A 57,671-nucleotide genomic window follows, 5' to 3' on the forward strand; every position below is an offset into this window, starting at 1 on the left:
TTCTATGTCAAAACAGGCAGCACAGGAGAACAAGTCGTACTAGCTGCTCTTACCGTCGTTACCTGCTATTACATCGCCGTCATCTGCGGCATATCCATCCCATTCTAATGAATCAAAAAGAGTTTTTCCGAAAAACACAGGATATGAATTGATCATTCCTCATTTTTTTAGTAGGTTTAAGATAAGTGTTTTTACCTTGCAGCTGAATACAGAATGGTGAGGAGCTACATAAATGAAAGCGTTCTTCAAAAATCACTGGTTTTTAGTGTATTCCATCCTCTTCATGTGGATGAAAACATACATTATATATCAATTCGGATTTCACATACGAACGGCCAATCTGTTTCATGAATGGCTGCTTTTAATCAATCCACTTAGCTTTTTGCTCCCTTTGTTTGGGATAGCTCTTTTTTTAAATGAAACGAAGCAAAAGGTTTTTTTATTGACCGCAAATTTTATTTTGACGGCGATTCTTATAGCGAATACGATCTTTTATGGATTTTATATTGATTTCATTACGATCCCTGTATTATTCCAAGCGAAAAACATGGGGGATATGGGCAGCAGTATGACAGAATTGTTCCACCCGCTGTTTTTGCTGATGCTCATTGATTTCGTAGTACTGGCATGGCTGTTAAAGCGTAAACCTTTAGCTCCAAAAGCCTCCTTCAAGACGATCAAAACATATTATGCCGTGTGCTGCAGCTTTCTATTGTTTCATGTCAGTTCAGCCATGATGGATCACCCTCGTTTTCTGACAAGCTCTTATGATCGAGAAGTGATTGTACGAAACCTTGGGCTGTTCCAGTTCCACCTGTATGACGGCGCTGCCCAAACAGCGCGAATTGGACAAAAAGCCTTTGCAGATGAAGATACACTTTCAACCGTAGCAAACTACACAAAGGCTGATTACAGTGCACCAAACGAAGAGTACTTTGGACTTGCTAAAGGCAAGAACGTTGTGTTCATTTCACTCGAATCAACCCAGCAATTTGTCGTTGATCAAAAGGTGAATGGACAATACATCACTCCCTTTTTAAATCAACTTGCTAAAAAGAGTTTTTATTTTGATGAATTTTATCAGCAGACTGAGCAAGGAAAGACGTCGGATTCAGAGTTTATTGTCGCAAATTCCCTCTATCCATCTAGCAGCGGCGCTGTCTTTTTCACAGCGAGTGACAACGAATACGACACGTTATACAAGCAGTTGAAAAAAGAGAACTATCAATCCGTCCAATTTCATGCGAATAATAAAACGTTTTGGAATCGTGATGTGATGTATGAATCGTTTGGGATTGACCGCTTTTATGATGTCGATTCGTATCAGGTCAATGAACAGAATTCAACTGGCTGGGGCTTAAAGGATATCGACTTCTTTGACCAATCCATTGATTATTTAAAAAAGTTGAAGGCGCCTTATTACAGCACGTTCATTACCTTGACCAATCACTTTCCATTTGAAATCGATCCAAAGGATCAATTGATTGATGAATATGATTCGTCCAGCGCCATTTTAAACCGCTATGTGACGACCGTCCGCTATCAGGATGAAGCCATAAAGACATTTTTTGAACGTATGAAAGAAGAAGGACTGTATGACAATACAATGTTTGTTCTCATGGGGGATCACTATGGCATCTCCGAGGCACATCATCAGGCAATGGCAGAGCTGCTCAATAAAGATGAAATCACACCGTTTGATGCTGTGAAATTGCAGCGGGTTCCCTTTTTAATTTACATTCCGGGAGTCACAGACCAAGCACCGCAGACAATTTCTGAAACAGCTGGGCAAATCGACGTGAAGCCGACACTCCTGCACTTACTCGGTATTGAAACGAAGGATGCCATTCAATTTGGCAATGACTTATTTTCAAACGAACGGACGCCTTTTGCTGTTTTGAGAAACGGAAACTTTATTACAAATGATTATCTCTATACAAAGAACACCTGCTATGATCAAAAAACAAAAGAGCCTGTTGAACAGGATGAGGTGTGTCAGCCTTATATCGAAAAAGCCAATAAAGAGCTTTCCTTATCAGACAAAGTGATCAATGGGAATTTGCTCCGTTTTTATCAGCAATAAAAGTCGCCTTCTGGCGGCTTTTTCTTTTCTCTTTTTACTGAAAGCCTATGAATGGTCAAATAAGTTTGCTTATAATAAAGGATACAGATGATATTGAATAATAAGAGGTGTGAACATGAAGTATGCGTTCTTCGCCTTCATCGCCATCTGTTTGCTCCTGAGCGGGTGTCAAACAGAGATGAAGTCATCGGGTACAACAATAAAAAAAACAGAGCTTGTCATTTCAGCTGCGGCAAGTCTTCAGGATGCACTAAAGGAAATTGAATCCACCTATAATGATGAGCATCCGAATGTGACATTAACAAATAATTTCGGGTCATCCGGCGCATTGAAGCAGCAAATTGCACAAGGGGCAAAGGCCGATCTCTTTTTCTCAGCAGCTGAAGCGCCCTTTGATGAGCTTGTGCAATCTGGAGACATCAATCAACATTTTATCAAGGATGCTATCCAAAATGAGCTTGTACTCATTGTGCCAAAAGATCACTCTTCCTCTATTAAAAGCTTTCAAGAAGTCGAGCACATAAAAGGAAAGGTTGCTCTTGGCACACCTGAATCCGTTCCTGCTGGTACATACGGCAAAGAGATTTTCACAAAGCTGAACATCTGGGATCAAGTGAAAAAGAACACTGTGTACGGCAAGGATGTGCGGCAGGTTTTAAGCTACGTAGAAACAGGAAATGTGGAAGCAGGTGTTGTGTATAAGACAGATGCCCTCGTTTCAAAAAAAGTAAAGATTGCAGCTGAAGCCAATCAGGACATGCATTCCCCGATCATTTACCCAGTAGGGATCGTAAAAGGGACAGAACATTTAGAGGAAGCCAAGTCCTTTTTTCAATTTCTTCAATCAAAAGCAGCCAAATCCATTTTTAAAAAGTACGGCTTTCAAGTAACATAATGCCCATGCTGACTGAAGAATTCCTATCTCCCATCTGGCTGTCCGTGCAAGTTGCCATTGTGAGCGGGCTGCTGGCAACAGTTTTTGGTACAATGATTGGCTATTGGATGGCGCGAACTTCATTTAAGGGGAAAATGATCGTAGAAACGCTTTTAATGATGCCGCTTGTCCTTCCACCAACAGTTGTAGGGTTTTTATTGCTCGTCATATTCGGAAGGCATAGCTTGATCGGAGGCGTGATTGAATGGATCTTCCACCAGCCGGTCATTTTCACATGGTGGGCGGCGGTAATTGCATCAACGGTTGTGGCATTCCCGCTTATGTATCAATCAGCAAAAGCCGGATTTTCTACGATTGAGTCAGATATTGAAGGGGCTGCAAAAGTAGATGGTGCTCATTCATTCCAAGTCTTTGCCTATATTACAGTACCACTTGCCCTGCCTTCCCTATTGTCAGGCAGCGTCCTCAGCTTTGCTAGAGCCCTTGGAGAATTCGGGGCGACCTTAATGTTTGCCGGCAACATCCCAGGAAAAACGCAAACACTCCCAACCGCTATCTATGTGGCAATTGATTCTGGACGAATGGAGCTTGCTTGGGCTTGGACGATTTGTATTGTGATCCTCTCTTTTATCATGCTCTTGGCTGTGCGCCGAAGCAGTACGTAAAAAATCCTCTTTCTCATATAAGAAAGAGGATTTTATTATTTATTCAAACCCAACCGTCATCGTCTCTGGATTTGAGCCGACGCGTTCGTTATTGTTTAATGCATCGATTTTTTCCATGTCTTCTTTGGAAAGCTCGAAGTCAAAGATGTCTGCATTTTGTTTAATGCGTTCTTCATTGATTGATTTAGGAATTGTCACGACACCGCTTTGCAGATCCCAGCGCAAGATGACTTGAGCAACAGATTTGTTGTAGCGTGCAGCAATGTCTTTCAATACGTCATGATCTAATAGCTTCCCTTGCATCAGCGGAGACCATGCCTCAATTTGAATGCCTTTTTCCTTTGCATATTGACGCAGTTCAACAAGTGTCAGTTTCGGATGAAATTCAACTTGGTTCACAGCTGGAACAACCTCAGCATCTTTTAACAGCTCTTCTAAATGCTGAATGTAGAAATTGCTGACTCCAATGGCTCTGACTTTCCCATCTTTATAAAGCTTCTCAAGTGCGCGCCATGTGTCTTTAAATGTATCTGCATTTGGTCCAGGCCAATGAATCAAATAGAGGTCTAAGTAATCAAGACCTAATCGGTTTAAGCTTGCGTCAAACGCTTCAAGCGCTTTTTCATAGCCTTGATCTGTGTTCCATACTTTAGATGTGATAAATAAGTCTTCTCGTTTCACGCCAGATTCTTTAATCGCTTTTCCTACGCCTGTCTCATTTTTATAAACAGCTGCCGTATCAATGCTGCGATATCCGTTTCGTATGGCTGCTTTTACGGCATCTACCACTTGATTGCCGTCCTCCACTTTGAATACACCTAAACCAAACCAAGGCATTTCGACTCCGTTATTCAATGTTACGGTATCATTCAAGCTTTTGACCATTTTAACAACCACCTTTTTTATAGATTCCATCTCTTTCATTATCTCATGTTGTGCTTCAAAACTCTATTATCAGGCGTTTCTCTTCGCTTCGATGGCTAAGAGCAGCGCACCTGTCATGCCAGCCTTGTCCTCAAGCCCGGGGGAGACAATGTATGTATCAAGCGGCGGCAGATCCACATAATCATTGACATAAGCAGCCAGCTTCTCTCGAATGAGTGGGAATAGCTGCTTTTGCTTCATGACGCCTCCGCCCATGATGATGCGCTCTGGGCTTAAAATGAGTGAGTACTGCATAAGCGCCTGCGCTAAATAATCCGCTTCAAGTGCCCAAACCGCTTCTTCCTGCGTAAGCTCTTTGGCAGGTTTCCCCCACCTTTTCTCAATCGCTGGTCCAGCTGCCAGCCCTTCTAAGCAATTTCCATGTGCCGGACAGACACCTGCAAACGGATCTGATTCATCCTGTCTGATTAGGATATGTCCCATCTCAGGATGTGAATGGCCGTGTAGAAGCTCATTTTTCACAACAGCTCCCGCACCAATGCCTGTACCGACCGTGATATACAAACAGCTGCTTAGCCCTTTGGCTGCCCCTTTTGTTAATTCACCTAGTGCTGCGGCATTGACATCTGTTGTAAAGGATACTGGGACACCTAATTGCTTCTCAAGCTCAGGAATGAACGGATAATGCTTCCACTCCACTTTCGGCGTGTTCATGATATAACCGTATGAAGGATCATCCTTTTGAACACAAATGGGTCCAAAGGAGCCAACCCCTAATGCTGCAATGTCATGCTGCTTAAAAAATGGAATAAGCTGCTGTATTGTTTTCTCTGGGTGCTTTGTCGGAATCGTCATTTCCTCTAAGATGTCTCCATGCTCATTGCCGATTGCACAACAAAATTTTGTACCCCCAGCTTCAATTGCTCCATAATACGCCATCATTGATCTCCCCCTGCTCGTTCTCTTTCTTCATCATAAAACATGGGGGAGAAGATGACAACATCACGTATTGGTGAGCAGAACAGCCTCCATATCATTGATATACTCCCTTAAATGATGGGCAATATCCCGGTTGATCTCACCATCTTCATATAAGGTTTGAATTTCATTTCGAATCGTCTGTACAGCTTGGAAGTTAAGCTCTTTTTTCTTCCGGTCAAATGAACGGTCTTTTTGCTGGAAGAAGCTTGGACCGTGTTCACAGCGGTAAATCACTTGGTTGTAAAAACCAATCACTTGGTGGCACGTTTGCTGGTTTTCATCTGTCATATGATGTTTGATCGAATTTACTGCAGCTTCAGCGGTTTTCTTACGGATTTGTTTGTACGATTCCTCGTTTTCTAAAATGCCGCTTGAAATGTGCTGATTCGGCCGCCATAATTGCAGCCATTGAAGCAAGCGCAGAAACTTCACCTTTGAAAAACGGATTTTGAAGGAGTTTGAATACAGCATTTCCAGCTCATGAAATCTCTCTTGCAGCTCATAGGCTTCTTCCTTGTCAATTTTCTCTTCATCGATTAATTGTTGAAGTTTCATCTGTTCTGCTTTGATGCCGTGCAGTCTGATTTTTCGCTCTTGTTTTCTCATTCCGAATTGGTATGGTTCACGCTGGATATTTCTTAGCTTCATTCGGTAATCATTGATGAGTGCAAGGGATACTTCCCTGTTGTCCTCATTCATCCCTTCTTTTAACGTTTTAATAGCACTTCTCAGCAGCTTCCGTTTTGCATGCTGAATCTTAGTATCCAAGTCCACGTCGATTTGTTTGTCTTTTTTCTCAGATAAAAGAGGCAGTAACACACTGGCTAAAATGAGTGTACATAAGATGACGCCTGCTGCGAGGAAAATAATCAAGTGCCGCTCAGGAAATGGTGATCCATCGGCAAGCGTAAATGGAATGGAGAAGGCACCGGCCAATGTCACAGCCCCGCGGACACCAGAGAATGTCATCAGCATCGAAGCCCGCAGCTTTGGTTTTTTCACATTCTGTTTTTTCGTTACACTCCAGTTACCTGCCCAGAACAGCCATACCCATAAAAATCTCAGTACCATGAGACATAGCGTAATGATTAAGATGTAACTAATGACCTGCATATTATTAAAGGCTTCATCCTGGAAAATGACCGTGGAAACATCCGGAATCTGCAGTCCAAGTATGACGAAAACAAGTCCGTTTAAAATAAATAAAATAATATTCCATGTGTTTGATGAAGCAATTTGCAGTTTGGCTAAATTTGCTTCCATTCGATCTTGCTCAATGGCATGAGTCACACCGCCAGCCACAACGGCTAAAATGCCGGATACACCGATTTCTTCCGCTGCTAAATAAATCACAAATGGTGTAAGGATTTGCAGGATGATATGCATTGTGACATCGTCCATTCCTAAACGGCGGAGGAAATAGCGAAAACGAATGATAAAAAAGGATAGAATAAATCCAGTCAATAACCCGCCTGCTGCAATCAGTACAAAACTAAAGGATGCCTGAGCAATTGAAAAGGCTCCCGTCACCGTTGCGGCAATGGCAAATTTAAAGGCGACAAGTCCTGATGCATCGTTCATCAGCCCTTCGCCTTCCAGCAGTCTCATGATGCCCTTTGGCATATTCACACGGCTGGATAAAGCACTTACTGCCACCACATCTGTCGGTGATAAAATCGCTGCAAGCGCAAATGCGGCTGGAAGCGGTATGCTTGGAATCATCCAATGAATGGTATATCCCGCTACAATGACGGTCGCAAACACTAAACCAAGCGCTAAAAGAAGAATCGGTGCTCTTAATTTCCATAGCTCATCCCTTGGGGTACGCTTCCCGTCATTAAATAACAGCGGCGCAATAAATAGAACGAAGAAGAGTTCAGGATTTAAAGAAATATGTAAACCTGAAGGAAAAGCTGCCACCAATATTCCTAAGCCCACTTGAATTAACGGAACGGGAATAAAGGGGACAAAACGATTGATAATATTAGATGCTGCAATGAGTGCCAGTAGTACGAGCACTGCCAAAAAAATCTCCACTAGTACATGTCCCTCCTATGTATATTTTTCGTCAAGTTTTGCTTACATGCAAAGATGTGTTCATTTCATCCATCCGTCCGCTCAGAAGTGCTTCTTTAGTATTCCGCAAAAAGTGAAACCAACACATAACAATCCATCTAGGCAAAAAAAGGCTGAATCTAGATATTCAGCCAGCTGACAAAATTTTCATCATATGTATTGTTCAAATGATGAACAAAAGACCCTGCTTTTATTTTACACGAAAACTCCATCATCTGCTGATTTTCAGCTCTTATTAAACACAAAAAAAAGAGCGGAATCGCCCTTTTTCGTTTTACCCTTTATTTAAAAAATAAGACCTGGCGGGAAGGCGCCATTTGAATAAGTAGGAACAAACCCTGCATACGACGAGGATGACAAACAGCAGATATAAAGCAAGCTCGCCTTGCGCTAAGCCGAGTCCAACGAATAAGCCACCAAGGGCTGCCCATACGGCGTAAATCTCTGCTTTTAGCACAAGCGGCTTTCGTCCTGCTAATAAATCACGCACAATTCCGCCGCCGCTTCCAGTCAAAATGGCTGCCACAATAATTGCACTGAGCGGGAGCTCTCTTTGCACAGCAAATAATGCGCCTTGAATCGCAAACGCTGCTAAACCGATTGCATCCGAGAAATTTCCCCATGTGCTCCAGTGCTTGAGCAAAAGCTTTGGAAAAAGAAACACAATCGTAATGGATACAAGGGCAATCGTAAACATTTTGCCCTGTGACCATAAAGCAGACACCGGCAGACCAATTAATAAATTCCGAATCGCTCCACCGCCAAATGCTGTCACAATCCCTAAAATGTACACCCCAAGAATATCGTACTCTTCCTCCATTGCCACAATCGCACCACTAATAGCGAATGCGACAATGCCAATGATACTTAAGACTTCCCATGCCATTTTCCGCTTATCTCCTTACCTTTATCTGATCATCTAACACTACTCCCTTAATGTATATCTGACACAGGTGAAAAGCAATACAAATTTTCTTTAAATTTTATCTTTTTGCAAAAATAAAAAATAGCCCGCTTATAAGCAGGCTATCTCTTTCAATCTTCTTTTGCATTTAACAGCAGCATACTAATGATGATGAGAATAAATGCAATAAGGGCTAGTAGCGGAATGGTGATAAAACCAAACCAGTTCAAATAATCAACGGAACAAGGAATACCGCTCAGGCAAGGGCGAATCGATGCAAAGCCAGGTATCTTTTGTTCCATATAATGATAGATAGAAAAACAAGCGCCAATCACAGCCAAAGGCAGAACGTAATATTTCACTTTCACATCGCCTCTGAATGTCGCAATTCCAAGTAAAAGCACGAACGGGTACATGAAAATGCGCTGAAACCAGCACATATCGCATGGGATAAACTTCTTTACTTCACTTAAATACAGGCTGCTCATCGTCGCAACGATAGAAACGATCCAAGCACTGTATAAGTAAACAAGCTTATTCCTCATGATTTTTTCCCTTTGAGCTCTTGATCAATTAATTCTTTGATTTCATCATAGTCATAAAAGTTTTCGACTTGTTTATTGTTAATGAAAAGAGTTGGTGTTGCATTCACTTTATATTGGTTCACAAGCTGATCGTCTGTGTTCAGCTGCGGCTGATATGTTTTCTTTGATAGGTTATCTTTAAGCTTGTCCGTATCTATTTTTGTTGTCTTTTTCGCTAGCTCCGTCAGCTTAGCAGGCGTGACCCATTCGGCTTCACTATCTGGCTGTGCTTGATAGACAGCTTCATGAAATGCCCAAAAGTTTTTCGGATCTTCTTTCCACACTTCTTCAGAAGCTAGTGCTGCCAGCACTGCGCCATCTCCATGAACAGGAAGTGGTAAGTTAATAAACGAAAATGATACATCACCTTTATCTATGTAGTCCGCTTTCAGCTTTGGGAAAATGTCTGTTTCAAATGATTTACATGATGGACATTTATAATCCCCAAACTCGACGATTTGTACGGCTGCGTTTTTATCTCCCATGACAGGCTGTCCTTTAATAGAAGGCTTACTGTCAACCGTTTGTGCTTCTTTGCTGTTGTTATTTCCAATGACGACGAATAATCCGATGAGAAGAGCTGCGATAATGGTTAAAATGACAGCAAATTTAATGGATGATGATTGATTATTTTTTTTACTCACATAAGCACCTACCTTATCTTTTTCATTCCTTCAAAAGAAAGGATAATAGCTTAGAACAATGCCATTATCCAACTTCTTCTATTTTAACAAGAGGGGATTCATTATGAAAGATGGTATTCATGAATTTTTCCTAACAATTTTATTTCATTACCCTCATGGCATTTAAAACAGCGAGTACAGTCACACCGACATCCGAGAAGACAGCTTCCCACATGGTTGCAATACCAAATGCTCCGAGTAATAGGAAAACCCCTTTAACCCCAAGAGCAAATGCAATATTCTGCCATACAATTCTTCTTGTTCGTTTAGCGACAGCGATGGCTTCTGCTACTTTTGACGGCTGGTCTGTCATAATGACGATATCAGCCGCTTCTACCGCTGCATCTGAACCAAGTCCGCCCATCGCAATTCCTATGTCTGCTCTTGCTAATACCGGTGTATCATTAATGCCGTCCCCAACAAATAATAATTTTTCTTGAGGCGCTTTTTTCTGATCAATTTCTTCTAATTTCGTTACTTTATCCTGCGGCAATAATTCGGCATGTACTTCATCAATGCCAATTTGCTGGGCGACCGCTGTTCCAACTTGCTTGGCATCACCAGTCAGCATGACTGTTTGAATGCCAGATGCTTTTAGAGCTGAGACCGCTTCAATTGCATCATCCTTTAATTCATCTGCAATCAAGATCGATCCAGCAAACTCACCGTTAATGGCCATGTACACAACCGTTCCGCTTCGTTTTTCTTTTTCATATGAAATGCCTTCTCGTTCCATCAAGCGATGATTACCCGCTAACACTTGGGAACCACTGATGGTTGCTTTAATTCCATGTCCCGCAATATCTTCATATGCTTCGATCTTGCTTTCATCAAGCGGCGAACCATATGCCGCTTTAATCGATTCAGCAATCGGATGTGAGGAGTGGGCTTCTGCTAAAGCTGCAAAAGAAAGCAGCTCTTCTTCTGACCACTTGTCGCTCGTTGTCACGATATTGGTCACCGTAAAGTTCCCTTTTGTGAGTGTGCCCGTCTTATCAAATACAGCATAGCTCACAGAGTTTAGTGCTTCTAGATAGTTACTTCCTTTTACAAGGATACCTCGTTTAGAAGCTGCCCCAATTCCCCCGAAGAATCCTAATGGGATGGACACGACAAGCGCACAAGGACAAGAAATCACTAGGAAAACGAGTGCCCGGTAAACCCAGTCAGACAATTGAGCTGATGGAATGAGAAGCGGCGGCACAAAGGCAAGCAGCAATGCTAATACAACGACAGCCGGTGTATAGTATTTTGCAAACTTTGTGATAAAGTTTTCTGTCTGTGCTTTTCGGCTGCTCGCATTCTCAACCAAATCTAAAATTTTCGTCACTGCTGATTCGCTTAGCCCTTTTTGCACTTCAATTTCAAGAATACCGTTTTGATTCACAAATCCTGCAAGAACTTCTTTCCCTGCTTCTACATCCCGCGGCACAGACTCACCTGTTAATGCAGAGGTATCCACGAGTGAAAAGCCTTCAATGACGAGACCATCAAGTGGAATTTTTTCGCCCGGTTTTACGACGATACGGTCACCGACTTTTACTCCTTCCGGCTTCACTTTTTTTGTTTCATTTCCTACTTTGAGATTTGCATATTCAGGGCGAATATTCATTAATTCACTAATGGATCGTCTTGAACGATTCACTGCTGCCCCTTGGAACAGCTCTCCAATTTGGTAAAACAGCATCACTGCCAGTGCCTCTGGATATTGCTGAATGACAAAAGCGCCAGCTGTTGCAATGGTCATTAAGAAGTTTTCATCAAATACTTGGCCGCGCACGATATTTTTCAGCGCTTTAAAAACCACATCGCCGCCGACTAGTAAATACGCTGCGAAAAACATGATAAATTTCAGCAAGCCATCTTCTGGTATAAAATAAGCTGCTGTTCCAATGACTGCACCGCCAATTAATTTCAGCACAATCGCTTTTAAATTCTTTGTCCCATGATCATGATCGTGATGATGTCCTTCTTCTTTTGGTGATACACTCACATGAGGTTCGATGGATTGAACCGTTTTTTCAATACGTTTTGACATCGTTTCTTGCTTATCTGCATGTGTGACAGTCAATGTCCCTGTCGCAAAATTAACGGAACAAGCTTCAACGCCATCCATTTTGCTGACACCTGTTTCAATTTTACGTGCACAGTTTCCACAATCAAGACCGTTTAATACGTATTCATCCTTCATTTTTTTCATGTTCTCACCTTTTTTCTATATGATAAGTAACGTTCCCTGGATCAATGAAACCTATTAAAAATCAAAAACTTTATATATGAGCATATATTCATATATTGGATTACCTTTATTATATGAGGAGTTCTTGTCTTCTGTCAATCATTTATGAAGAAATCATTGTTTTTTTGTGTCCGATTCTGTCATACGGATTTTCAATAAATCAAGCTCATGTCCCCTGCTCCCCGCATAACATAAAAACGATCATTTTCAGTTTTTCTCTTTACAAAAGAAGGACAGACGCTTAGAATAAAATAAAAGTTTCCCTAAGGAAACAAATTAGCATTAGAGAATCATTTCATCCTCTAGTCAAAATTATTTATTTTATGCATATATCTTTAGGAAGTGCAATCATGATTGAAAGGGGCCGCAAGAGATGTCAAATGCTTTAACAATCGACCGTCTTCATGTCTCATATCACGGACAGGATGCATTAGAGAACGTCTCTCTTTCCATACAGGAAGGGACAATGACAGGAATCATCGGTCCAAATGGTGCTGGTAAATCGACGTTACTCAAGGCATGTTTAGATTTAATTGAAAAAGACCAAGGGGATATCCGTTTTTTTGAACAGCCCTTTAAACAAGTGAGAAAACAGATCGCCTATGTACCGCAGAGAAATGATTTAGATTGGACGTTTCCCATTCATGTACTGGATACCGTACTACTTGGAACATATCCGAAGCTCGGACTAATCAAACGTCCAAAAAAAGAAGACCGGGCGTATGCGTATCACTGTTTAGAAAAAGTCGGGATGCAGGACTTTGCCAAAAGACAAATCGGTGAGTTATCCGGCGGGCAGCAGCAGCGTGTCTTCCTTGCAAGGGCTCTTGCTCAAAACGCACAGCTCTTCTGTTTGGATGAACCGTTTGTCGGGATTGATATGGCAAGTGAAGAAACGATGATGCGCATTTTGAAGGAATTACGAGATGAAGGGAAAACCATTTTGGTTGTCCATCACGATTTGAGTAAGGCGGATGATTATTTCAGCCATCTTGTTCTGTTAAATAAAAAACTCATCAAAGCAGGGCCTGTACACGACATCCTTCGCCCAGAGATCATGCTGGAAGCATATGAAACACAGCTGCCATTCTTAAAATCAGCAGGAGGAGACGTGTAATGGAATTTTTAACCGGACTCTTTGAATATGCTTTTTTACAAAAAGCGCTATTTACATCCGTTATGGTAGGCATCATTTGCGGCGTTATCGGCTGCTTTATCATTTTACGCGGCATGGCCCTGATGGGAGACGCCATTTCACACGCCGTACTGCCAGGTGTCGCCATCTCCTATATGCTTGGAATTAACTTTTTCTTCGGTGCCGTTTTAACTGGCGTATTAACAGCGATTGGGATCGGTTACGTGAGTCAAAACAGCCGCATAAAAAATGATTCAGCCATCGGCATTGTCTTTACAGCCTTTTTCTCAATCGGGATTATTTTGATCACATTTTTGAAAAGTTCAAGTGATCTCTATCATATTCTATTTGGAAACGTACTAGCTGTTCGATCATCTGATATGTGGATTACACTTGGCATCGGCATTTTTATTTTGCTAGCCGTTATCGTTTTCTACAAGGAACTGCTCATTAGTTCATTTGATCCGGTGATTTCTTCAGTTTACGGTTTGCCGAATCGTATGATTCATTATTTTCTCATGACCTTATTGACCCTTGTAACCGTTGCATCACTGCAAACCGTTGGGATTATTCTTGTCGTTGCCATGCTGATCACGCCGGCAGCCACCGCTTATCTCTTGACAGACCGGCTCTGGATCATGATTTATTTATCTGCTTTTTTCGGTGCTGTTTCTGCTGTCATCGGGCTAGGGCTTAGCTTTACGTATAACTTATCGTCTGGTGCTTCCATCGTGCTGGTCGCCACCATTTTATTCGGCAGTGCCTTTATCTTTTCACCAAAGCAAGGCATTCTATGGAGATCATTAAAATCTAAACGAAAACGAACACACTTAAAAAAGGAAGCGTCTATGTAAAAGGAGGACATATATGAAGAAGGTATTCGCAATCCGTTTGACCGCAGTATTCATTGCCCTTATGATCATCGCAGGCTGTTCGACCCAGCAAAGTAATTCCGGTAAAGATGACGGCACATTAAAAGTTGTCACGACCTACTCCATTCTTTATGACATTGTGAAGGAAGTAGGCGGGCAGCATGTCTCTATTCACAGCATTGTTCCCATTGGTACAGACCCACACGAATTTGACCCACTGCCAAAGGATGTACAGTATACGACGGATGCAGACCTTGTTCTATATAATGGCTTGAACCTTGAAACAGGAAACGGCTGGTTTCAAAAGCTGCTTGAATCGAGCGGCAAGAACGGGGATGATGCACCTGTAGCCGAGCTGAGTAAAGGCGTCAAAGTGAAGCATTTGTCTTCAAAAGGGCTCGAAAGCCAGCAGGACCCCCACGCATGGCTGAATGTTGAAAATGGGATCCTTTATGCCCAAAATGCCCGAGATGCGCTCATTCAAGCGGACCCTGAGCATAAAGAGGATTACGAAAAAAATGCAGAAGCCTATATCAAAAAGCTTCAAGCTCTTCATGATGAAGCAAAAGACAAGTTTGATCAGCTGCCAAAAGACAAAAAGCTCCTAGTCACAAGTGAAGGAGCATTCAAGTATTTTGCAGAGGCGTATGGACTGAAAGCCGGCTACATTTGGGAGATCAACACAGAAAGTGAAGGAACACCAGGACAAATGAAGCGCATCATTCATTTTGTCAAAGATCATCAAGTTCCTGCTCTCTTTCTTGAAACAAGCGTTGATAAACGAAGCCTTGAAAGCCTCTCTGAGGAAACCGGGGTTCCAATCAAAGGGAAAGTCTTCACTGACTCTATAGGAAAAAAAGGTGAAGATGGAGACAGCTACTATAAGATGATGAAATGGAATATTGACACCATTTACAAAGGGTTGTCATCATAAGAAAAGACAGGTGGAGTGAATCCGCCTGTCTTTTTTGTCAGCCTGTTATATTTTCCGGATGTTTTTTCGGCCAAATGACGTAGCTGATGCTAATGATGAAATCAATAGTTAAGATCATCCCCCATGTATTGACAAGCTGCATCAGCGCTTCCGTCCGCTCTGGCGCTTGGATAAGATAGGTTAATCCATATAACAGCCCCGCTCCAATAACATAAGAAATGAAATGCCGCGCCCAGCCGACCATTTCATACACAGACCGCTCCTTACCGTACTTTGGTTTTCCCTTTGGCTTAGGGCCTCCTGCAAATCGATAGGCAAACCTAGCATCTGCCCATTTCACCATTTGATGTCCGAAGGCAAGGCTCACACCAATATAAACAGCCGCAAGCCCGTGAATGACACTCGCCACAGCCCCTTGCCTTAAATCTATATAAGTAGCCGCAAGAAGGATGAGATCTAAAACCGGCGTACAGACAAGAAAAAAAGCACCCCACTTTTTCTGTTTAAACACATAACGAAGCGTTAAGCCCATTAGAATAAACAGCCAAAAACCAATTTCACATGCCACAATCAATAACCCGACCAATTTCTCCACATCCTTTTTTAATACGATTGTATTAAATAAAAAATAACACATCTGTGTTAAAAAAACAACAGCTATGCTAAAATCGATGTATGCCAAAAATCGTCGATCACCATAAACAAAAACAAAAGGTCGCTCAAGCTGCAATGAGAGTGATTAAACAAGAGGGATTGGAAAACGCTTCTGTACGAAAAATAGCAGTCGAAGCTGGAATTTCAGCCGGCTCTATGCGTCATTATTTTTCCACACAGCAAGAGTTATTTCTCTTCTCTATGAGTTTAATTCAGGAAAGAGTCAAGGAGCGGATTACAGGGCTTTCATTAAACGGTTCAACGGCGGAAAATGTCCTCACTTTGTTGGAGCACGTTCTTCCACTTGATGAAGAAAGAAAATTTGAAATGGAGGTGTGGCAGGCTTTTACAGTCAAGGCGCTGACTGAACCAGATCTACAGCCGCTCAATGCAAAGATGTATGACGAGCTTTTCCAAACGGTCCAATATTGTTTAATAAAATTGAAAGAGGATGGGCTGCTGCTAACTGATATCGATCTTTTATTAGAAACCGAGCGGCTTTATGCGGTCATCAATGGGCTTGCATTGAATAGAATCGTGCAGCCCGAACGTATACCGCCTCAGCTCATACGCTCCGTATTGCAGATGCACCTGCAATCCATCACAAAAAAAGACATGTCTCCTTAATTGGAGAGCATGTCTTTTTTTAATCTTCCATAAAAATACGTTTCGCTTCGTAGTAAAGCACCTGCACAAATTTCTTCACATTGATACGGGTGTGTTCTTCTCTTCCGCTCATCTCTTTCGTCAATTCACTCATTTTCTTTCGTACGATGGTGAAATCGAAAAATTTAGATGCATAATTTTCAAATGTTGGATGGGAAAAATCAGTTAGCCCAAGTGATGCGATGTGTTTCAATGATTGATTGATCGCACGCCTTACCCGCTGTTCGGCTGCCTTTGCTTCTCTTGCGATGTCTGCCGATGTATAGGGCTTACCTAACTTATCCTCCGTAATCCCAGTGAAAATGATCTTTAAAGAAGGAAAGGAATCATGATGATCAGCATGCAGCGCTAAATACTGGTCTGTAAACAGAATCATATCTAATAAATCTTTAGACCCCTTCTCACCAACAATACCAAGCTCCGCCAGCAAAAACTGACCTGCCTCTGCAAGACTTTTCCCCCGCTGCTTCGTTTTCGTCTGACCGCGCTGCTGAAATTGCATGACCGATTTGAGTGAGTGCTGAATATTTTCAATTGAATGCTCTAAATGAAGACGTTCAATCATCAGATGGAGGACACTTAAGACCTCTACACGATTGATCGGCTTTGTCACATAATATTCGACGCCAAGCGTATACGCCTGTCCGATTAATTCCTTTGTTTCAACCTGTGACAGCATTAAGTATTTCCCATGAAACTCATCCTTGATCGCTCGAATCGTTTCAAGCCCGTCCCTTTCCGGCATCAATAGATCAATACATAAGATATCAATGTGCAAATCATTTAAGTAGCTGGCTGTTAGCTCTGCGCCATCCTCTGCTTCCCCGGCCACAATGCCAAGCTCTTCATCTTCAATGAGCTGAGCCAGTGAAGAACGAACGGCTTCATCATCATCAACAATAAAAAATCTCATCTCCCAATCCCCTCTTTTCTACTGACTTGATCTACTGGTATCGTTAATGTGAAAATCGTTTGTTCATTTGGGATACTCTTCATCTCAACACTTCCGCCAAGCTTCTCTGCTGTATCCTTTACATAGGCAAGCCCGATACCGCTCGATGGATTCCCAGCCTGGTCGTATTTCAAAGTGAAGCCAGGTTTAAAAATCACATGATGATTACGTTCTTTTATGCCAGGCCCGTTGTCGCTGATTTGAAAAATCACGTGGTTTTCTTTCTGTGAAATAGAAAGTGACACCTCTCCTTCTACAGGAATGGCTTCCACAGCGTTGGATACGATGTTATTTAACAAAGATAGAATGGTATACACGTGATAGGCGGGATGCTGCCCATCTTCAGCATAATGAAAGACGATGTTTTTTTTAAGAGATTCTGCATAATTTTCATGAATGCGAATGACAAGCCCAGCGATATGAGAAGGACTCTCATAAGCCTGGAAATTTTCCTCATGAATCAGCTTTGATAAGGCAGAAAAAATCCGCTGATTATCCTTTTTGATTTCATGCACCTCTCCTGCAATTTGCAAGGCGGTTTTACCGAGCTTTTGCAAATCCAATGATTCCGCATCCTTTGCATGGTGAAGGGATTGATATAACTGATAGGATGTGGCCGTAATGTGCTCAGCATGTGCGAGTGTTTTATGAAAATATGTAGATTCTGTGTAAAGGTTAGACAGAAGCATCAGCAAATGTTCCTTTTCCTTTTTCATCTGACGCTCTCTCGCCTGCTCTTCATATAAGCGAATCATTGTATAACAAGCCAACACGAAAAAGCTTCTGAAAATCGCCAAAACAAATAATTGAAACAGCGTCCGCACCGTTAAAATTTCATCCATCGTGCCTCGAAGTGCGATGATCTCAACAACGCTTGCGCACAGCTCCATGACGATGCCTGTTGCGCCAATCAGCCATGGCTGATCGCGGAAACGTCTGACCTTCAATAAATAAAAAAGTGTGCCATAGACGACATAATAAAGCAGGGAAGGAAATCTTAATGAAACTGCCTCTTCAAGCGGAAGATGCCCTGTCACGGCTGTATCAAGCAGCACGCGAAACGCAAAAACAGATATCCCAGCGATGATGCCGCTTGCCCATGCCGGAAATCTTTTCATTTGAAGCAGGATAAAGAAAAAGACAACGGTTCCAAAGCTGACCCGAAAGCTGTCCTCAAACGGATAAAATTTAAACTCTCCGCCAATCGGCGTCAGTACAATGAGCAGCACAATTAAATAAGGCTCTGTATTCAGCCATTTTTTCAGTAGATTCAAACGCAGTCACATCCCTAATAATTGACGATAGTATACTATGTGAGCTAAAGAAAAACAAACCTCCATGAAAAAGCGCACACCGGAACTTTGCCGGTGTGCGCTTCTCATGATGCCGCTTAATCTTCTAAACGATCCTTTTCTAAAAGTGATGCACCAGCAATACCTGGTTTTGTCATTTCAAAAGGATTTAAGATGACATCAAGCTCTTCCTCTGTTAACACATCATTTTGCAGACAAAGCTCACGTACAGATGCACCTGTAAGGATGGCTTCTCTTGCAATTCGTGCAGCCGCTTCATAACCAATGTGCGGGTTCACCGCCGTCATGACACCGGCACTCTTTTCTACATATTCTTTTAATCTAGATTCATCTGCTTTTAGGTCACGCAAGCAGTTGTCCACGAAGGACTCGAATACATTTTTCATCATGCTGAGAGATTGAAGCAGGTTGAACACTAACACTGGTTCCATGACGTTTAGTTCAAGCTGGCCAGCCTCTGATGCAAGACAGATTGTATGGTCGTTCCCAATGACTTGGAATGCCACTTGGTTCATGACCTCAGGCATAACTGGGTTGACTTTTCCTGGCATGATGGATGAACCTGGCTGTCTCGGCGGCAGGTGCAGCTCACCAAAGCCTGCTCTTGGACCTGAGGCCATCAGACGAATATCGTTCGCCATTTTGGACATGTTCATCATACATACTTTAAGAGCAGCCGATACTTCTGTATAAGCATCCGTATTTTGCGTTGCATCGACTAAGTCTTCAGCGCCAACTAACGGTAATCCGCTAATGTCAGATAGGTAACCAACCACTTGGCGAATATATTTAGGATCTGCATTCAATCCAGTTCCGACTGCTGTTGCACCCATATTGACTTCATATAAATGCTGTCTAGACTGCTTGATACGTTTAATATCACGAGCAAGAACTTTTGCATAAGCACTAAACTCTTGTCCAAGTCTGATTGGAACAGCGTCCTGAAGATGCGTGCGTCCCATTTTGATGACATGATCGAATTCCTGCGCTTTTTCGGTCATGACTTGATGCATGTTTTCCATCGTATAAAGTAGTTTTTCAATCATATTCAATGTTGAAATATGAATCGCTGTTGGGAAAACGTCGTTTGTTGACTGCGACATGTTCACATGCGTGTTTGGACTTAGCTCAGTATAAGCGCCTTTTTCCTTTCCTAGTAGTTCAAGCGCTCTGTTTGCAATGACTTCATTGGCATTCATATTCATTGAAGTGCCAGCCCCGCCTTGAATTGGATCGACAATAAATTGATTGTTCCATTTTCCTTCGATGACCTCATCTGCGGCTTGAACAATTTTTTCTCCAAGACCAGAATATAGTCGCTGTGTATCCATATTTGCAAGTGCGGCTGCCTTTTTGACAATCCCTAATGCTTTGATGAGTTCCTCATGAATACGGTAGCCAGTAATTGGAAAGTTCTCCACTGCACGTAATGTTTGAATTCCATAATATGCTTGAGTGTCTACTTCCTTTTCACCTAGAAAGTCTCGTTCGATTCGAACTTGCTTGTCCTGTAGCTTCGTCATTTGAAAAGATCTCCTTTTTTACGCTGCTTTTGTTTGTTGTTTTAATTCCTCAATATACTTCTTCGATTTCTCTTGATCAAATACTTTTTCCCACTTAGACATGACAATGGCTGCAAGTGAGTTACCAAATACGTTCACTGTTGTACGAACCATGTCAAGAAGTCGGTCGATCCCAACGATGAAGGCAAGTCCTTCAAGCGGCAGTCCCATAGCACCAAGAGTTGTGATGACAACAACGATCGATGCACCTGGTACACCAGCCATTCCTTTAGATGTCAGCATTAAAATTAATAGTAACGTAATTTGCTCATAGATGGAAAGCGGCATGCCGTACATTTGTGCAACAAATATCGCAGCAATGGATTGATAGATGGCGCTTCCATCTAAGTTAAAGGTGTAGCCTGTTGGAATAACGAACGACGTGATCGCTTTCGGGCAGCCGAACTTCTCCATTTTGTCCATTAATCTAGGCAGTACAGCTTCTGAACTTGCTGTTGAGAATGCAAGAATGATTTCTTCTTTTAATACTTTAAATAGTGTAAAGACGCTTGTTCCAGCCATTTTCGCAATAATGCCAAGTACAACAATGACGAAGAATGCCATTGTACCGTAAACGACAAGTACCAGTTTACCTAGCGGGAGAAGCGCTCCGACCCCGAATTTGATCACCGTCACACTGATGAGCGCGAATACACCAAATGGTGCAAACTTCATCACTTTATTGGTCACCCAGAACATGGCTTCGAGTATACCCTCAAAGAATCCTAATACTGGTTTTCCTTTGTCTCCAACTGCGGCAATTCCTAATCCGAATAAGACTGTAAAGAAGATGGTTGGTAATAAATCACCTTCTGCAATGGATTGGAAAACGTTTGTCGGTACAAGATGCACCAACGTTTCTGAGAAAGTCGCTTTTTCAGAAGAAGCTTTAGATGTCTCTTCATATTTAGAGATATCGCCTTTCTCCATGTTGCTCATATCAATTCCTGTACCAGGATGGAACAAGTTTGCTGCAAGCAGTCCAACTGCTAATGCAATCGTTGTCACAATCTCGAAGTAAAGAATGGTTTTTCCGCCGAGTCTTCCGATCGTTTTCATATCTCCAACACCTGCAACTGCTACAATCAATGCAGCAATAACAATTGGAAGAACGATCATTTTAATTAAATGGATGAATATATCGCCAATCGGCGTTAACACATTAATAACGGTTTCATTTTGATAAAACAGCGCTCCCACGACAACACCCAGAACAAGTGCAATGAGTATTTGAGAAGCTAACCCTAACTTTTTCATACGTGAACCCCCTTTTTTTGATAACGCTTTCTTTGTTGCTTAATCGCATCTTAACGACGAACCTACAAAAAACGACAAAAAAGAACAAAAAGAAGTGAATTTTTTATGAAAAATCTTTAAAAAGGTGGGTTTTTCCACAATATTGTAAAAAAAAGACTTCGCTTTTGGCGAAGTCTTAGAATATAGACAACGTGCTAAAATGATTTTGTTTTAGCACGTTGTCTTCTTTTCAGCGTGATAGAAAACCTTTGAAGTCTAGGAAGGGCGAGCACCAGCGCGGAGCGAATAGACATTCGTGAGCACTGGCGCACAGACCTGACAAAGAATGCGAGGGTTTGTCTACACGCTGGGACTTCGCTTTTGGCGAAGTCTTAATGATTTTGCATTTGTTCACTTGGTGTATGCTGATTTGAATAAAATTCATCATAAATCGCATATCCAATAAGTACAAGAGCAACATAGAGCAATGCACTAACGGTCCAAATCCATTTGACATTCAGCTTCATTCTGCCACTCCCTCTCTAACTGGCTTCAATCGCTGCAATCTGAGCGCATTCAGCACAACGGACACGGAGCTAAAGGCCATTGCTGCTCCTGCAAGCCATGGCGCAAGGAAACCAAATGCAGCGATCGGTATCCCAATACAGTTATAGGCAAGCGCCCAAAATAGGTTTTGTTTAATGTTTCTCATTGTTTTTTTACTAAATTCCAGCGCATCTGCAATGGCATGGAGATCTCCCGTCATGAGCGTAATATCTGCTGCTTCCATGGCAACATCTGTCCCTGTTCCCACAGCCATCCCAATATTCGCTGTTGCAAGAGCTGGGGCATCATTGATACCGTCTCCGACCATGGCGACTTTTTTTCCTTGTTCCTGAAGTGCTGCAATGTGAGCCGCTTTTTCTTCAGGCAGCACTTCAGCAATGACATGATCAATACCTGCCTGTTTCGCAATCGCCTCTGCTGTTAGTTTATTATCACCTGTCATCATCACAACGTGAATCCCCTGCTCTTTTAGACGAGCGATGGCTTGTGGAGAGGATGATTTGATTGTATCTGCGACCGCTACAATGCCGGCGAATTCTCCGTCAATCGCAACGAGCATAGCTGTTTTCCCTTGCTCCTCCAGCGTTGTGACAGATGCTTCCATTTGCTCATATTGGATATGATGTTTCTGTAATAGCTTACGCGTTCCAATCAAAAGCTTGTGTCCTGCTGCCTTTGCTTCAATTCCATGACCTGGATCTGCTTGGAACGCTTCAACCTCGACCGCTTCAAGACCTCGTTCCTTCATACCGTCTGTGATCGCCCGGGCAAGCGGGTGTTCCGACTGCTGTTCTGCCGATCCTGCTAGCTGCAGCAGCGTATCTTCTGTCCAATTGGCATATGCCAGTACATCTGTCAGACTAGGCTCTCCTTTTGTCACAGTCCCTGTTTTATCTAACACGACCGTGTCGAGTGATTGAGTCACTTCTAAATGCTCTCCGCCTTTAAACAGAATGCCTGATTCAGCCGCACGGCCGCTGCCAGCCATAATAGAGGTTGGTGTCGCAAGGCCGAGCGCACACGGACATGCGATGACAATGACGGCTATAAAGGTTTCAAGTGCTGACGTCACATTTCCTGGGTCCACAAAGAAAAACCATATGAGGAATGTGAGCACAGCAATTCCTACAACAATAGGAACAAATATCCCTGATATTTGATCTGCCATTCTTTGAATCGGTGCCTTTGAGCCCTGCGCTTGTTCTACGACTCGGATAATCTGTGAAAGAGCGGTCTCTTTCCCGACTTTAGTCGCTTTTATTTTGATGAATCCATTTTTATTGATCGTTGCCCCAATGACCATATCTCCTGCTGTTTTATCAACAGGCAGACTTTCTCCTGTAATCATGGACTCATCTATTGCGGTTGTCCCCTCTATGATTTCTCCATCTACCGGTACTTTTTCCCCGGGTTTGACAAACACAAGATCATTCACTTTCACGTCAGAAATAGGCACAGTCATCTGTTTGCCATCTCGCTCGATAACCGCTTCTTTTGCTTGTAAGCCCATCAGCTTTTGAATCGCTTCTGATGATCTTCCTTTTGCTCTTGCTTCCATTAATTTTCCGAGCACGATCAACGTAATGAGGACAGCACTTGTTTCATAATAGAGGGCTGCCTCATGTGTGCCTCCAATCGCTGACTGAATGCTTTCATATAAACTATAGAAAAACGCGGCAGATGTCCCAAGTGCGACAAGAACATCCATATTGGCACTTTTATTTCTTAAAGCCTTATACGCCCCTACATAAAAGGGCCAGCCGACAATGAACTGCACCGGCGCTGCCAACGCCAGCTGTACCCATGGATTCATAAACGCTTCTGGCAGCCAAATAAAGGACGTAAAAGAAAAATGGCTGACCATTGCCCAAAGAAGCGGCAGTGATAAAATCATCGAGAATAAAAAGCGTGCCGTTTGCTTTTCTATTGCAGCTTGCCGGTGATCTTTTTTTCCTTCCTCCGCTTGATCTGCTGCTGGTTCTATTAAAGAATACCCAATAGACTGCACCGCATCTTTTATGTCATTTGCAGACGTTTGGCCCGGATGATATGTGACCTGAAGTGTCTCAAGGGCAAAGTTGACAGACCCGTGATCGACACCGTCCATTCGGTTAATTTTTTTCTCGATTCGGTTTGCACAAGCTGCACACGTCATTCCCTCTATATCAAATTCTGCTTGCTCCATCACCACATCATAGCCAAGAGATTGAACTTTTCGCTTCAAATCATCTGGTGTTAGCTGCTCTGTTTCATAGACGATATGGGAAGTTTCAAGCGCCAGATTCACACTGGCATCCTCCACACCTTCCAGCCTATTCAATCCCTTTTCGATGCGGCCTGCACAGGCAGCACAGGTCATACCCGTAATTTGAAAATCAATTTCCTTTTTCATTGACCTCACCTCTCCACATACTCCAAGGGGGTATTATTTTTTGAAAAAAATACGTGCTGTTTTGCAGCACGTCTACTTATTTATACGACATCATATCCCTGTTCTTCAATCACATCAGAAATACGGTGTAACGTGACTTGATCCGGGTGAAATGAAACCTCCACCTGTCCTTTGTCTAAATGGACTTTCACAGATTCCACACCTGCTAATTCTCCTACATTTCCTTCGACTGCTTTCACGCAATGTCCGCAAGACATGCCCTGCACTTGAAGTGTTGCTTGTTCCACTTCTCATCGCCTCCATCAATCATTTTCTACAATTTACTATACCCTAGTAGGGTATCAATGTAAACATAAATGCTACGATTTTGTCAGTTTCGTAAAGACCGTCATTAACTCTTCAATGGCTTCATCCCCATTGCCGCTCTTGATAGCATCTGCAACACAATGATGTGTATGCTTTTCCATCAAATGAAGACTGACTTTTTTCAAAGCCGCATTGACTGCGGAGATTTGATTCACAACATCTATACAGTAACGATCGTTTTCAATCATTTGCTGAATCCCGCGAACTTGTCCTTCCACTCGTTTCAAGCGATTGATCAATTGGTCCTTTTCCTTTTCGGCTCTAGGCGAAGCCATATGTCTTTCTTCATGTTCTGTCATGTGATCACCTTTTTTCCATTATGACTTGTCTGTACCTAAATTAAAGCATATCTCCACCGGAAAAGGCAAAGATATGCTGAGCACCGCAGATAAAGCGGTGTTTGTCCTAATTTGTTAATTGTTCGATATCCTGCAAAAGATTGACGGATTGCTGAAGCTGTTTCATCAATCCCTGCTGATCCTCCAGTATGGCGGCAACATCGATATCGCCTGCTTTTAATTGCTGTAAATACGTTTGGATCTCCTCTGACAGCACTTTATTTTTTTCAATGATTTGTGCATGAAGGTCTTCTGCCATTTTTGGCGCTGTGACGTCATTAAAATCTTGAATGTCTGCCTTCAATGATTCAAGCTGCTGCGTTAATTCTGCTTTTTTGGCGGCATTTTGCACAGCTTCTTCAGCGAGTTTTGGAAAATCCTCTGTAAATTGCTGAATGTCTGTCACATAGTCATTTGCCTCAGTGACATATGTCGTTGTATCGTTGACCTGATCAAGCAAGCCGGAGCACCCGCTTAATACAAGCGTTCCGGAAAATAGGCAAGCCATCACATATTTTTTCAAGATCGATCATCCTTTCATCTGTAGGATTAAAAGCATCATTTGTTCCGCTCCTCTATCACACAGATGCAAAAAGACCTTAAAAATAGCCAGACCTTTGCCTCATGTGTGATAGGCAAAGGTCTGGCTAACATTGTTCATGCCGGAATGGCCGAGAAACAACGAATGTTTCTGTAGTGACGACCAATCCGTAAAAGCTACTCCCCTTTAGGAAACCGTTCAAATGTTATGTTTATCATATCGAATGTCAGGACAACAGTCAATTCCAAAGATCCTGCTCTTGATACAGCACATGGCCCTTACCAGTGGATGCATAAATCCGGTTCCGCCCTTGGCGTTTTGACATATACAAGGCCTGATCCGCTTCAAATAGAAGTGTCTCTAATACACAAGGATCATTGGCTGTGTGAGCAATTCCAAAGCTCGCTGTCACTCGCACTTTTTCCTCATCATTCGTAAAGAAACTTGCTTCAAACGAATGTCTTATTTTTTCCGCGATATGACATGCCTCTTTAAATGACTGATGAGGCAGACAAATGGCAAACTCTTCTCCCCCATATCGTCCAAATAAATCATCCATTTGTAAATGCTCCTGACAAATAGAGACAACATGACGCAGCGCTTCATCCCCAATATGATGTCCGTGTGTGTCATTGATTTGTTTAAAGAAATCAATATCAAACAGCATAACAGCCGTATCCTGTGCATCCTCTTCCAGGATCATCTGCGTTCGTTCGATGAAAGAAGAACGATTGTAAATATTCGTCAAACCATCGATATACGCACGACGCTCCAGCTCTTCCTGCAGCAAACGCTGCTCTGTTACATCACTGATCACTATTTGCCTGCCCTCGATCTCTCCTCTTCTATTAAATAGAGACGAAGCGGTCAAATGATAATAGCAGGACTGGTCTTTTTCCTTTTTCCACATTAAATCATATTGCGAATGATCCTGCGGAGAGCGCAGCCATTGAATGAACGCTGAATCTTTGATGATTGCTGAGAAAATATCGTCGATTTTATGGCCAATTCCCTTTTTATTCGCAAGTGCTGGAATGATCGATGCAGCAGCGGGATTGTAGTCAATGAGTGTCCGATATCGATCTAAAATTAGAACCCCTTCAGACATATGCTCAAACACACGCTCCATTGCAATGGGAGACAGCTTAAAGAGCTGGAACGACATAATTGCCCATAAATAGAGTGCGTTGGTGATAAACATCACCACAGGAACCGGATCAATATGTAGGGGTGTAACGCCTAATAAATAAATAAAAGAAGTCAAAATTGGTAATGACATTCCCACTAACAGTATCAGAATCTGCTTTAAATATTCTTTTTTTGTGACACGTAAAAACCAAAGCAGCATAAAGATAGCAAGCATCGAACAGCCAAACGTATAAACGCCATGAATGATATACCAATAGCCAATCGTAAAATCAGCCAATAAAAACCCATCTACTGGATTCGTCGTGATGCTTCGATAAAAGAGTGAATGTAAAGAGTTGGTGAACACCATAATGGTTGTGAGAGTTGGAATCAATAAGATGAGAAGCACGCGGCGCTTTGTGAAATATTGATGAAACCCCGTAAATTGAAGCACAATCAGCAGACTGAGCGGTGCGATAAACGGTAGACCTATGTATTGAAAACAAACCCAGAACATGATTTCTCCAGGAGTACGAGCCAATAATTCAAACGTATGCCCAAAGATATAAATCGCAGTTGCTCCAGACATGTACATAAACAATTGACAGCCAATATACCGATGGCGGTTTGCATGAGCAATGATTGATAATATCACGGACAGAATGCCAGAAACACTCATGATCACAATAAAATGTAAAACAATCGAATCCATGTAAACGCCCCAATTTCAGTTATTTAGAACTAGTCTAATCTTACTATATATGAGGACGTCACAAATGGGAAGATGTGATTTTGAATTGGTTGGAGGTTTTTTGTAAAATTTCAGGCGTCAACGGTTCGTGTTCCCTTATATTTTCACTACTTTTTGCTTAATTTGAGGGACAAGTATGTTGCGTCTGGAGAAATATATGTACAATGTGGAGATCAATGGAGAGGAGACTCGAAAGGAATATGACTTTTTGGATGATTATGACGGGGCTGTTTATGCTGATTCTTTTAGAAAAACCGTTTGAAAAAAGAAGTTCTGGATTGTTATTTTTGATCAGTTACCTGCTGCTGATTGCGGTTTATGTAATTCAGACAACGTTTGTTGAACTTGTGCCGGATGGATTTTTGATGATGATTGCGGTGGTTGTCGTTTTTCCTTTGTTTGTTCGGTTGGTGGTGTCTTCTTTGAAAAACCGTACATAAGAAAAGAGATGCCAGATGTGGCATTTCTTTTTCTTATGTGAAACAAGGTCGGTTAATCATCCCTTAAAAAGTTCCAGCATTATTTTTCCAAATCAATGTTTTGATTTGTCCTTTGGTGTATCTTTAGCTTTCTCATCTTCAATTTTACTAACTTCTGTTTTTGCAAGAACCATCTCTTCTAATGCTTTCTTCATTCTAGAATCTATGAAATTTAAATCATCACCGTCTACCTTATCTTGCTTTGCAACCTTTAAAATATCTTTGAAAATCGGCTCTAAGTTGTCATCTGTTTCTACTAAGTAACTATTTACCTTTTTATACGTATCTGGAACTTTGTTTTCATTTTCTTTGGCTTCGTTAAGTAATTCTCGCAGGCTATCAATTTTCTTCTCAAGTTCACTAGCCCATTCTTTATCATAAACATCATCCATTGGAACTAATGAAAAAAAGAAAGGCATAATTCTATCTTCAAAACGTTTTAAATACCCCTTATACCATGCAGCATATTCTTTATCGGTCATCTTTTCAATTTTTTCTTGTTTTGCCGGCGCTTTATTTGATGATGAACCGTTTCCTGTTTCATTTTTACCGCATGCTGTACCCATCATCAATGTAAATACTAGAAGAAATACTGAAATCATTGTCCTTTTGTTTGTCTTCATATGTGAATTACTCCTTATCCTTTGAAACTTTTTCTACTTCGTCATCGGCTTTGGCTGTTTGATCATATGCTTTGTCGAGTCTTTTCGAAATGTTATCCAGTGATTCAAGATCAAGATTTTCAAGTGCTTTCGGTGTTTCTTCTACGGCATATTGATATCCTTTGTTTGCTTTTAGCAAATACTCATGTGCTTTTTTATAAGCACCAGGAACGTTTTTCTTTTCATTACCCTCATCAATGACTTTTTGTACATCAAAAAGTGACTTCTCGACAGATCCAAGCCATTCATCATTACCTGCATCAATTGCCACCATCTTTTTAGCAAACGCAAGCATTGTGTCTTCAATATCACTTCTGTAATTTTCATACCACTCGGCATATTCTTTTTCTGCCTTTTGGTTGCTGCACGCTGTACCGAATACCATCAGCACGGCAAGCATAATCATCATTGCGATTAGTGATTTAGTCTTTACTTTGTTCACTGAGATAAACTCCTTCTGCATTCCTGCTGATATTTTCAAGCTTTAAGTTTAATAAAATTCACCCACTAATATATGGTGTAACATCCCTACATTTCATCGGTTAAAAGATAGTTATATTTAGCTATTCATTCAATTTATTAGTGAAAAAATTCCCATTTGGCTTTTCTGTTAAAAAAAGCATAAAAAAAAGACGCTATCAATAGCGTCTTCTTGTATTTAATCTCAATTTTTCATATTGCCAGACCCGCATCAAGGGCTTTCAAACCCTTGATGCGACTGCATTCTAAAAGTTTTGATGGAGACGGTGGGAGTCGAACCCACGTCCAGAGACATCGATTACTTAAGCGTCTACGAGCGTAGTCAACATATTTACGTGTTCACTCATCCTCATGCCTGCTGACGGGCGCTTGGAGAGCTAGTCTGATGGATCTCTTCTTACGTCCTCAGACGGAAACGTAAGCGTAGCCTACTTCATTGGGCTCCTCACAGACACATAGGCGATGTCAGGAAGAGCTCGCTGCGCTTATTAGGCAGCTAGTGCTAAGTTTTGGTTAAAACTTTTAGTTTTGCCAGTTACATTTAAGTGCGTGTTAACGAGATCGCCTCTCGGCTCGCAGCCTAAGCTCGAACCATCCCTGTCGAATCCGTAACGTCCCCTTGTAAAAGGGATATACGGGATGGAAGTTCAGCTTCACTGCTTCCGTATATAACTATTATAACAATCTTACTGCTCGAAACAACTGGTGGTTTCTGTCAAAATAGCGATGATTGTTTACTGCATAACATATTGTAGCATAATGCTTCCGCTCTCAGCAAGCCATCAGCATCAGGCTAGAATTGCTTTTGACGATCGCGGAAGGCACGTTCGATTTCACGTTTTGCATCTTTTTTCTTCAGATCTTCACGCTTATCGTATTTCTTCTTCCCTTTTCCGATTCCGATCAGCACTTTGGCAAAGCCATTTTTCAAATAGAGTTTCAGAGGCACAAGTGAATAGCCTTCTTCCTTCGTCGCACCAATCAATTTGCTGATTTGCTTGCGATGAAGCAGCAGCTTTCTCGTTCTCAGCGGATCATGGTTATAACGGTTCCCTTGTTCGTATGGGCTCACGTGCATATTATGAAGAAACACTTCTCCTCGCTCGATTTTGGCAAAGGAATCTTTTAAATTCACTTTTCCAGCACGAATCGATTTGATTTCAGTTCCTTGTAATACTAGGCCGGCTTCGTATGTTTCTTCTATAAAGTAATCATGATTTGCTTTTTTGTTTTGGGAAACAACTTTTCCCTCTCCCTTTGGCATTGGCGTACACCCTCCTTTTGACACAAACACGGTCCAAATCGTACGGATTATTTTATCAAACAATCCAGCTTTCGACAATGCTGACGCCATGTGGTCAAAAAGCAAATAGAGCGGGATGCCCTATTTGCTTTTTGGCACGTTACTTTTTCTTTTTGCGTTTTTGTTTCGGTGCGTTTTCAAATACGCGTTTTTTCTTTTTCTTCTTTTTACGGTTTGTGAACCAGTCACTTCCGCTTTTATCCTCTTTGCCTTTTTCCCCAGAGGCTTTTTGACCTCCACGGCCTTTTTTCGCTGGTGGATCTGTCCGTTTTTTGAACTTGAAATCTTTTGGAGATTTACGGCGAGTGCCTTTCATCCCGACGATTTCAAAATCAATTGAGTGCTCATCTTTATTGACATTCACGACTTTGACAGTGATTTCATCACCGATACGGTAGACATTCCCTGTACGTTCACCGATCATAGCAAAGTGCTGTTCATCAAAGCGATAGTAGTCGTCAGTCATGTAGCTGACATGGACAAGACCTTCTATCGTATTCGGCAGTTCAACGAATAGTCCGAAGTTCGTCACGGAACTAATCATGCCATCAAACTCTTCACCGATTTTATCTAGCATAAACTCTGCCTTTTTCAGGTCATCTGTTTCACGCTCTGCATCGACTGAGCGGCGCTCCATTGTAGATGCATGATCTGCGATTTCAGGCAGCAGCTGGCCCCACTTTTCTAAGGTCGCTTCATCTGTCTTTTTCTGAATCAAATAGGTTCTAATCAGTCTATGCACGATTAAATCCGGGTAACGGCGGATTGGTGATGTGAAGTGTGTATAGAATTCCGTTGATAATCCAAAATGGCCAATGCTTTCTGGATCATACTTCGCCTGTTTCATAGAGCGAAGCATCACAGTTTGAATGACGACTTCTTCTGGTTGATCCCTGACAGCATCGAGGACACTTTGAAGTGCGCGCGGGTGAATGTTCGTTGACGTCCCTTTCACAATGTAACCAAACGTCGTCACGAACTCTAAAAAGCGCTGAAGCTTCTCAGGATTTGGTTCTTCGTGAATTCGGTAAATGAACGGAACATTCATCCAGTGGAAATGCTCTGCAACCGTTTCGTTTGCAACAAGCATGAATTCTTCAATTAATTTCTCTGCAACGGAACGCTCACGAATGACAACGTCTTTCGCTGCGCCTTCATCATCTACAAGTACTTTTGCTTCCTTGAAATCAAAGTCTACAGCTCCGCGCTCCATTCGTTTGTCACGAAGAATCTCTGCAAGCTTCTCCATCTCTTGGAACATCGGAACAAGCGGCTCATATTTGTTTAGAAGCTCTTCATCTTGGTCGACTAAAATCTTATTCACATCGGAATAGGTCATTCTCTCTGTCGTTTTGATCACACTTTGGAAAATCTCGTGTTTGACGACTTTCCCGTTACGATCAATAACCATTTCACAAGACAAGGTGAGACGATCGACCTTTGGATTTAATGAACAAATACCGTTTGACAAACGATGCGGAATCATCGGAATGACGCGGTCGACGAGATACACACTCGTTCCACGTTCATAAGCTTCCTGATCAATCGGGGAATTCTCTGTGACATAATGAGAAACGTCTGCAATGTGTACGCCAAGCTTATATTTGCCATCATCCAGCTTTTGCACAGTTACGGCATCATCTAAGTCCTTCGCATCTGCACCGTCAATCGTCACAATCGTTTCATTGCGCAAGTCGCGTCTGCCTTCAAGATCTTTTTCATCAATCGTTTCCGGTGTGTCTACTGCCTGCTGAAGTGCTTCTTCTGGGAACTCACCTGGCAGACCGTGTTTATGAATGATCGACAAAATATCAATGCCAGGGTCATTTTTATGACCGAGGATTTCAGTCACTTCACCCTCTGCACTCATTCTTCCTTCAGGATAGCTTGTCAGCGTCACAACGACTTTATGCCCTTCGACCGCACCGTTTTTAGCGGATTTCGGAATGAAGATATCGTTTGTGATTTTTTTATCATCAGGAATGACAAAGCCAAAGCTTTTCGTTTCTGTATAGGTACCGACAACCGTCTGAGTATTACGCTCGAGAATACGGATGACAGTTCCTTCTTTTTTCGTGCCGTTTGATTTGTGGCTGACACGAACCATGACGGTATCGCCATTCATCGCTGTGCCTAACTCATTTGGCGGAATGAAAATATCATCCTGTCCAAACTCTTCAGGCGTTACAAATGCAAATCCTTTTGCATGAGCAGACAGCTTTCCTTTTACCAAATTCATTTTTTCTGGTACACCGTAACGGTCGCTGCGCGTGCGAACGATGAGTCCTTGATCCTCCAGCGTCACAAGTGCTTTGACGAGCTCTTTATAATCATCGGGATTGGTAATCTCCATCATGACTTCCAGCTCTTGAACAGTTAACGGTTTATACGCTTCTTCTTTCATAAAAGCGAGTAATTCATCCATAAATTCTTCTTTTTGCACACTCTAACCCCCTATATATTTAAATTGACCAATCAAGTGATTCTAAGAATGCATAGACATCCTGATGAACCTTCTCCCGCTCTTTATCAAGCGTGATGACATGGCCTGATTCTTCATACCATTTCAAATGCTTATCATCTGTCTCTACTTCGTTATAAATGATATTCGCACTGTCTGTATTAATCATATGATCGTGACGTGCCTGCACAACAAAAGTAGGTGAATAGATCATGTCGACATTGTTTCTAACATCTGCAATCAGTTCTTGCAGGCTCCTCAGTGTATTCATTGGTGTTTTCTTGAACGATTCCATTTCTTGTTCAATTTGGTCCTCTGACTTACCCTCAAATTTCTTATAGTTACGGGCATAATCTAGTACACCCTGGTACATGACTTCTTCACTTTTTATGTACATAGGTGCACACATAGGTACAATTCCCTTTACAGGTACAGTGTAACCTAATTTCAATGAAAAAACTCCTCCGAGGGATAGTCCGCAAACTGCAATCTCCTCATAACCTTCATCTTTTAAGAATTGATAGCCTTCTTCTACATCTTTCCACCAATCAGCCGGGCCTGTATGGACAAGCTCTTCTGGCGGCACACCGTGTCCTTTATATTGAGGTGCATGGCATGTATATCCTCTTTCGTTCAAATAACGGCCAAGCATTCGAACATCGGCTGTATTCCCAGTAAAACCGTGAAGAAGAAGCACCGCCTTTTCTCCACCTTTAAACGTAAATGGTTTTGGTGTAACAACTTTCATGATGTGACTTCCTTTCCTTCTGATATGGTTTATATTTTCCACTTGTATGTATGAAACAAACACAAAAGAGTGCTGATAATAAAAAAAGGTCTGAAAAAAGATCAGACCTTCTGTTACTCGCGCTTTACACGCCTAAATATGCCAATGCAAGTGTTAAGATGAAGAAAAGCACTGACAAAATAACCGTTAATCGGTGAAGAATCAAGTCAAGGCCTCTCGCTTTTTGCTTACCGAAAAGCTGCTCGGCTCCACCTGAAATAGCGCCTGACAGTCCAGCACTTTTACTTGATTGTAGTAATACAACGATGATAAGTGCGATACTGACAATTACGAGTAATGTGATAACAAATGCGTGCATGAAAACACCTCCAGACAAACTGGTACACATAACTTTATTTTACATGAAAACAAGGTGCATGTCACGAAACATCAAAATAAAGATTTCCTATATATTGTCGACTTGATACGTTATTTTGATACAATTTCGTTCCAAAGTGCTGGCTGCAGCATTTTTATATGCAATTTTTCGGTTAAAAACACATTTTTAATGAGTTGCTTCTTCCTTCAATAGCTGTTTTAATTCTACTAACAAACGTTCAGCTCCTTCAGGACTCAGCATCACGTTCCCATTTCCATAGCTTTTGTTGTACTTCGTCACTTGTCCTGTTAACAGGCAGCTCTTATCTGCATCATATTTTTTCAGCATAATGGTTTGATCTTCAACGAAAATTTCTAACAGCTGCTCTTCTTTAATATTGAGTACCTTGCGCATTTCTGAGGGCAGAACAATTCTGCCAAGAGAATCAATGTGTCTGACCATCCCAGTCCTTTTCAATGACATTTCCTCCTTGATGATTAATATGATGATATCATTTATTGACTTTTGTCAATATCTTCATAGTAAAATAGATCTTCAAATTTTTTATCAAAGTAATGAATCATTTTGCCAATGACAAGCTGTCCTGGTTTTCGGTGACCATTTAATACCCTGCTAAGTGTGGCAGGAGAGATGCCAATTTCATCAGCGAGCTGATTTAACGACATATCGTTCTCGATCATATACTGCATGACAAAAGCCCGCCTGATCTGAATCTTTTCGACCATCATTACAACCTCCTATGGAATCATTATGTACAACATGTAAGGCTCTCACATCAAGCAGATTCATTAACTTATGTCAACACTTTTACCCCTCTGCTATTTCCTTTGGTCAATGATCGTACTAAAATAAGTCATATACTGAAATGTGAGGTTCGATGTCATGAATCACTTTGGTGAACAATTACGCATTTTAAGAGAAAATAGAAAAATGTCGGTCAATCAGCTTGCCATGTATTCAGGTGTAAGCGCTGCTGGAATTTCTCGTATTGAAAATGGAAAGCGCGGTGTGCCAAAGCCGTTAACCATAAAAAAATTAGCACACGCCTTGAAGGTGCCTTATGAGGATTTAATGCTGCTTGCCGGTCATATTGAACAGGAACAAGTTCATGAAATGAAACCGAAATATGAGTCCATGTTAAAAATCTATCAAACGGCGCTTCAAAAGGATGTAGAACATCTCCCCATTTTTGACGGGGACAAATGGGAAAGGCTCTCCGCACAAGACATCAGCCAGCTGAATGAATACTTTCTCACGCTCATCAACCAAAAAAGGTGAACAAATAGCGGGGCATAACCCTAATGTACATCCACCATTAACTAATGTCAATATTTTCATGGTGCACTTATTGCCAATAGTCAACAAATCATGTAAAATAGACATATCGAATCTATAACCATGTGAGGTTTTGCCTTGATGAACTTTGGTGCATATTTAAGAGCATTACGTGAGGAAAAGAAGCTGTCGGTGAACCAATTAGCGATGTATTCTGAAGTTAGCGCTGCCGGTATATCTCGTATTGAAAACGGGAAACGCGGCATTCCGAAACCTCCTACGATTAAAAAGCTAGCTGGTGCGTTAAAGGTACCTTATGAAGACATGATGCAGGCTGCGGGCTATATTGAGGAAGCCACTTCTGTCCAACAGCTCGAGGAAAATGATCTTTCTTTATCCAAAATAAAAGAAGCCGCAGCGCAATATGAACTTACTGATCTCGAAATATTTGATGGTGACATATGGTCGACCCTTTCGAAAAAAGAAATAGAGGACCTCAACCGCTATTTATTATTTATGTTAAACAGCCGTTCGTCCTCATAAATGTTTAAGCTTTTTGCGCCGATTTATGACAGATTTACGGTATAATGGGTTCAGATTGGAGTGAAGAAAGATGAATCAATCTGACATGTGCCCGCGGTTTGAAAAAGCAGTTGAGTTATTGAGTAAACGCTGGGTGGCACTGATTGTTTTTCAGCTTCTCTCAGGTCAGCAGCGCTTTAGTGAAATTGAGGCGGCTCTGACAAATTTAAGCGGAAGAGTATTATCTGAGAGATTAAAAGAGCTGGAAGCAGCAGGTATTGTAAAACGGGAGGTTTTTGCTGAAACACCCGTGCGCATTGAGTATTCTTTAACAGATATGGGGCGTTCACTTGCACCCGTTTTTGAGGAAATTGCGAAGTGGTCCTCTGAATGGATCACGCTTGAATCATAAAATACCAGCATGCGAACCGCCTGATCTTCATAAAACAACCTCCCTTACAGATGTAAGGGAGGTTTTGTTTCAACCGCTTAAGCAGATGTGATGTTTTTTTCAGCTAACGCTTTTCTTTCCTTTTTCTTGTTTGTCGGGCTTAAATAGCGTTCGAGCCAGCCCATGACAAGGTCAGCAATAATAGCCATAAGTGCAGTTGGAATCGCACCTGCTAAAATGATGGCTGTTCCGTTTGTGGCGTTTGATCCTCTGATGATGATATCACCAAGACCTCCCGCGCCCACAAATGTTCCAATCGCTGTAATACCGATGGCAATGACCAGTGCGGTTCTTAAACCAGCCATAATGACTGATAAAGCAAGCGGTAATTCAACCATTCTCAGCACTTGCCATTTCGTCATGCCCATCGCTTTACCTGATTCTAAATAGGCATGTTCAATGCTGACAATGCCTGTATACGTGTTTCGGATAATCGGCAGAAGTGAATACAGAAAGAGTGATAGGATGACTGTATTTGCACCAAGTCCTAATACAAGCATCAATACAGAAAGCATCGCTAATGCCGGTATCGTTTGAATGACATTGGTAATGGCAAAGACCCAATTGCTCAGCTTGCGGTAATGCGCCACAAAGATGCCTACTGGAATCCCGACAATCGCCGCAAACAGCACCCCATACGCCGACATGAGAAAATGCCGATAAAATTCTTCTAACACATATGACCCGTTCTGCTGATAATACGTCCATAATTGCTGCAGTGTGTCCATCAGCCTTGACACCTCCCCATCTTACTCAAAGTAATTGTGTTTTTTCAGGAAATTCTTCGCAACGGTTGCTGGTTCTTGAAGCTCCCCGTCGACTTGATAGTTCAGCTCTTGCATTTGTTCTGTATCGATTTTTCTGATCAGCCTGTTGATCACCTTATCAAGCCCTGGATTTTCTTTTAAGACTTTCTCCGGGACTACTGGTGATGCATCATATGGCGGGAAGAACCGTTTATCATCTTTTAAGATTTTGAGATTATAGGCTTTGATTCGTCCATCTGTTGAATAGGCAAGCACAATATCCATTTTTTCATTTTTTAATGCATCATAGACTAAACCAATCTGCATCGGATACGTGCTGCCAAATTTGATTCCGTATGTTTTCACGAATCCGTCATAGCCGTCGCCTTTCTTTTTGAGCCAAATATTATCGACACCAAACCGGTAATTGTTCGCATTCTTTTTCAAATCAGAGACCGTTTCTAACTTGTTTTCCTTCGCCATCTTCTGCGTAACAGCAAAGGCATACGTATTATCAAATCCATAAGAATCAAACCATTTGTAATCATAGCGTTTTTTAAATTCTTTTTGGACGATCTCCATCGCACGCTCCGGGTCTTTTTCCGCATCCATTCCAAGCGTGCTTGTTAAATCCGTGCCTGAATATCTTGTCGCAGAAATGTCGACATCTCCGTTTTCCATTGCTTTCTGCTGCACAGTGTTGGAACCTAGGTTTTTCACAATGGTCGTCTTTTTATCTGTGTAATGTTCGATCATATCGCCAACCATATAGGCCATAATTTCTGATTCGGTAAAGTTTTGTGCTCCAATTCGCAGCGTGCCCCCTGAGGAGCCGGCTAGTCCAGGAAGTGAACAGCCGCTTATCAATAGCAAGCATCCGGCAAGCAGTGCACTGATCCATTTTGTTTTTCGATTCTTCACATAAGCCAACTCCTTATGAAACTTCCTTCAATCCTTTTAAGCCTTCTGGTGTTACTTTTTTCTCCAGCTTCATTAATGATAGGTCGATGATGACTGCTAAAATTGTGACTGGTATCGCACCCGCAATAATAAATTCCGGCTGATACAGCTGAAGTCCAATCAAAATGTAGTCACCTAGACCGCCTCCACCAATAAAGGCTGCAAGTGTTGTCCAGCCAATCAAATAAATCGTTGACGTTCTGACACCTGCCATAATGACCGGTACAGCAAGCGGGAGTTCAACAAGACGAATTTGTTCCCATGTTGTCATCCCGATTCCTTTACCGGATTCAAGCAAGTTTTTGTTCACACCTTGGACCCCGGCATACGTATTTCTTAAAATAGGTAAAACCGAATAGAAAAAGAGAGCAACGATTGCAGGTATTTTCCCAACCCCCAAAATAGGAATAAAAAAGGCAAGAATCGCTAAACTAGGGAGTGTTTGAAAGATATTCACGACACCGATGATAAAACCTGCGCCTCGTTTCATTCGTGTGAGAACCACGCCTAAAGGAACGGCAACAAGAATACCAAGCACAACAGCAATTAAGGAAATATATAAATGCTCCCACATTTTTGTGAGGAGTTCCCCACCATTTTTCTCTAGAAAGTCGATGATTTGATCCATGTGTACACCTCCCTTACTTCATTTCAGTGACAGCCGCCGGCGTATCGTCTCCCCAAATGGAGTCGTACACAACATCTACAAGACTTGCACGTGTCACAATGCCTTTTAAGTGCCCTTCTGCATCCACAACTGGTACATATTTAATGCCGCGTATTAAGATTTTCCGGACAGTATCTCTTAGAAGTGCGCCTTCTTGTACGGTATAGAACTCTGTATTTAAAATATCACCAACGAAAGCTGCTTTTCTGCGGTTCGCATCGATTGTTTCAATATCGATATAGCCTTTTAGCACATGATGTTCATCTACTACAAGCAAGGAATCGACCCGCTTTTCTCTCATGATGTAGATGGCATCTGTTAATGTTTTTTCAACTGTAACGGTGACTGGTGACGTGTTCATCATTTGTTCTACACGTTCCATGTTCGGATTTGATTGAAGCAGACGTTCTTTGCCGATGAATTCTTCTACGAATTCATTGGCTGGGTTCCGCAGAATATCGTCAGGCGTACCTACTTGGACAATCTCTCCATCTTTTAAAATCACAATTCGATCAGCTAGTTTAATAGCTTCGTCCATGTCATGTGTGACGAATACGATGGTTTTATTTAACGTTTTTTGCAGTTTCTTAAATTCTTCCTGCAATGAATCCCGTGTGATTGGATCAAGTGCGCCAAACGGCTCATCCATGAGGATCAGAGGGGGTTCCGCTGCTAGTGCGCGAAGAACACCAATGCGCTGCTGCTGTCCTCCGCTGAGTTCATGAGGGTAGCGCTCTAAATATTCCGGTCCCATGTCGACAAGCTTCAGCAGTTCACGTGCCCGTTCTTTTCGTTTTTCTTCCGGCCATTTTAACAGCTTCGGAACAAGTGAAATGTTTTGTGCGATGGTCATATGGGGGAACAGTCCAATTTGCTGAATCACATAGCCAATTTCTCTTCTTAATTGAACTGGATCTTTTTTCATAATGTTTTCTCCCTCGATGAAGATGTTTCCTGAGGAAGGTTCGATGAGTCGGTTGATCATCTTCATGGTTGTTGTCTTACCACAGCCACTCGGTCCAATAAAACAAATAAATTCTCCTTTTGCTATTTCTAAATCAATATTTTTGACAGCCTTTTTTCCGCCCTTATACGTCTTAGATACATTCTCTAGTTTCAGCAAATGAGACACCTCCATTAGTCGGATCAATATTTTCAGAAAATTTACACCTTATTTATTATAGTGCAAACTTTATAAAATAAAAAGTTTATGATGTGTTTGTATTGCATAACATTTATTTAAAATTTTTAGTTAACGGCCTGATAGATAGAGATCTCTCCTTTTTCCTCCAAATTACGAGCAAATACTCAATATTTATTGTTTTCATCAACAAACAGGTATATGATATATTGTGTTACAAATTGTCAGTCGTGAAGGGATGAATCGGGGAGTGGACAAGCTAGCGTTAGGCGCCATTCAAAAAGCACAGGATCATTATATTGAAAAAGCTGCCGAGAACATGAATGCCTTTGGTCTTTCTTCTACAGTAGGTAGAGTGCTTGGTATCATTCACATGAACCGTAAACCAATGACGCTTGGAGAGCTATCAGAAGCGACAGGCATGAGCAAAACGAGAATGAGTCAGGTCGTTCGAGAAATGCTTGATTTGAATATTGCGGAAAAGGTTTATGAAAAAGGAATACGTAAAGATCTATATGACGTTGAGCAAGATCAATACCAAACGTTTATTTCCTTATTTGCAGCCAATTGGTCCCGAGTTGTCAGCAAAAACCGCAAGGCACATAAGAAAACGTGCAAGGAATTGCTGGAGCTGCTTGAACAGGACGACCTGCCAGAAGAGACAGAGGATAAAATCAATCTGCTTCTTTCAGAAATCAAGGAAAGTCTTGATTACTATGATTGGATTAGCCGCTTAATTGAATTCTTTGAAAGTGAAGAAGTGTTTAAGCATGTGCCGAAACCTTAAAAAAAGCTGTTTTATTTTACATCATTGTAGAAAAAAACAGCTTTTTTATATACACTTATTGCATAAACATTGGGAACATTCCTTTTAAGCCTGCGCCGATCATCTCAACTGCCACTACAGCAAGAATTAATCCCATTAACCGCGTCACGACATTCATCTCTGTTTTCCCCATTTTCCGCATAATGAAACTTGAATAATGAAAGGCATAAAAGGTCATCGCCAGAACGATGACAATGCCGATTAAAATCGCAAACATGTGAAGCATCCCTTGACTTCCCGGGGTTAAACTCATCACTGTAGCGATTGTACCGGGACCAGCGATGATCGGAATCGCCAGCGGCGTAACGGAGACATCCGCCTTTTCTTTGCTTTCTGCCTTTTCCTCAGAATGAGGATTTTGGACATGTGACTCCTTTGCATTCAGTAAATTGTAAGCGATACCAAAAATAAAAATACCTCCGGCGATGCGGAGTGCATGAATATCGATCCCAAACAATTTGAAAATGAGCCTGCCTGCCAATAGAAAGGCAATCAGAATGATGAAAGAGACCACAATGGCTTTTTTGGCTGTCTGGGAGCGTTCTTTCTCTGTATATCCCTCTGTTAAGGTGATAAAAAGAGGCACGTTTCCAATGGGGTTTGATACAGCAAATAATGAAACCACGACATGAATCATAAAGGAAATCAACAGACACCCTCCTTTTTTCATAGTGTCTGCCAATCTGATGTGAATATTCCCTTGTGATGTTAAAACCTGTATATATGTAACCGATGTTAATAGAGGTTTTATTGAAAGGGGAATCACACATGAAGAAAACGATCACCATCGTCCTTCTATCTGTTGCGGTTTTAGGCGCAGCCGGCTGGATGGTCTGGCAGCAGCAGACCATCAAAGCAGCAGAGGAAAAACATCAGCATGAAAGCAAAACGAACACTGAGCAGCTTTCGCAGTTGAAATCAGATCAAGCGGATATGAAACATAAAAACGAAGATCAAAAAAAGAAACTGTCTACCATGTCGAAAAAGCTCAAAAACGAAAAGAAAGCCTATCAAAAAGAAGTCAAGCAGCGTAAAATACTTGAGGCAAAAATCGAGCAGCTTCAAAGAGAGCTGACAGCAGCAAAAGCCACTGCTCAAGCGAATAAGCAGAAAGCACAGGCCGCAAGGAAACCAACTGTCGAAAAAGACCCAAATGTCACCCACAATCCTCCCTCACAATGGGTACAGGATCAATATGATTGGGGTGTGAAACAAGGGTATATTAAAGAATAGAAAGGATGAAAAAATATGATACACATTCGGCCTTTGTCAGGTGATCAATCCGTCCCTATGGATCTTTTACTCTTAGCTGATCCTTCCAAGGAAAAGGTTCTTACTTATGTGCAATCCGGCTCTTGTTATGCCGCGTATCATGAACAGGACGTTATTGGCGTCTATGTGCTTTTATCTCTGGCTCAGCATACAGTCGAAATCATCAATGTCGCCGTGAAGGAATCATGGCAAGGAAAAGGAATTGGGAAGCAGCTGATCCGCCATGCCATTGCTGAAGCGAAAGCCGCAGGTTTTCACACGGTTGAAATCGGCACAGGCAACTCGAGCATTCAGCAGCTCGCACTTTATCAGAAATGCGGCTTCCGCATGACATCTATTGACCACGATTTCTTTCTTAAGCATTATGATGAACCGATTTTTGAAAATGGCATTCAGTGTATGGATATGGTACGGCTGTCACTCACTTTGCAAGCAGACTGATGTTTTGTTCCGTCCGTCTGCTTTTTTATGTTCTGCGCTTTTTTACCACATGCTTCACATATTGAATGAAGAAATAGAGCACGGCGCCAGCTAAAAAGCAAACCACACATCCAAAGAGCGTCGCCTCTGAGCTGAATTGATACTCTTCAATTTTCATGATATAAAATGGCATGCCAAACAATGTTGGGCTTGATTCAACATGATTGACCTCTAGCAGCAGTAAAAAAACAGGCGTCATAAACACAGCAAATACATACAGCATCGCAAGTGTTATACCGCTGGAAAACGAATGAAATACTTTGATCATCTCTTTCTCTCCTTCATCTCTTTTAAACTGGCTGTAATATTTTTTCCGTCAGGGCAAGCTGGATGCAGCATCACCGTATTTAGTAAAGAAAAAAACAGCAGCTGATGACTGACAGGATGCTTCCATATCATAAAAAGCACAATCGAACAAAGCACCGGAAACAGCGGCCCTGCAAGTGCCACCATCATATTGAAGCTCGGCCGGCCAAACGTTTCATGGACGACCGCCACATGCTTCCAATCAATCGTGACCACAAAATCAAAGGGCGGCCTTTTTTCGATTTTGTTACACAACATGATCATCAGCATATGACCGAGTTCATGTATCACCACAACCGCTAGGAAACTACACACAAGCTCTATCATCGCAAGACAGGCCTCTTTAACATGACCGAATATATACAGCTATAAAATGCAAGTGAACCTAGCAGATAAGCAGTAGCGAGAAGATACACATCTGATGAAAGCCACTTCAATAAAAGCATATCGATGAAGCTGAATACAGCAATCATCATCACGATGACAAACAGTTTATTAAACTCACTGATCTTCACGATAAACCCTGTACAGGCCGCCATGGCAGTGATCAACAAAATGGACAAACTTGCGAGGCCATGCCCTTCACTTTCAATGCCTATCACCATAGATGCAAGCCAAATAAACACAAAATATGTCAACAAATTAATAGCGTAATAAAATAAAATTCTCGACAATAAATAAACACTCTTTGATGTATTTAACATAAAAATGGCCCTTTGATTCATATGATATTCTCTGCCAATCATCAGCGGTAGCATGATCAATATTTCCTTTAATGCATACTGCACAATAAAGGCATACAGCCAGCCGGTTTCTACCGGTGTAAAAACAAATGGCAGCCCCGCCGTCAAACAAACGAGAAATAGAAACAAAATGCCCTGTTCTTTAAAAACAGCTGACCGGCTGAAATAGACCAATTCCTGCCGCAGGTGCGTCAGAAAGGAAGATTGCGTTCTGATTTTCTTGTAAGAAAATGACTTTACCTCTGTTTTCAGCTGCAAAAACATCTGATGGACATAAGAAGCCGCTAACCCCTTCAGCCATAGCCAGCCAGCGCTTAGAAGGATCACCAGAAATATGAGATAGACTGATGGCCATACACGGATCATCTCCATTGCTTTTTTCAAAAGGAGAAACACCAATAGATTCAGCACCGCAAAGCCGAGCGTTTGCAGCAGCAAATGCTCTTTTGTTTTTGATACGAAATGGCTCACAGCAATCCGCATCACCATCCAAGAAGCAAGTGCAAGCAGCGCCAGTACACAGCAAGTCATGCATACAGCCGTAATCCAATACAAAGATGGCGTAACACCGCTGATCAAAAGGCCTAAGACAATCGGTAAAAAAAGCAGTCCTACCATGAGAAAACAAAAGAGCATCGGAAAGAAATACACACAAAGGACAAATGACACACTTTGTATCGCACTATTCAAAAAGTAGAATTGATATTCCTGGCGCTTTAATTTATTGCGGGATAACAAAATAGCTGCACCTAAAAGTAAAAGCGTCATTTTCATCAATTGGAGGTATAGAGTAGCCGGCTCACTTTCTCCTGCCTGCATGAAAAAGCGCAGGCTGATAACGACGTATATCGCGTACATGAGCAAGAAAAAAGCCGCGGCTGCGAGAAGCTGTATAGGGTACTTTTTTGCGAGCTGCTTTCCTTTCGTTGTCAGCATTCCCCATTCTATTTTATGAAGAACGTGTCGTGTCCAGATCATTGAGTAACCTCTCCACCTGCATATAGTAATCTCGATTCACTTCTTTATAAATCTCTTCAAGTGCCTGATGAGGAAATGTCTGATTCGTTTCTTGGCGGGACATATCCAGCTTGACGTCACCATTTCTTAAGATCATGAGATGGTCATAAAGCGTATCACCAAAGCTCAAATGATGGGTTGAAATGAGAATGCCAGCGCCTTGATTTCTCAGCTTCATGAGCACCTTTTTTAAGATGATCATCATATCTGGATCAAGTCCGTTCGTTGGCTCATCGAACACATAATAATCACATGGCCTGAGGAGCTGGGAAATGATCTGCGTTTTCTTTTGATTGCCATGAGACAGCTGAGCGATAGGCTGATCCATATATGAACCCAGCTCAAACAGTTCGATGAACGTCTCCTCCCGTGTGACATCTTGCTCATTTGGCAGCTGAAGTAATTGAAAGTATTCCCTAGGTGATAAATAATTGAACAACGAATGCTCGTCAGGAATATAGGAAACATGTTTTTTCAACAAGGAGATATGTTCTGAGGATTGAAGGTTCAGCTGTTTACCATGTAAAGTGACGCATCCTTTAAATGGCGTCAGCCCAAACATGGATTGGATCATCGTCGTCTTTCCCGCACCATTATGCCCTAAAAGCAGCAGCATCTGCCCTTTCTCGACATTCATTTGAATATTACGGAGAGAGAAGGTGCGGCTATATGTTTTTTCTTTTAATCGTAATGTCAGCATCATATCCCTCCGTTTGTTTCAGATAGAACAGATGACCTTGCATCTGTTCTCATCCCTGTTAATAACCGCACTGGATTTTAACGTACATGCCTAATAATTTGAACTCTCCTAAAAATTTGGAGCCCCGTCCAAAGGTCTTGCATGCCCAAATCAATGCTCCAAGTGAAATAATGCCCAATATAGCGGCAAGGACATAAATCCAAAATGCGTTTTTCTGTACATTCTTAGAAGTTAGAATTCGTTGCTTCCTTTCATCATATGCCGCCAACAGGTGAAGGACATACATATACACACCTACTGGAAAACGAAGGCTAAAAGGATTCAGCATCTCATCACCCCCTAATATATGTAAAATGATACCACCTCCTTACAGAAAGCATAAGTTCATTTCAGATCATATTTTTAGTCGATTTTTCATGATTTAGTGCTTATAAATGGAGGGGATTTTGGCTTCTTCTCTAACTGAAGGAGGATTTTTTACAGAAATAGGATAAGTCAAATGAATTAGCCAGCGGATTTCACTCAACACAAAAAAACGCTGCGTCCCGCTCTCATGAAAGAGCGGAACGCAGCGCATAGCTGACATTATTTATTCAAGTTATAGAATGTTGCAATGCCGTGATATTGTGCTGTTTCAGCCAATTGATCTTCGATGCGAAGTAATTGGTTGTATTTCGCCACACGGTCCGTACGAGACGGAGCACCTGTTTTGATTTGTCCAGCGTTTGTTGCAACAGCGATGTCTGCAATCGTGCTGTCTTCAGTTTCACCAGAACGGTGAGAGATCACAGCTGTGTATCCTGCGCGTTTTGCCATTTCGATTGCATCAAATGTTTCAGTTAATGTACCGATTTGGTTTACTTTGATCAGGATTGAGTTACCAACGCCGTTTTTGATTCCTTCAGATAGCTTCTTCGTATTTGTAACGAACAAGTCATCGCCTACTAGCTGAACCTTGCTGCCAAGGCGCTCAGTTAATAGTTTGTGACCTTCCCAGTCGTTTTCATCAAGGCCGTCTTCGATAGAAATGATTGGGTATTTCGATACCATATCTTCATACCAGTCAACCATTTCAGCAGATGTTTTCACAACACCTTCGCCTGATAAATGATATTTACCGTCTTCTTTGTTGTAGAACTCAGAAGATGCAGCATCCATTGCAAGCTTCACTTCTTCACCTGGTTTGAAGCCAGCTTTTTCGATCGCTTCAACGATTGTTTGAAGTGCTTCTTCGTTAGAACCAAGGTTTGGAGCGAATCCACCTTCGTCACCTACAGCTGTGTTTAAGCCTTTTGCGCTTAATACAGATTTCAGGCTATGGAAGATTTGAGCGCCCATGCGAAGTGCTTCACGGAAGTTCGGTGCACCTACAGGCATAATCATGAATTCTTGAATGTCTACGTTATTATCCGCATGCTCTCCGCCGTTGACGATGTTCATCATCGGTACTGGAAGCGTTTTGGAGTTGAATCCACCAAGGTATTGATAAAGTGGAATTTGTAAGAAATCAGCAGCCGCACGTGCTACAGCGATAGATACGCCAAGGATTGCGTTTGCGCCTAATTTCCCTTTGTTTTCTGTTCCGTCAAGTTCGATTAACATTTTGTCAATCGCTACTTGTTCTGTTACATCAAAGCCTAAAAGCTCTGGTGCAATGATTTCGTTTACGTTGTTTACAGCTGTCAGAACACCTTTTCCAAGGTAACGGTCTTTGTCTCCGTCACGTAGTTCTACTGCTTCATATTCACCAGTAGAAGCACCACTTGGAACAAGCGCACGGCCAAAGCCGCCAGATTCTGTGTAAACTTCTACTTCAACTGTTGGGTTACCGCGAGAGTCTAATACTTCGCGTGCATATACGTCAACAATGTATGGCATCGTTATTTCTCTCCTTTTGAATCAATTTTTTTATTTCTGAATTAATGATGTTCCTGTCATCTCTTTTGGTTTTTCAAGACCAAGTAAGTCTAAAAGCGTTGGAGATAGATCAGCTAAAATGCCGCCTTCTCTAAGCGTCGCACCTTTTTTCGTCACGATGACTGGTACAGGATTCGTTGTATGTGCAGTATGCGGCTTTCCTTCTTCGGTAATCAGCACGTCTGCGTTACCGTGGTCCGCCGTGATGATGGCATGTCCGCCTTTTGCCAGGATTGCGTCGACTACAGCTCCTAAGCACTCATCTACTGCTTCAATGGCTTTGATTGTTGGCTCAAGCATACCTGAATGACCAACCATATCCGGATTAGCAAAGTTCAGAATGATCGCATCATGCTTGTCAGCATTGATGTCTGCAACAAGTGCATCCTTTACCTCATAAGCACTCATTTCCGGCTTGAGGTCATAGGTTGCTACATCTGGTGAATTGATTAAGATGCGGTCTTCACCAGGAAATTCTTCTTCACGTCCACCGCTCATAAAGAACGTCACGTGAGGATATTTCTCTGTTTCAGCAATCCGCAGCTGTTTCAAGCCGTTTTGAGAAAGCACTTCTCCTACTGTGTTATCCAAATTCACTGGTTTGAAGGCAACATAGCCATCAACCGTTTCACTGAAGTGTGTGAAGCAGACGAAGTGTAAATTCTTCGGATGAGCTTCTCCGCGGTCAAACGAGCGGAAATCTGCATTTGTGAAAGTGTTCGAGATTTGGATGGCACGGTCTGGACGGAAGTTATAGAAAATCACAGAGTCGCCGTCGTTTACTTTGGCAACCGGCTCACCATTTTCTCTTGTAATGACAGATGGAATAACGAATTCATCGTAGATTCCATTTTCATAGGAGTCATCAACGACATCATAGATGTTTTGATAACTTGGGCCTTCACCATACGCCATCGCGCGGTACGCTTTCTCCACACGATCCCAGCGTTTGTCACGGTCCATTGAGTAATAGCGTCCAGAAAGTGTTGCCACTTCACCAACACCGATTTCTTTGATTTGTTCTTCCAGCTGTTTCAAGTACACTTTGGCTGTCTTCTGACCAACATCACGTCCGTCCAAGAAGCCATGAATGTATACCTTTGTTAAGCCTTCTTTTTTCGCCAGCTTCAGCAGGGCAAAAAGATGCTGGATGTGACTGTGCACACCGCCGTCTGACAAGAGTCCAAATAAATGAAGCGCCTTGTCATTCTCTTTTGCATACGTCATTGCATCTAGGAACGTTTCGTTTTTCTCAAATTCCCCTTCACGAATGGCAACATTCACCCTTGTTAAGCTTTGATACACAATGCGTCCTGCACCGATGTTCAAATGCCCAACTTCAGAGTTCCCCATTTGACCTTCCGGTAGACCTACTGCCTCACCTGAAGCCGTTAAGGTTTGATGCGGAAATTCGTTCCAGTAGCGGTCAAAGTTCGGTTTTTTTGCTTGTGCGACAGCGTTACCGACTGTTTCGCCTCTTAAACCGAACCCGTCTAAGATGATTAATGCAGCTGGTTTCTTACTCATATTGACCTTCCTCCAATAATTGAACGAAAGACTGAGGTTCTAAGCTTGCGCCGCCTACCAAAGCACCGTCAATATCGGATTCTGCCATATATTCTTTAATATTTGCCGGCTTCACGCTTCCGCCATATTGAATGCGAAGGCTGTCTGCCGCTTCTTGACCAAATTCGCTTGCAACGGTTTGGCGGATGTGTGCGCAAACGTCGTTTGCATCTTTCGCTGTAGAAGATTTTCCTGTACCGATTGCCCAGATTGGCTCATATGCAATCACAGATTCAGCAACTTGCTGCTTCGTTAAACCAGCTAGTGCTTTCTTCACTTGATCAGCGACAAGTTCATTTGTTTTGCCAGCTTCACGCTCTTCAAGCGTTTCACCTACACAAATGATTGGAACGATGCCATGCTTGAATGCAGCATGAGCTTTTTTGTTCACTGTTTCATCTGTTTCCGCAAAGAATTCACGGCGCTCTGAATGCCCAATCACTGAATAGCCGATGCCTAGATCTTTTAGAGCAGCAGGGCTGATTTCACCAGTGAATGCGCCATTTTCTTCAAAGTGCATGTTTTGTGCACCAATTTTAAGGTCTGTTCCGTTTGATAGGCTGTTTAGCTTTTCAAGGAAAAGAGCTGGCGCACAGACAATGGATTCCACTTTGTCAGGAGATGGAATAGATGACTTGACTTCTTCAACAAAGCTGACTGCTTCGCCAAGTGTTTTGTTCATTTTCCAGTTCCCAGCTATAATTGGTTTTCTCATGATTGACACTTCCTTATAGCAGTTTTGGTCTTATTTATCGTTTAATGCAGTAACACCAGGAAGTTCTTTGCCTTCCATAAATTCAAGTGAAGCGCCGCCGCCTGTAGAAATATGGCTCATCTGATCGGCAAGACCAAATTTCTCAACAGCTGCTGCTGAATCTCCACCGCCAATGACAGAATATGTATCTTTTGCTTCTGCCAGTGCTTCTGCGATAGCTTTTGTTCCTTTAGCGAATGCATCGATTTCAAATACACCCATTGGTCCGTTCCAGACAACAAGTTTGCTGTTTTTAATAACATCAGCATACTTTTCTCTTGTCTCTGTTCCAATATCAAGTGCTTCTAGATCACTTGGAATTTCAGAGATTGGCACAATGCTTGTATTCGCATCATTTGAAAAGTCGTCGGCTACCAGAACATCTGTTGGAATCAGGAAGTTCACGCCTTTTTCTTTTGCACGGTCCATAAAGGATTTCGCTAAATCGACTTTGTCTTCTTCTAATAGAGATTTCCCTACTTCGTGGCCTAGTGCTTTCACAAATGTGTAAGCAAGTCCGCCGCCGATGATGAGGTTGTCCACTTTATCAAGAAGACTTTCAATCACACCGATTTTATCCTTTACCTTTGCGCCGCCGATAATCGCTGTAAATGGGCGATCAGGGTTTGAAATGGCTTTCCCTAAAACCTCAAGCTCTTTTTGCATGAGGAAGCCTGAAACAGCCGGAAGATAAGCTGCAATACCAGCTGTCGATGCATGTGCACGGTGTGCAGCACCGAACGCATCATTGACATACACATCGGCTAAATCAGCAAATGCTTTAGATAATTCAGGATCGTTCTTTTCTTCACCAGGATAGAAACGAACGTTTTCAAGCACTAGCACATCTCCTTCTTTTAAGTCAGAGATTTGCTTTTTCACGTTGTCGCCGTAAGCTTCATCTGCTTTTTTCACTTCTTTTCCAAGAAGCTCTTGCAGACGTTTTGCCACAGGTGTCAGACGCAGTTCTTCAGTAACTTGACCCTTCGGACGACCCAAATGACTAGCTAGCAGTACCTTTGCGCCTTGTCCTGTTAAATACTCAATTGTTGGTAATGCTGCGCGGATACGAGTATCATCCGTCACTTCTCCGTCCTTCATCGGAACGTTAAAATCTACGCGGCAGAACACAACTTTACCTTTTACGTCAATGTCTTTTACTGATTTCTTATTCATGCTCGTCAGGAGATCCTCCTTTATTCTGGTTTCCTTACGCATTGGACAAGACTCTCTTTATCCTTTTCCCATTTTGCCCTCATCAAAACGAGAAATCGTGCAGAACGGATAAAAACAGAGAAAAAGGGAAAGGGATGCTTCCCCTTCCCTTGTCCGTCTTCATTATATCGTGTCTCTAGGAAAGAACCAAGTGAGTTCCTTCAGTGTGAGAAATTAAAGACCTTGTTTTGCAATGTAAGCTGCAAGGTCAACAACGCGGTGAGAATATCCGCTCTCGTTATCGTACCAAGAGATTACTTTCACCATGCTGCCTTCCATTACCATTGTAGAAAGAGCATCGATTGTTGAAGAGTTTGCATTACCATTGTAGTCACCAGATACTAATGGCTCTTCGCTGTAGCCAAGGATTCCTTTAAGTTCTCCTTCAGCTGCTTCTTTAAGTGCTGCATTTACGTCTTCAGCTGTTACATCTTGGTTTAATTCAGCAACAAGGTCAACTAAAGAAACGTTAGGTGTTGGAACACGCATAGCGCCACCGTTTAATTTACCTTTAAGTTCAGGCAATACAAGTGAAACAGCTTTCGCAGCACCTGTAGAAGTTGGGATGATGTTTTCCGCAGCTGCACGAGCACGACGGTAGTCTTTGTGCGGAAGATCAAGAATTTGCTGGTCATTTGTGTATGAGTGAACAGTTGTCATCATACCGCGTTTGATACCAAATTTATCGTTAAGTACTTTTGCAAATGGTGCTAAGCAGTTTGTCGTACAAGATGCATTAGAGATGACATCGTGGCTAGCTGCATCGTATTTGTCTTCGTTTACACCCATAACGATTGTGATATCTTCTTCGTTAGCAGGAGCAGAGATGATGACTTTTTTAGCGCCAGCTTCTAAGTGTTTCGCAGCGTCTGCACGTTTTGTGAAGAATCCAGTAGATTCAACAACGATTTCTACGCCTTGTTTACCCCAGCTTAATTTCGCAGGGTCACGCTCAGCTGATACTTCGATTGTTTTACCGTTCACTACTAAGTTTGTACCGTCTACAGAAACCTCTGCATCTAGTTTTCCGTGAACAGAGTCATATTGTAAAAGGTGTGCAAGCATGTTAGCATCTGTTAGATCGTTAACCGCTACTACCTCAACTTCAGGATTATTTAATGCTGCACGAAATACGTTACGTCCAATACGTCCAAATCCGTTAATACCGACTTTTACTGCCATGATGTTTCCTCCTTTTATAGGTCACAATGTTTTATATTGAGGGATCAATTGACTCCCTTAATAACTCTTTTGCGGCTCCTTCGTCTGTGACGAGAACCGTTCGGCGCGGTTTTTTGAAATAAGCTTCAATCGCCCCCGCCTTTGATGATCCACCTGCAACAGCAATGATGTGTGGAATGCTTTCTAGATCATCTAGCTGCATACCGACGGAGTGCACTTTGTGTACGACCTCACCATCACGATTAAAGTAATAGCCAAAGGCCTCTGTCACTGCGTCATGCTCATCAATTTTTTTTAAATCTTCAGCTGGTGTATTTCGTCTCATCGCCATTGTTTTTGCTTCACCAATACCATGAATAAGCATCGTGGACGATTTAATCGTTTGAAGCACTTCTTTGACGGACGGCTCTTCAATAATGGAAGAGTAAGCACCTTCTGACAGCTGCCCTGGAACAAACAGCAGTTTGTAAGTACCGGAAGCTTTTTCAGCCATGTGGGCACAAATGGTGTTTGCCTGATTTTTTACATTCTCCCCAAGACCGCCTCTCGCAGGGACAAACATCATATCGCGGTTTTTGGCATCAGGGGTCATCATTTCGGCAACGGCTTCCATCGTCGTTCCGCCAGTGACGGCGACGATATTATTTCCAGTAAACCTTTTTTTCATGCATTGGACAGCAGCTCTTCCCATTTCTTGCTTCACCCACGGGGATTCGTCACTGTCACCAGAAACGACCATGACTTCTTCCAGGCCTAACTTTCTCTTTAATGTATTTTCCAAAAAGGTTAAACCTAAAACGTCCTTCATCATTCCTTCAAGCATTTCAAGCAAAGCGTGACCCTCACTCGTCAGCATCATGCCGCTCGTTTTGACATCCAGCAGATTTTGTTCTTTTAAAAACTGAACTTCAGCACGTAAGATGCGCTCGCTGAGACCAAGACTCGTCGCAAGGCTTCTGCGGCCAATTGGTTCAGCTAATCTGATGTACTGCAAAATGTCGTAGCGTTTTTGCATAACAATGAGAAGATCTGGCAATAATTTTTTTTGAGCTTCCAATAAATGATTCATGGCTAACGACCCTTTCTTTTCACATTGGACCAAAAACGTCCCACTGTGACAAAAAACGTCCCGCCACAGCCAAAAAAAATCAATCCCTGCTTTCTTTAATTATTTTAACAGGATAATCTTGCATTTTCAACTCTTACAAACACATTTAGACAAAAAATAGACACATTTTCACCGATAACCTGCTTGTCATCAAGGTTCTTGCTATGATATTTCTTTTCAAAATATTTATTTTCTTTTATATAGAATGTATTCACGATGGAAAATGTGCATGCTGGTGATATGAGCATGCACATTTTTTTCAGGATTTGCTTATGTTTTTGTGATGGTTCCAAACTGTTTTGCCTCTTCCTTCGGTTTGATTTTGAGATAATAAATAATGTAGCAGGCAGCCATGAACGGAATTCCGCAATAAAGACCGATCCGCTGATCCTCGATAAAAAATAAGCTGATGAGGACAATGCCAAATGCGATAAAGCCTGCTAATGGGACAAATGGATAGAGCGGTGTTCGGAAGACGAGATCCTTTACATTTCCGCCCGCCTTTATGAATTGTTTTCTAAAGAAATACTGAGACAAGCAAATAGACATCCACACCACAACAAGAACCATACCAGAAATAGAAATGAGCCACACATACACCGTTTTTGGTGCCACAACACTTGTCAGCAGAGATAGTGCAGATACGCCCATTGTCACCAATAGTGCATTGATCGGAATTTTACGCTTGGACAGCTTTTTCGTAAAGTCAGGTCCTTTCCCGTCTTTCGACAGCGCCCAAAGCATACGTGATGATGCATATAATCCAGAGTTTGCTACAGATAAGACGGCTGTGATGATGATAAAATTCATAATATCTGCAGCATACGGTATACCGACCTTGTCCAGAACGACGACAAACGGGCTATCGACAGTGCCTGCTGTCTGCCACGGAAGAAGCGCGGCCAGAACCGCAATGGATAAAACGAAAAAGACCATCGTTCTCCAAATAATATTTCGTATAGATCGCGGCAATGTTTTTTCAGGATTTTCACTCTCTCCTGCTGCAATCCCTACAAGTTCTGTTCCTTGAAAGGAGAAATTGACCGTGACCATGGTTAATAAAATAGCAAAAACGCCGTTAGGAAATAGTCCGCCATGATCCGTCAAATGACGAAATAGAGGGGCTGGTTCTCCATCTTTCAGATGAATCATTCCGAAAATTGCGCCAATTCCAATGATAATAAATAATAGGATGGCAGCGACCTTAATGGCTGAAAACCAAAACTCGGTTTCAGCAAAGCTGCGAGCTGAGATGGCATTCACGGCAAATAAAATCACGCTAAATGCAAGACACCAAAGCCAAACAGGGATATCTGGGAACCACCTTTGGAGCAAAATGCCTGCTGACGTAAACTCCAGTCCTATTGTACATGCCCAGCTAAACCAATAAAGCCAGCCGATCATAAAGCCTGTGGACGGACCTATATATTTTGTTGCATACTCCTGAAAGGAACCCGCTGTCGGCATCGCCACTGCTAATTCTCCAAGACAGAGCATCACCAAATACATTAACAATCCGCCAATGATAAAGGACAGAATGGCTCCCCCGGGTCCAGCCTGATGGATAATGAGTCCTGACCCAAGGAAAAGACCAGTACCAATGACGCCGCCTAAGGCAATCATAAAGAGATGCCTGCTTTTCATGGAACGTTCTAGTTCATTATGCTGTTCTTGGTTCAAATCCGCTTCCCCACTTTCACTCTTCTATTCATCATCCTTTGACAAAATTCGCTGTTCGTTGAAAGAGAAAGGGAGAAAGTGAAGGTTTCTCCCCCTTTGACATTTATGCTTGAAATAATGCTTCAATATGACCAATCGCCCAGTCTAAATCTTCTTTAGATATCGTGAGAGGCGGTGCAAAGCGGATGACGGTCTCATGGGTTTCCTTACATAACAGTCCTGCTTGTTTCAGCTTCTCACAAAAAGGTCTCGCTGCTTCTGTCAGCTCCATGCCGATAAATAATCCGCGGCCGCGCACTTCCTTGATGACAGGACTTTGAATGCGCGTGAGTTTGTCTTTTAAGTATTCGCCAAGTTCCATAGAACGCGCTGCAAGGTTTTCGTCGATTAAGACATCCAGTGCAGCCAGTGACACCGCACACGCAAGAGGATTTCCGCCGAAGGTAGAGCCGTGAGATCCAGGGTTAAACACACCTAATATATCGCGGTTTGCTACCACACACGAGATTGGGAATACACCGCCGCCTAAAGCTTTCCCAAGAATCAGCATATCTGGCTCAATATCTTCCCAGTCGCATGCAAACATCTTGCCTGTTCGTGCTAATCCGACCTGAATTTCATCCGCAATGAACAGCACATGTTCTTTTTCACAAAGCGCCTTCGCTTCCTTCAAGAAGCCTTCTGGCGGCATGACAATTCCCGCTTCTCCTTGAATAGGTTCGATCAGAAAGGCTGCTGTTTGTGGTGTGATGGCTTCACGTAACGCTTCAATATCTCCGTAAGGAATCAGTTTAATGCCTGGAAGCATTGGACCGAAACCTCTTTGATATTCTGCTTCAGAAGAAAGGGAAACAGCCGTCATCGTTCTGCCATGGAAGTTACCGACGCACGCAATGATTTCTGCGCGATTGTCTTCGATTCCCTTGACGTCATAGCCCCAGCGTCTTGCTGCTTTGACAGCTGTTTCTACAGCCTCAGCGCCAGTATTCATCGGAAGTGCCATCTCTTTATTCGTGAGTTGACAAATTTTCTCATACCAAGGGCCAAGCTGATCATTGTGAAAAGCTCTTGAGGTCAGTGTCACTCGGTCTGCCTGTTTTTTGAGTGCCTCAATAATGCGGGGATGGCGATGGCCTTGGTTCACTGCAGAATACGCACTCAGCATATCCATATATCGATTGCCTTCAGGGTCTGTCACCCAAACTCCTTCAGCCTCTGAAATCACAATTGGCAGCGGATGATAGTTTGCCGCACCGTATTGTTCGGTTTGTTGAATCAATTCATTTGTCTGTGTCATCGTCTATTCCTCCTTCTATAAGCTAGCCTCTTTTTCATTAGGTTCATCTTCACACATATAATATGCAAGGATCGTGCCAACTTTCTGCCCGCATCATGTCGGTGATTGATCTGGCTCTTTATGCAAAATATCTTTGCATACGCCAAATTTTTCAGAGGAAACCGCAAAATTTTTCATGTAAAATAGAGGTAAGGTCTGGAGGTGCTTCAATGAAAGAAGATCAGTATACTGCAAAGCTGGAAAATGAGATTGATCTGTATAAACAAATGCTTGATTTAATAGATGTCGGGGTTCATGCAATTGACGAGAATGGCAATACTGTTGTTTATAATAAAAAAATGATGGAGATTGAGTCTTTGAAACGCTCTGATGTTCTCCATAAAAATGTATTAGATCTCTTCGTCTTCCAAGACGAAATGCACAGTACGCTTGTCCAAGCGCTGCGTACCGGGAAACAAACCGTTCATGCAAAGCAGACGTATCATAATTACAACGGAAAAGAAATCACAACGATTAATCATACATACCCGCTCGTTCGAGACGGCCTCATCCAAGGAGCGGTTGAAATTTCGAATGATGTGACCAAGCTGGAACGGCTGATCCACCACAATATGAAGAAAAAAGGAAGCACGCGCTTTACCTTTGATTCCATTATTGGACAAAGCCCTGCGTTTTTAGAGGTGATTGAGCATGCAAAACGAGCGACACGCACCTCTTCCTATGTACTCATTGTTGGAGAAACAGGGACAGGAAAAGAACTATTTGCGCAAAGTATTCATAACGGCAGCAGCCGGTCATCTGGACCATTTATTACCCAGAATTGCGCGGCACTGCCTGATAATCTCATTGAAAGTCTGCTCTTTGGTACACAAAAAGGGGCTTTTACAGGCGCAACTGATCAGCCCGGCTTATTTGAACAGGCGCAGGGAGGTACACTGCTGCTTGATGAGATCAACTCATTAAATCCTGGTCTTCAAGCAAAACTGCTGCGCGTATTACAGGAGAAACGTGTGAGAAGGCTTGGCAGCACAAAAGAAATCGCTGTTGATGTAAGAGTCATTGCCAATATGAATGAGGATCCTGTTGATGCAATCGCAGGCGGACGCATGCGAAAGGATTTATTTTATCGGCTGGGTATTGTCACCTTATTTATTCCGCCGCTTTCTGAACGAAAAGAAGACATTCCTACATTTGTCAGTCATTTTATTCAAAAATATAATGAGCTGTTTCAAATGAAGGTGAAGGCGGCTGACGAAGAGGTACTAGCCCTTTTTCAAGCGTATGATTGGCCGGGTAATGTACGAGAACTGGAGCATGTGATTGAAGCGGGGATGAATATGATGATGGATGAGGATTCCTTATGCATGCATCACCTTCCATATCATTTTAGATTTAAACATAGGGAAGGCCGTCCTGCAGCGCAATTACAGACGAACCCTTTACAGCATACCGCAGCTGACACGTTTATTTATACAAGCCCAGAACATACGACTGATTTTCAAACCCAAATGGAACGATTCGAAAAACAATACATCGTCCATTACTTAGAAAAAATGGACGATAATATTTCACAGACTGCAAAGTTATTGGGCATGAGCAGGCAAAGTCTGCAATATCGCATGAAAAAACTGCATATTTCTCGTTAATAATAGAGCTGTGCCCTCATTCGGCACAGCTTACTGTGGTTCTGACTGTCCTGCCTGTTCTTGATTCACATCACTCAGCAGTTTTTCTACATTTTTTAAATGCGTGAGCATCGCTCTTTCTGCTTCTTCTGGCTGTCTTGCCATGACGGCTTTGTAAATGTGTTCATGTTCTTTGTAAAGCTGCCGAATGGAGGCTTTCCTTGAAAATAAGACGACTTTTCTCGTTTCCCGCATTGTTTCTACCAGCAAGGTGGAGACCTGATTCATTAACGCCTTTAATAAATCA

General features: G+C 42.2%; 61 protein-coding genes and 1 other RNA gene (2 of these 62 running past the window's edge). 16 read left to right on the top strand and 46 right to left on the bottom strand.

Features of this window, described 5'->3' with window-relative positions:
- From BAE31_RS07520 to modB, 4 genes are all read left to right on the top strand, one after another.
- On the top strand, window positions 1-108 hold the final stretch of the coding sequence (locus tag BAE31_RS07520; protein WP_056765800.1) for a metal-dependent hydrolase. 378 nt of this gene lie to the left of the window's left edge; only the last 108 of its 486 coding nucleotides appear in the window; its start codon lies beyond the left edge, outside the window; the stop codon is at window positions 106-108.
- Window positions 109-232: 124 nt separating this feature from the next.
- On the top strand, window positions 233-2,083 hold the full coding sequence (locus BAE31_RS07525; protein WP_076840013.1) for an LTA synthase family protein: 1,851 nt from the start codon (window positions 233-235) through the stop codon (window positions 2,081-2,083).
- A gap of 115 nt (window positions 2,084-2,198) precedes the next feature.
- Window positions 2,199-2,978: a molybdate ABC transporter substrate-binding protein gene (modA, locus tag BAE31_RS07530; protein ID WP_076840014.1), complete on the top strand. Its 780-nt coding sequence runs from the start codon at window positions 2,199-2,201 to the stop codon at window positions 2,976-2,978.
- Complete coding sequence (modB, locus tag BAE31_RS07535; RefSeq protein WP_075621778.1) at window positions 2,978-3,643, top strand: molybdate ABC transporter permease subunit; 666 nt, start codon at window positions 2,978-2,980, stop codon at window positions 3,641-3,643. The genes modA and modB overlap by 1 nt, the downstream gene beginning before the upstream one ends.
- Before the next feature lie 39 nt (window positions 3,644-3,682).
- On the opposite strand, the gene BAE31_RS07540 is transcribed toward modB, so the two are convergent.
- From BAE31_RS07540 to BAE31_RS07570, 7 genes are all read right to left on the bottom strand, one after another.
- On the bottom strand, window positions 3,683-4,528 hold the full coding sequence (locus tag BAE31_RS07540) for an aldo/keto reductase (RefSeq protein WP_024423460.1): 846 nt from the start codon (window positions 4,526-4,528) through the stop codon (window positions 3,683-3,685).
- A gap of 69 nt (window positions 4,529-4,597) precedes the next feature.
- Entirely contained in the window at window positions 4,598-5,467 is an 870-nt protein-coding gene (locus tag BAE31_RS07545; RefSeq protein WP_076840016.1) for an ROK family protein, read from the bottom strand.
- 63 nt (window positions 5,468-5,530) lie between these two features.
- A complete protein-coding gene (locus BAE31_RS07550) occupies window positions 5,531-7,546 on the bottom strand; it encodes a Na+/H+ antiporter (RefSeq protein WP_076840018.1) in 2,016 nt (671 codons plus the stop codon).
- A 313-nt stretch (window positions 7,547-7,859) separates the two neighbouring features.
- Window positions 7,860-8,471 (bottom strand): trimeric intracellular cation channel family protein, encoded by a 612-nt coding sequence (locus BAE31_RS07555; protein WP_076840020.1) that lies wholly within the window; start codon window positions 8,469-8,471, stop codon window positions 7,860-7,862.
- Between the two features lie 149 nt (window positions 8,472-8,620).
- Complete coding sequence (locus tag BAE31_RS07560) at window positions 8,621-9,034, bottom strand: disulfide oxidoreductase (protein WP_076840021.1); 414 nt, start codon at window positions 9,032-9,034, stop codon at window positions 8,621-8,623.
- Entirely contained in the window at window positions 9,031-9,717 is a 687-nt protein-coding gene (locus BAE31_RS07565; protein ID WP_044331353.1) for a DsbA family protein, read from the bottom strand. The genes BAE31_RS07560 and BAE31_RS07565 overlap by 4 nt, the downstream gene beginning before the upstream one ends.
- 139 nt (window positions 9,718-9,856) lie before the next feature.
- Complete coding sequence (locus tag BAE31_RS07570) at window positions 9,857-11,956, bottom strand: heavy metal translocating P-type ATPase (protein WP_076840023.1); 2,100 nt, start codon at window positions 11,954-11,956, stop codon at window positions 9,857-9,859.
- Window positions 11,957-12,368: 412 nt separating this feature from the next.
- On the opposite strand from BAE31_RS07570, the gene BAE31_RS07575 reads away from it, so the two are divergent.
- The 3 genes from BAE31_RS07575 to BAE31_RS07585 are packed head-to-tail and all read left to right on the top strand — an operon-like array spanning window position 12,369 to window position 14,936.
- Window positions 12,369-13,112, top strand: coding sequence for a metal ABC transporter ATP-binding protein (locus BAE31_RS07575; RefSeq protein ID WP_075611910.1), 744 nt, complete (start codon window positions 12,369-12,371; stop codon window positions 13,110-13,112).
- Window positions 13,112-13,984 (top strand): metal ABC transporter permease, encoded by an 873-nt coding sequence (locus BAE31_RS07580; protein ID WP_041088259.1) that lies wholly within the window; start codon window positions 13,112-13,114, stop codon window positions 13,982-13,984. Before BAE31_RS07575 ends, BAE31_RS07580 begins: the two co-directional genes overlap by 1 nt.
- 13 nt (window positions 13,985-13,997) lie before the next feature.
- A complete protein-coding gene (locus tag BAE31_RS07585; RefSeq protein ID WP_076840025.1) occupies window positions 13,998-14,936 on the top strand; it encodes a metal ABC transporter substrate-binding protein in 939 nt (312 codons plus the stop codon).
- A 37-nt stretch (window positions 14,937-14,973) separates the two neighbouring features.
- On the opposite strand, the gene BAE31_RS07590 is transcribed toward BAE31_RS07585, so the two are convergent.
- On the bottom strand, window positions 14,974-15,522 hold the full coding sequence (locus tag BAE31_RS07590; RefSeq protein ID WP_041108485.1) for a hypothetical protein: 549 nt from the start codon (window positions 15,520-15,522) through the stop codon (window positions 14,974-14,976).
- A gap of 89 nt (window positions 15,523-15,611) precedes the next feature.
- Here BAE31_RS07590 and BAE31_RS07595 point away from each other — a divergent pair, with 89 nt between their 5' ends.
- Window positions 15,612-16,217 carry a TetR/AcrR family transcriptional regulator gene (locus BAE31_RS07595; protein ID WP_076840027.1) on the top strand — a complete coding sequence of 202 codons (606 nt, stop codon included), beginning with the start codon at window positions 15,612-15,614 and terminating at the stop codon, window positions 16,215-16,217.
- Between the two features lie 19 nt (window positions 16,218-16,236).
- Here the strand turns inward: BAE31_RS07595 and BAE31_RS07600 are convergent, their stop codons facing one another.
- From BAE31_RS07600 to BAE31_RS07640, 10 genes are all read right to left on the bottom strand, one after another.
- Entirely contained in the window at window positions 16,237-17,169 is a 933-nt protein-coding gene (locus BAE31_RS07600; protein ID WP_076840029.1) for a response regulator, read from the bottom strand.
- Window positions 17,166-18,482 (bottom strand): ATP-binding protein, encoded by a 1,317-nt coding sequence (locus BAE31_RS07605; RefSeq protein WP_076840031.1) that lies wholly within the window; start codon window positions 18,480-18,482, stop codon window positions 17,166-17,168. Before BAE31_RS07605 ends, BAE31_RS07600 begins: the two co-directional genes overlap by 4 nt.
- Window positions 18,483-18,598: 116 nt before the next feature.
- A complete protein-coding gene (aspA, locus tag BAE31_RS07610) occupies window positions 18,599-20,044 on the bottom strand; it encodes an aspartate ammonia-lyase (protein WP_024426050.1) in 1,446 nt (481 codons plus the stop codon).
- An 18-nt stretch (window positions 20,045-20,062) separates the two neighbouring features.
- Window positions 20,063-21,340, bottom strand: coding sequence for a cation:dicarboxylate symporter family transporter (locus tag BAE31_RS07615; protein WP_024426051.1), 1,278 nt, complete (start codon window positions 21,338-21,340; stop codon window positions 20,063-20,065).
- A gap of 371 nt (window positions 21,341-21,711) precedes the next feature.
- Window positions 21,712-21,846, bottom strand: coding sequence for a hypothetical protein (locus BAE31_RS20030; RefSeq protein WP_264082723.1), 135 nt, complete (start codon window positions 21,844-21,846; stop codon window positions 21,712-21,714).
- Complete coding sequence (locus BAE31_RS07620; RefSeq protein WP_076840033.1) at window positions 21,843-24,278, bottom strand: heavy metal translocating P-type ATPase; 2,436 nt, start codon at window positions 24,276-24,278, stop codon at window positions 21,843-21,845. The genes BAE31_RS20030 and BAE31_RS07620 overlap by 4 nt, the downstream gene beginning before the upstream one ends.
- An 80-nt stretch (window positions 24,279-24,358) precedes the next feature.
- Entirely contained in the window at window positions 24,359-24,565 is a 207-nt protein-coding gene (gene copZ, locus BAE31_RS07625; RefSeq protein ID WP_024423475.1) for a copper chaperone CopZ, read from the bottom strand.
- Between the two features lie 72 nt (window positions 24,566-24,637).
- Window positions 24,638-24,943: a metal-sensing transcriptional repressor gene (locus BAE31_RS07630; RefSeq protein ID WP_012011272.1), complete on the bottom strand. Its 306-nt coding sequence runs from the start codon at window positions 24,941-24,943 to the stop codon at window positions 24,638-24,640.
- A 106-nt stretch (window positions 24,944-25,049) separates the two neighbouring features.
- Complete coding sequence (locus BAE31_RS07635) at window positions 25,050-25,505, bottom strand: DUF6376 family protein (RefSeq protein WP_076840035.1); 456 nt, start codon at window positions 25,503-25,505, stop codon at window positions 25,050-25,052.
- A gap of 256 nt (window positions 25,506-25,761) precedes the next feature.
- Window positions 25,762-27,363 (bottom strand): histidine kinase N-terminal 7TM domain-containing diguanylate cyclase, encoded by a 1,602-nt coding sequence (locus tag BAE31_RS07640; protein ID WP_076840037.1) that lies wholly within the window; start codon window positions 27,361-27,363, stop codon window positions 25,762-25,764.
- 239 nt (window positions 27,364-27,602) lie between these two features.
- Here BAE31_RS07640 and BAE31_RS07645 point away from each other — a divergent pair, with 239 nt between their 5' ends.
- Complete coding sequence (locus BAE31_RS07645; RefSeq protein WP_076840039.1) at window positions 27,603-27,842, top strand: hypothetical protein; 240 nt, start codon at window positions 27,603-27,605, stop codon at window positions 27,840-27,842.
- A 92-nt stretch (window positions 27,843-27,934) separates the two neighbouring features.
- On the opposite strand, the gene BAE31_RS07650 is transcribed toward BAE31_RS07645, so the two are convergent.
- The 9 genes from BAE31_RS07650 to BAE31_RS07690 form a co-directional block, all read right to left on the bottom strand.
- Window positions 27,935-28,504: a hypothetical protein gene (locus BAE31_RS07650; protein ID WP_076840041.1), complete on the bottom strand. Its 570-nt coding sequence runs from the start codon at window positions 28,502-28,504 to the stop codon at window positions 27,935-27,937.
- A 7-nt stretch (window positions 28,505-28,511) separates the two neighbouring features.
- Window positions 28,512-28,985: a hypothetical protein gene (locus BAE31_RS07655; protein ID WP_241770472.1), complete on the bottom strand. Its 474-nt coding sequence runs from the start codon at window positions 28,983-28,985 to the stop codon at window positions 28,512-28,514.
- A 293-nt stretch (window positions 28,986-29,278) separates the two neighbouring features.
- Window positions 29,279-29,642, bottom strand: a transfer-messenger RNA (tmRNA) gene (gene ssrA, locus BAE31_RS07660).
- A gap of 174 nt (window positions 29,643-29,816) precedes the next feature.
- Window positions 29,817-30,287, bottom strand: a complete 471-nt coding sequence (gene smpB, locus BAE31_RS07665; protein WP_012011279.1) for an SsrA-binding protein SmpB — start codon at window positions 30,285-30,287, stop codon at window positions 29,817-29,819.
- 139 nt (window positions 30,288-30,426) lie between these two features.
- The gene (gene rnr / locus BAE31_RS07670) at window positions 30,427-32,769 is read right to left on the bottom strand and encodes a ribonuclease R (RefSeq protein ID WP_041107812.1); all 2,343 of its coding nucleotides are present in this window, start codon (window positions 32,767-32,769) and stop codon (window positions 30,427-30,429) included.
- Between the two features lie 19 nt (window positions 32,770-32,788).
- Window positions 32,789-33,535, bottom strand: coding sequence for an alpha/beta hydrolase (locus BAE31_RS07675; protein ID WP_076840043.1), 747 nt, complete (start codon window positions 33,533-33,535; stop codon window positions 32,789-32,791).
- A gap of 124 nt (window positions 33,536-33,659) precedes the next feature.
- Entirely contained in the window at window positions 33,660-33,893 is a 234-nt protein-coding gene (gene secG / locus BAE31_RS07680; protein WP_003212746.1) for a preprotein translocase subunit SecG, read from the bottom strand.
- 186 nt (window positions 33,894-34,079) lie between these two features.
- Complete coding sequence (locus BAE31_RS07685) at window positions 34,080-34,370, bottom strand: AbrB/MazE/SpoVT family DNA-binding domain-containing protein (protein WP_076840045.1); 291 nt, start codon at window positions 34,368-34,370, stop codon at window positions 34,080-34,082.
- A gap of 38 nt (window positions 34,371-34,408) precedes the next feature.
- Complete coding sequence (locus tag BAE31_RS07690; RefSeq protein WP_024426059.1) at window positions 34,409-34,642, bottom strand: helix-turn-helix domain-containing protein; 234 nt, start codon at window positions 34,640-34,642, stop codon at window positions 34,409-34,411.
- Window positions 34,643-34,796: 154 nt separating this feature from the next.
- Between BAE31_RS07690 and BAE31_RS07695 the strand changes: the two genes are divergently transcribed.
- The 3 genes from BAE31_RS07695 to BAE31_RS07705 all read left to right on the top strand — a co-directional run bounded on the left by BAE31_RS07695 (window position 34,797) and on the right by BAE31_RS07705 (window position 36,123).
- The gene (locus BAE31_RS07695; RefSeq protein ID WP_034280928.1) at window positions 34,797-35,192 is read left to right on the top strand and encodes a helix-turn-helix domain-containing protein; all 396 of its coding nucleotides are present in this window, start codon (window positions 34,797-34,799) and stop codon (window positions 35,190-35,192) included.
- A 138-nt stretch (window positions 35,193-35,330) separates the two neighbouring features.
- Window positions 35,331-35,732, top strand: a complete 402-nt coding sequence (locus BAE31_RS07700) for a helix-turn-helix domain-containing protein (RefSeq protein WP_075621764.1) — start codon at window positions 35,331-35,333, stop codon at window positions 35,730-35,732.
- Window positions 35,733-35,802: 70 nt separating this feature from the next.
- The gene (locus BAE31_RS07705; RefSeq protein WP_024423485.1) at window positions 35,803-36,123 is read left to right on the top strand and encodes a winged helix-turn-helix transcriptional regulator; all 321 of its coding nucleotides are present in this window, start codon (window positions 35,803-35,805) and stop codon (window positions 36,121-36,123) included.
- A 77-nt stretch (window positions 36,124-36,200) separates the two neighbouring features.
- Here BAE31_RS07705 and BAE31_RS07710 read toward each other — a convergent pair whose 3' ends face one another.
- Genes BAE31_RS07710 through BAE31_RS07725 form a run of 4 tightly spaced genes read right to left on the bottom strand, consistent with a single transcriptional unit; the run spans window position 36,201 to window position 39,658 of the window.
- Window positions 36,201-36,890 carry an ABC transporter permease gene (locus BAE31_RS07710; RefSeq protein ID WP_034280931.1) on the bottom strand — a complete coding sequence of 230 codons (690 nt, stop codon included), beginning with the start codon at window positions 36,888-36,890 and terminating at the stop codon, window positions 36,201-36,203.
- Between the two features lie 21 nt (window positions 36,891-36,911).
- Window positions 36,912-37,829 carry an osmoprotectant ABC transporter substrate-binding protein gene (locus BAE31_RS07715; RefSeq protein WP_076840047.1) on the bottom strand — a complete coding sequence of 306 codons (918 nt, stop codon included), beginning with the start codon at window positions 37,827-37,829 and terminating at the stop codon, window positions 36,912-36,914.
- Window positions 37,830-37,842: 13 nt separating this feature from the next.
- Window positions 37,843-38,496 carry an ABC transporter permease gene (locus BAE31_RS07720; RefSeq protein WP_024423488.1) on the bottom strand — a complete coding sequence of 218 codons (654 nt, stop codon included), beginning with the start codon at window positions 38,494-38,496 and terminating at the stop codon, window positions 37,843-37,845.
- A gap of 13 nt (window positions 38,497-38,509) precedes the next feature.
- On the bottom strand, window positions 38,510-39,658 hold the full coding sequence (locus BAE31_RS07725; RefSeq protein ID WP_076840049.1) for a betaine/proline/choline family ABC transporter ATP-binding protein: 1,149 nt from the start codon (window positions 39,656-39,658) through the stop codon (window positions 38,510-38,512).
- A 268-nt stretch (window positions 39,659-39,926) separates the two neighbouring features.
- On the opposite strand from BAE31_RS07725, the gene BAE31_RS07730 reads away from it, so the two are divergent.
- Window positions 39,927-40,463 carry a GbsR/MarR family transcriptional regulator gene (locus BAE31_RS07730; RefSeq protein WP_034280936.1) on the top strand — a complete coding sequence of 179 codons (537 nt, stop codon included), beginning with the start codon at window positions 39,927-39,929 and terminating at the stop codon, window positions 40,461-40,463.
- A 55-nt stretch (window positions 40,464-40,518) separates the two neighbouring features.
- Here BAE31_RS07730 and BAE31_RS07735 read toward each other — a convergent pair whose 3' ends face one another.
- The gene (locus BAE31_RS07735; RefSeq protein ID WP_076840051.1) at window positions 40,519-41,151 is read right to left on the bottom strand and encodes a MarC family protein; all 633 of its coding nucleotides are present in this window, start codon (window positions 41,149-41,151) and stop codon (window positions 40,519-40,521) included.
- A gap of 119 nt (window positions 41,152-41,270) precedes the next feature.
- On the opposite strand from BAE31_RS07735, the gene BAE31_RS07740 reads away from it, so the two are divergent.
- Both BAE31_RS07740 and BAE31_RS07745 read left to right on the top strand, forming a co-directional pair.
- Window positions 41,271-41,735: a hypothetical protein gene (locus BAE31_RS07740; protein WP_076840053.1), complete on the top strand. Its 465-nt coding sequence runs from the start codon at window positions 41,271-41,273 to the stop codon at window positions 41,733-41,735.
- Between the two features lie 15 nt (window positions 41,736-41,750).
- On the top strand, window positions 41,751-42,215 hold the full coding sequence (locus tag BAE31_RS07745) for a GNAT family N-acetyltransferase (RefSeq protein ID WP_076840055.1): 465 nt from the start codon (window positions 41,751-41,753) through the stop codon (window positions 42,213-42,215).
- A 25-nt stretch (window positions 42,216-42,240) separates the two neighbouring features.
- On the opposite strand, the gene BAE31_RS07750 is transcribed toward BAE31_RS07745, so the two are convergent.
- The 13 genes from BAE31_RS07750 to BAE31_RS07815 form a co-directional block, all read right to left on the bottom strand.
- A complete protein-coding gene (locus BAE31_RS07750) occupies window positions 42,241-42,522 on the bottom strand; it encodes a hypothetical protein (RefSeq protein WP_024426069.1) in 282 nt (93 codons plus the stop codon).
- Window positions 42,519-42,887, bottom strand: coding sequence for a metalloprotease family protein (locus BAE31_RS07755; protein ID WP_076840057.1), 369 nt, complete (start codon window positions 42,885-42,887; stop codon window positions 42,519-42,521). The genes BAE31_RS07750 and BAE31_RS07755 overlap by 4 nt, the downstream gene beginning before the upstream one ends.
- Window positions 42,884-44,281 (bottom strand): hypothetical protein, encoded by a 1,398-nt coding sequence (locus BAE31_RS07760; protein WP_076840059.1) that lies wholly within the window; start codon window positions 44,279-44,281, stop codon window positions 42,884-42,886. The genes BAE31_RS07755 and BAE31_RS07760 overlap by 4 nt, the downstream gene beginning before the upstream one ends.
- Entirely contained in the window at window positions 44,253-45,020 is a 768-nt protein-coding gene (locus tag BAE31_RS07765; RefSeq protein ID WP_041107836.1) for an ATP-binding cassette domain-containing protein, read from the bottom strand. The genes BAE31_RS07760 and BAE31_RS07765 overlap by 29 nt, the downstream gene beginning before the upstream one ends.
- 58 nt (window positions 45,021-45,078) lie before the next feature.
- Window positions 45,079-45,348, bottom strand: coding sequence for a hypothetical protein (locus BAE31_RS07770; protein ID WP_041107838.1), 270 nt, complete (start codon window positions 45,346-45,348; stop codon window positions 45,079-45,081).
- A gap of 257 nt (window positions 45,349-45,605) precedes the next feature.
- A complete protein-coding gene (eno, locus tag BAE31_RS19460) occupies window positions 45,606-46,898 on the bottom strand; it encodes a phosphopyruvate hydratase (RefSeq protein WP_003212752.1) in 1,293 nt (430 codons plus the stop codon).
- Window positions 46,899-46,928: 30 nt separating this feature from the next.
- Window positions 46,929-48,464, bottom strand: a complete 1,536-nt coding sequence (gene gpmI, locus BAE31_RS19465) for a 2,3-bisphosphoglycerate-independent phosphoglycerate mutase (RefSeq protein WP_024423499.1) — start codon at window positions 48,462-48,464, stop codon at window positions 46,929-46,931.
- Window positions 48,457-49,218 (bottom strand): triose-phosphate isomerase, encoded by a 762-nt coding sequence (tpiA, locus tag BAE31_RS07785; protein WP_017359213.1) that lies wholly within the window; start codon window positions 49,216-49,218, stop codon window positions 48,457-48,459. The genes gpmI and tpiA overlap by 8 nt, the downstream gene beginning before the upstream one ends.
- A 30-nt stretch (window positions 49,219-49,248) precedes the next feature.
- On the bottom strand, window positions 49,249-50,433 hold the full coding sequence (locus BAE31_RS07790; protein ID WP_024426073.1) for a phosphoglycerate kinase: 1,185 nt from the start codon (window positions 50,431-50,433) through the stop codon (window positions 49,249-49,251).
- 213 nt (window positions 50,434-50,646) lie between these two features.
- A complete protein-coding gene (gene gap / locus BAE31_RS07795; RefSeq protein ID WP_007500174.1) occupies window positions 50,647-51,654 on the bottom strand; it encodes a type I glyceraldehyde-3-phosphate dehydrogenase in 1,008 nt (335 codons plus the stop codon).
- Between the two features lie 31 nt (window positions 51,655-51,685).
- Entirely contained in the window at window positions 51,686-52,723 is a 1,038-nt protein-coding gene (locus BAE31_RS07800; RefSeq protein WP_076840061.1) for a sugar-binding transcriptional regulator, read from the bottom strand.
- 309 nt (window positions 52,724-53,032) lie between these two features.
- The gene (locus tag BAE31_RS07810; protein ID WP_076840244.1) at window positions 53,033-54,406 is read right to left on the bottom strand and encodes an amino acid permease; all 1,374 of its coding nucleotides are present in this window, start codon (window positions 54,404-54,406) and stop codon (window positions 53,033-53,035) included.
- A 139-nt stretch (window positions 54,407-54,545) separates the two neighbouring features.
- The gene (locus BAE31_RS07815) at window positions 54,546-55,739 is read right to left on the bottom strand and encodes an ornithine--oxo-acid transaminase (protein ID WP_076840064.1); all 1,194 of its coding nucleotides are present in this window, start codon (window positions 55,737-55,739) and stop codon (window positions 54,546-54,548) included.
- A 209-nt stretch (window positions 55,740-55,948) separates the two neighbouring features.
- Here BAE31_RS07815 and BAE31_RS07820 point away from each other — a divergent pair, with 209 nt between their 5' ends.
- A complete protein-coding gene (locus tag BAE31_RS07820) occupies window positions 55,949-57,385 on the top strand; it encodes a sigma-54 interaction domain-containing protein (RefSeq protein WP_056765766.1) in 1,437 nt (478 codons plus the stop codon).
- A 30-nt stretch (window positions 57,386-57,415) separates the two neighbouring features.
- On the opposite strand, the gene BAE31_RS07825 is transcribed toward BAE31_RS07820, so the two are convergent.
- On the bottom strand, window positions 57,416-57,671 hold the 3' end of the coding sequence (locus BAE31_RS07825; protein WP_041107850.1) for a FadR/GntR family transcriptional regulator. It continues 482 nt past the right edge of the window; only the last 256 of its 738 coding nucleotides appear in the window; its start codon lies beyond the right edge, outside the window — the gene reads right to left on this strand; its stop codon occupies window positions 57,416-57,418.

This window comes from Bacillus sp. I-2 (genome assembly GCF_001974945.1).
GTDB lineage: Bacteria > Bacillota > Bacilli > Bacillales > Bacillaceae > Bacillus > Bacillus safensis.

Bases quoted from the DNA above. Each gene is read 5' to 3' on its own strand.
- BAE31_RS07645 (WP_076840039.1), top strand. From the start codon at position 27,603: ATGACTTTTTGGATGATTATGACGGGGCTGTTTATGCTGATTCTTTTA.
- BAE31_RS07790 (WP_024426073.1), bottom strand. From the start codon at position 50,433: ATGAATAAGAAATCAGTAAAAGACATTGACGTAAAAGGTAAAGTTGTG.
- BAE31_RS07560 (WP_076840021.1), bottom strand. From the start codon at position 9,034: ATGAGGAATAAGCTTGTTTACTTATACAGTGCTTGGATCGTTTCTATC.
- BAE31_RS07575 (WP_075611910.1), top strand. From the start codon at position 12,369: ATGTCAAATGCTTTAACAATCGACCGTCTTCATGTCTCATATCACGGA.
- BAE31_RS07815 (WP_076840064.1), bottom strand. From the start codon at position 55,739: ATGACACAGACAAATGAATTGATTCAACAAACCGAACAATACGGTGCG.
- BAE31_RS20030 (WP_264082723.1), bottom strand. From the start codon at position 21,846: ATGAAGCTGAATGTCAAATGGATTTGGACCGTTAGTGCATTGCTCTAT.
- modA (WP_076840014.1), top strand. From the start codon at position 2,199: ATGAAGTATGCGTTCTTCGCCTTCATCGCCATCTGTTTGCTCCTGAGC.
- BAE31_RS07580 (WP_041088259.1), top strand. From the start codon at position 13,112: ATGGAATTTTTAACCGGACTCTTTGAATATGCTTTTTTACAAAAAGCG.
- BAE31_RS07750 (WP_024426069.1), bottom strand. From the start codon at position 42,522: ATGATCAAAGTATTTCATTCGTTTTCCAGCGGTATAACACTTGCGATG.
- BAE31_RS07745 (WP_076840055.1), top strand. From the start codon at position 41,751: ATGATACACATTCGGCCTTTGTCAGGTGATCAATCCGTCCCTATGGAT.
- BAE31_RS07700 (WP_075621764.1), top strand. From the start codon at position 35,331: ATGAACTTTGGTGCATATTTAAGAGCATTACGTGAGGAAAAGAAGCTG.
- BAE31_RS07525 (WP_076840013.1), top strand. From the start codon at position 233: ATGAAAGCGTTCTTCAAAAATCACTGGTTTTTAGTGTATTCCATCCTC.
- aspA (WP_024426050.1), bottom strand. From the start codon at position 20,044: ATGACGAAGCTACAGGACAAGCAAGTTCGAATCGAACGAGACTTTCTA.
- BAE31_RS07595 (WP_076840027.1), top strand. From the start codon at position 15,612: ATGCCAAAAATCGTCGATCACCATAAACAAAAACAAAAGGTCGCTCAA.
- BAE31_RS07800 (WP_076840061.1), bottom strand. From the start codon at position 52,723: ATGAATCATTTATTGGAAGCTCAAAAAAAATTATTGCCAGATCTTCTC.
- BAE31_RS07555 (WP_076840020.1), bottom strand. From the start codon at position 8,471: ATGGCATGGGAAGTCTTAAGTATCATTGGCATTGTCGCATTCGCTATT.
- BAE31_RS07820 (WP_056765766.1), top strand. From the start codon at position 55,949: ATGAAAGAAGATCAGTATACTGCAAAGCTGGAAAATGAGATTGATCTG.
- BAE31_RS07545 (WP_076840016.1), bottom strand. From the start codon at position 5,467: ATGGCGTATTATGGAGCAATTGAAGCTGGGGGTACAAAATTTTGTTGT.
- BAE31_RS07810 (WP_076840244.1), bottom strand. From the start codon at position 54,406: ATGAAAAGCAGGCATCTCTTTATGATTGCCTTAGGCGGCGTCATTGGT.
- BAE31_RS07710 (WP_034280931.1), bottom strand. From the start codon at position 36,890: ATGGACACACTGCAGCAATTATGGACGTATTATCAGCAGAACGGGTCA.
- BAE31_RS07650 (WP_076840041.1), bottom strand. From the start codon at position 28,504: ATGAAGACAAACAAAAGGACAATGATTTCAGTATTTCTTCTAGTATTT.
- gap (WP_007500174.1), bottom strand. From the start codon at position 51,654: ATGGCAGTAAAAGTCGGTATTAACGGATTTGGACGTATTGGACGTAAC.
- BAE31_RS07740 (WP_076840053.1), top strand. From the start codon at position 41,271: ATGAAGAAAACGATCACCATCGTCCTTCTATCTGTTGCGGTTTTAGGC.
- BAE31_RS07585 (WP_076840025.1), top strand. From the start codon at position 13,998: ATGAAGAAGGTATTCGCAATCCGTTTGACCGCAGTATTCATTGCCCTT.
- BAE31_RS07690 (WP_024426059.1), bottom strand. From the start codon at position 34,642: ATGATGGTCGAAAAGATTCAGATCAGGCGGGCTTTTGTCATGCAGTAT.
- BAE31_RS07770 (WP_041107838.1), bottom strand. From the start codon at position 45,348: ATGCTGAATCCTTTTAGCCTTCGTTTTCCAGTAGGTGTGTATATGTAT.
- BAE31_RS07640 (WP_076840037.1), bottom strand. From the start codon at position 27,363: ATGGATTCGATTGTTTTACATTTTATTGTGATCATGAGTGTTTCTGGC.
- BAE31_RS07570 (WP_076840023.1), bottom strand. From the start codon at position 11,956: ATGAAAAAAATGAAGGATGAATACGTATTAAACGGTCTTGATTGTGGA.
- secG (WP_003212746.1), bottom strand. From the start codon at position 33,893: ATGCACGCATTTGTTATCACATTACTCGTAATTGTCAGTATCGCACTT.
- BAE31_RS07755 (WP_076840057.1), bottom strand. From the start codon at position 42,887: ATGATAGAGCTTGTGTGTAGTTTCCTAGCGGTTGTGGTGATACATGAA.
- smpB (WP_012011279.1), bottom strand. From the start codon at position 30,287: ATGCCAAAGGGAGAGGGAAAAGTTGTTTCCCAAAACAAAAAAGCAAAT.
- BAE31_RS07540 (WP_024423460.1), bottom strand. From the start codon at position 4,528: ATGGTCAAAAGCTTGAATGATACCGTAACATTGAATAACGGAGTCGAA.
- BAE31_RS07765 (WP_041107836.1), bottom strand. From the start codon at position 45,020: ATGCTGACATTACGATTAAAAGAAAAAACATATAGCCGCACCTTCTCT.
- tpiA (WP_017359213.1), bottom strand. From the start codon at position 49,218: ATGAGAAAACCAATTATAGCTGGGAACTGGAAAATGAACAAAACACTT.
- BAE31_RS07760 (WP_076840059.1), bottom strand. From the start codon at position 44,281: ATGATCTGGACACGACACGTTCTTCATAAAATAGAATGGGGAATGCTG.
- BAE31_RS07630 (WP_012011272.1), bottom strand. From the start codon at position 24,943: ATGACAGAACATGAAGAAAGACATATGGCTTCGCCTAGAGCCGAAAAG.
- modB (WP_075621778.1), top strand. From the start codon at position 2,978: ATGCCCATGCTGACTGAAGAATTCCTATCTCCCATCTGGCTGTCCGTG.
- BAE31_RS07600 (WP_076840029.1), bottom strand. From the start codon at position 17,169: ATGAGATTTTTTATTGTTGATGATGATGAAGCCGTTCGTTCTTCACTG.
- BAE31_RS07720 (WP_024423488.1), bottom strand. From the start codon at position 38,496: ATGGATCAAATCATCGACTTTCTAGAGAAAAATGGTGGGGAACTCCTC.
- BAE31_RS07620 (WP_076840033.1), bottom strand. From the start codon at position 24,278: ATGAAAAAGGAAATTGATTTTCAAATTACGGGTATGACCTGTGCTGCC.
- eno (WP_003212752.1), bottom strand. From the start codon at position 46,898: ATGCCATACATTGTTGACGTATATGCACGCGAAGTATTAGACTCTCGC.
- BAE31_RS07675 (WP_076840043.1), bottom strand. From the start codon at position 33,535: ATGAAAGTTGTTACACCAAAACCATTTACGTTTAAAGGTGGAGAAAAG.
- BAE31_RS07695 (WP_034280928.1), top strand. From the start codon at position 34,797: ATGAATCACTTTGGTGAACAATTACGCATTTTAAGAGAAAATAGAAAA.
- gpmI (WP_024423499.1), bottom strand. From the start codon at position 48,464: ATGAGTAAGAAACCAGCTGCATTAATCATCTTAGACGGGTTCGGTTTA.
- BAE31_RS07615 (WP_024426051.1), bottom strand. From the start codon at position 21,340: ATGAAAAAGTTAGGGTTAGCTTCTCAAATACTCATTGCACTTGTTCTG.
- BAE31_RS07705 (WP_024423485.1), top strand. From the start codon at position 35,803: ATGAATCAATCTGACATGTGCCCGCGGTTTGAAAAAGCAGTTGAGTTA.